Genomic DNA, 54,306 nt, shown 5'->3' with positions numbered 1-54,306 from the left:
CGACCGTTCCCAGCGACCACATCATGGGCGTCTATAACCGCGCCCCGCTGGCGTTCGAACGAGGCGAGGGCGCGCGCCTGTTCACCACGGACGGGGAGGCCTATCTCGACTGCATGGCCGGCATCGCGGTGAACGCGCTCGGCCACTCGCACCCCAAGCTGGTGCAGGCCGTGAAGGACCAGGCCGAGAAGCTCTGGCACGTGTCCAACGTCTTCAAGATCCCGGGGCAGGAAAAGCTGGCCAAGGTGCTGACCGACGCCACCGGCCTGGACGAGGTGTTCTTCACCAACTCCGGCGCAGAGGCGATCGAGTGCGCGATCAAGACCGCGCGCAAGTATCACTGGGCCAAGGGCCAGCCCGAGCGGATCGACATCATCGGCTTCGACGGCTCGTTCCACGGTCGCACCTTGGCGGCGGTCAACGCCTCGGGCAACGCGGCCTATCTTGAAGGCTTCGGCCCGCGCATGCCCGGCTTCGTCCAGCTGCCGTTCGGCGACATGGAGGCCCTGAAGGCCGCCGTCGGCCCGACCACCGCGGCGATCATCGTCGAGCCGGTGCAAGGCGAGGGCGGCGCCCGCGCCCTGACCGACCAGCAGCTCCAGGCGATGCGCCAGCTCTGCGACGAGACCGGCACGCTGCTGATCCTCGACGAGATTCAGTGCGGCCTCGGCCGCACCGGCAAGCTGTTCGCCTGGGAATGGGCGGCCGGCGTGAAGCCGGACATCGTGGCCCTGGCCAAGGCCCTCGGCGGCGGCTTCCCGGTCGGCGCCTGCGTCACCAGCGCGGCGGCGGGCGCCGGCATGACCGTCGGTTCGCACGGCTCGACCTACGGCGGCAACCCGCTGGCCATGGCCGTGGCGCTCGCCTCGATGGAGGAGCTCGCCAAGCCCGAACTGATGGACCACGTCCGCGAACTGGCCGGCTACTTCACCCAGCAGTTCAACGGCCTCAAGGACCGCTACCCGGACGTCGTGCTCGATATCCGCGGCAAGGGCCTGCTGATCGGCCTGAAGCTCGCCACCAACAACCGTGAGTTCATGCAGCACGCCCGCGACGCGCACCTGCTGATCGCCGGCGGCGGCGACAACTGCGTGCGCCTGCTGCCGCCGCTGACCCTCACGCTCGAGGAGGCCCGCGAGGCGGTCGAAAAGCTGGAACGCGCCTGCGAAGCCGCCCGCGCCAAGGCCAAAGCCGCCGCCTGATCCCAATTCCGCCGCTCATTCCCGCGAAGGCGGGAACCCAAGCCGACTCCCAAGCGCATCGCATCGGCATTGCAGCTTGGGTTCCCGCTTTCGCGGGGATGAGCGGGTTTAGGACCTCACCATGACCCAACCCGTCAGACACTTTGTCGACCTCTGGAAGATCGAAGCTTCCGACCTGCGCGCCATCCTTGACGACGCCAAGGCGCGCAAGGCCGCCCGCCGCGGCTGGCCGCAGGGCCGCGTGGACGGCGACGCGCCGGCCCGCGAGCGGACCCTCGCGATGATCTTCCAGAAGAACTCCACCCGCACGCGCTTCTCGTTCGATGCGGCCATGCGCCAGCTGGGCGGCGACGTCATCATCTCGACCGCCAACGACATGCAGCTCGGCCGCGGCGAGACCATCGAGGACACCGCCAAGGTGCTCTCGCGCATGGTCGACGCCGTCATGCTGCGCGCCAACAGCCACGAGGACGTCGAGCGGCTGGCCTACGCGTCCACCGTGCCGGTCATCAACGGCCTGTCGGACAAGGGCCACCCCTGCCAGATCATCGCCGACCTGATGACCTTCGAGGAACATCGCGGCCCTGTGGCCGGCAAGACCCTGGCCTGGGTCGGCGACGGCAACAACGTCTGCTCCAGCTTCATCCACGCCGCGCCCAAGCTCGGCTTCAAGCTGAACATCGCCAGTCCGGCGCTCTACCACCCGGACCTGATGGACCTGGCCCGCGCCGCCGATCTGCAGGGCCAAGTGTTCACCACCGACGACCCGCGCGAGGCCGTGCGCGGCGCCGACTGCGTGATCACCGACACCTGGGTCTCGATGGGCGACACCGACCATGACGAGCGCATGGAGGCCCTGGAGCCCTATCAGGTCGACCGTGATCTGATGTCGCTGGCCGCCAAGGACGGCGTCTTCCTGCACTGCCTGCCGGCGCACCGCGGCGAGGAAGTCACCGACGACGTCATCGACGGCCCGCAGTCGCTGATCTGGGACGAGGCCGAGAACCGCATCCACGCCCAGAAGTCGATCCTCGCCTGGTGCTTCGGGGCGATCTGAACGCGACAAGGGGAGGCGACCGCTAAAGCTCGCAACTTCGGCCTCGCCCCCCTATATGCCGCCACCATGTCCGACACCGTCATGAACGCCATCCCCGACGACATCGTCGCCCCCTTCCAGATCGAGGGCGAGGCCGTGCGCGGCCGCCTGGTCCGCCTGGGCCCGGCGGTGCACGAGATCCTGTCCGGCCACGCCTATCCCGAACCGGTCGCCAACCTGTTGGGCGAGGCCTGCGCGCTCGCCGCCCTGGTCGGTTCCAGCCTGAAGTTCGACGGCCGGCTGATCGTCCAGGCCCAGGGCGACGGCCCGGTGCGCTATGTCGTGGTCGACTACGACACCAGCGGCGCCCTGCGCGGCTATTGCCGGTTCGACGCGGACGAGGTCGCCAAGCTCAGCACCGGCTTCGCGCGACCGGGCGCCAAGAGCCTGCTGGGCGGCGGCGTGTTCATCATGACCGTCGACCAAGGCCCGGACATGGACCGCTACCAGGGCGTCACCGCCATCGAGGGCGAGACCCTGGCCCTCTGCGCTGAGCAGTATTTCGCCCAGTCGGAGCAAACCCCGACCCGCGTGCGCCTGGCCGTCGGCCAGGCCGATGTCGGCCAGGGGCCGCACTGGCGCGCCGGCGGCATGCTGATCCAGAACATCGCCGAGGACGATGCCCGGGGTTCGACCACCGAGGCCTGGGTGCGCACCCAGGCGTTCTTCGAGACCATCGGCGAAGACGAACTGCTCGACCCGACGATCTCGGCCGAGACGCTGCTGTTCCGCCTGTTCCACGAGGACGGCGTGCGGGTCTTCGAGCCCAAGCCGCTGCAGGCCTTCTGCCGCTGCTCGCAGGATCGCATCGAGACCGTCCTGAAATCCTTCGGCGAGGACGAGCGCGCCGACATGGTCGAGGACGACGGCCAGATCCGGGTGACCTGCGAATACTGCTCGACGGTCTACGCCATCGACCCGGCGGCGCTTAGCTCATAGCTGTCGTCCCGAGTTCATGGCTGTCATCCCGGCTTGCGAAGCAAGGCCGGGCCCCATGAACACCGGAGCTAACAGTCTCCAGCTCGAGTCTCCCCGCTTGGCGCGAATGGGGCCCGGGCTTCGGCTGCGCCGAAACCGGGATGACAGCCTTTGCGGGCTGGTCTCCCCCGCCCGCTGACGCGACTATGGCGGCATGGACGACGCTGACCGCGAATTTGACGAACTCGCCGCCCTGACCGGCGCGCTTCTGGGCGCCATGGAGGCGCTCGCCTTGATCGGCCGGCGGCTGAACCCGCCGGACCTGCCGGAGTTGCTGGCCGCCGTCGGCGCGCCCGAGGCCGCCTTGAGCGAACACCTCCAACAGGCGAGCGGCTGGCAAGGACCGGTCGCGGCGCTGCGGGGCCCGTTGGAAGCGGCCGGCCAGGCGGTCATATCGGCCTTCGAAGGCCTGCGCGCGGGCGTGGCGGCCGGCGACATGATGCAGTCGTTCAAGGCGCTGCGTCATGGGCCGCGGGCGCTGGAAGCGCTCTATCCCCTGGCCGGCCTGCTGCCGCCGGTGAGCCGCTTCTTCCTGGAACCCGCCGTTCGCGGCGATGCAGAACTGCAGGCGCGCTTCAACGCTCCGGCTCCGCACACCGGCGTCATGCACGGCGGCGGCGAACCGGGCGCGCACGGCGCGTTCTCGGTCTATGTGCCGGAGTACTATTCCCCGGACCGCGCCTGGCCGCTGGTCGTCGCCCTGCACGGGGGTTCGGGGAACGGCCGGGCGTTCCTGTGGAGCTGGCTGCGCGCCGCCCGCAGCCACGGCGCGATCGTGGTCGCCCCGACCGCGATCGGCCAGACCTGGGCGCTGACCGGGCCGGATCTCGACACACCGAATTTGGCGCACGTCCTCTCCGAGGTCGGCGCGCGCTGGACCCTGGACCGCCAGCGCCTGCTGCTCACTGGCATGAGCGACGGCGGAACCTTCAGCTATGTGAGCGGCCTGGAGCCGGCCTCGCCGTTCACGCATCTGGCGCCGGTGGCGGCCGCCTTCCACCCGATGTTGGCGCAGACGGCCGAGCCGGAGCGCCTACGCGGCCTGCCGATCCATGTGGCCCATGGGGCGCTCGACTGGATGTTCCCGGTCGACATGGCGTTCCAGGCGGTGGGCGCGCTTGAGGCGGCGGGCGCGGAGGTCGTCTATCGGGAGATCGACGACCTTGCCCACACCTATCCTGGCGAGCTGAACCCCGAGATCCTGGCCTGGTTGGACGCTACGCCGCGTCCAGCGCGCGGCTGACGTCGCGGGTCAGGTCGCCGGCGCCTTCAAGCCCAACGCTCATCCGCACCCAGCCCTCGGTCAGGCCGATTTCCAGTCGCTCGGCCTCAGGCATCGAGCGGTGCGTGGTGGTGCAGGGGTGGGTCGCCATCGACTTGGCGTCGCCCAGATTGTTGGAGATGTCGACGATCTCCAGCGTGTCCAGGAACCGCCAGGCCGCTTCGCGGCTGCCCAGGTCGAAGGCCACGACATTGCCGCCGCCGGTCATCTGGTTGGCGACGAGCGCCGCCTGCGGGTGATCGGGTCGGGTGGGATAGAGCACCGTCTTGGTCTTCGAATGGGCGGCGATGACGTCGGCGATCTTGGCCGCGTTCTGGGCCTGGCGGGTGACGCGCAGCTCCAGAGTCTCCAGGCCCTTTAGCAGCACCCAGGCGTTGAACGGCGACAGGGCCGGCCCGGTGTGGCGCAGGATGTCCTTGTAGGCCTCGGTCATCACCTGCTCGGCGCCGAGGATCGCGCCGCCCAGCACTCGGCCCTGGCCGTCGATGTGCTTGGTCGCCGAATAGACGACGATGTCGGCGCCCAGCGTCAGCGGCTTCTGGAAGACCGGCGTGGCGAACACGTTGTCGACCACCAGCTTGGCGCCGGCGGCATGGGCGATCTCGGCCACCGCGCCGATGGCGGTCACTTCCAGCAGCGGGTTGGCCGGGCTTTCGACCAGGAAGGCCTTGGTGTTGGGCCGCACCGCGTTCTTCCAGGCGGTGAGGTCGGTCGCGTCGACATAGGTCACCTCGACCCCGAAGCGCGGCATCCATTCCGACAGGATCCAGCGGCAGGAGCCGAACAGCGCCCGGCCCGCGACGATGTGGTCGCCGGCCCGCACCAGGCCCTGCAGCGCCACATGCACCGCCGCCATGCCCGAGGCGGTGGCCCGGCAGACCTCGGCGCCTTCCAGCAGCGCCAGGCGGTCTTCGAACATCTGCGTCGTCGGGTTCCCGAAGCGCTGGTAGACGAAGCCCGGCTCCTCGCCGGAGAAGCGCTTGTCGGCGGCGCCGGCGCTCTCGTACGAAAAGCTCTGGGTCAGGAACAGCGCCTCGGAAATCTCTCCGTAGGGGGTGCGCGCCATGCCGCCGCGCACCAGCTTGGTCTCGAGCTCCCAGTCGCGCGTGTCTTCGGCCATGGTGGTTCCTTTCAGCTTAGGTTGGGCGTTCTAAACCTCGGTCCCGGCCTCCGCCACCAGTGAAAATCTGCCGCAGCTTGCAGGTGAAGCGGGCCTCCAGCCTTGCCAGACTCGGGGCGGGCGGCGAGTGTCGCGGCGATGAGCCACGCCCCCGGTATCCTGCCTTCCCAATCCATCGACGAGCTGATCGCTGCGGGCGCCATCACGTCCTCCCGCCCGTTCGACCTTGACCAGGTGCAGCCCGCCAGCCTCGACCTGCGCCTGGGCGCGCGGGCCTGGCGCGTGCGCGCCTCGTTCCTGCCCGGGCTGGGGCGCACCGTGCCGCAGCGCCTCGAGGACGTGGCGATGCACGAACTCGACTTGACCCGCGGCGCGGTGCTCGAAAGGGGCTGCGTCTATATCGCCGAGCTGCAGGAAGGCCTGGCGCTGCCCAAGGGCATCTCGGCCCGCGCCAATCCCAAGAGCTCGACCGGCCGGGTCGACGTGTTCGTGCGGCTGCTGACCAACAATTCCGTCGCCTTCGACGACGTCGCCGAGGGATACGCCGGGCCCACCTTCATCGAGATCGCGCCGCAGACCTTCTCGATCCTGGTGCGCACCTCCACCCGCCTGAACCAGCTGCGGCTCAAGCGCGGCGAGCCGCCGAAGCTTCAGGTGCGCAGCGTCGGGGTCGACCTCTCCGACGGCGTCGCCGGCTTCCGCGCACGCCGCCATGCCGGGGTGGTCGATATGGACCACGTCGATGGCCACGACCCCAAGGACTTCTGGGAGCCGCTGATCCCGCGCCGCGGCGAGCTGCTGCTCGACCCGGGCGAGTTCTACATCCTGGCCTCCAAGGAGGCCGTCGAGATCCCGGTCATGGAGGCGGCGGAAATGACCCCGATCGATCCCTCGGTCGGCGAGTTCCGCGTCCACTACGCCGGCTTCTTCGATCCCGGCTTCGGCACCGAGGAGGCGGGCGGCGTCGGCTCGCGGGGCGTGCTTGAGGTGCGCAGCCACGAGACGCCGTTCCTGCTTGAGGACGGCCAGACCGTCGCTCGGCTGGTTTATGAGCCGCTGACCGCGAAACCTGCCCGTCTCTACGGCGAGGGCGGCTCCCACTACCAGCGCCAGGGCCTCAAGCTCTCCAAGCACTTCCGGATCTGGGGCTAGGCGCGAAGGCGCCGCGCTGAGACCGCGCGTGTGCTATGTTGGCGGCCTCCCCGCGGAGGACGGCCGGCATGCTGAAGCTGGACCATGTGGTGTTTCCCGTGCGCGACGCCGGCGCCAGCCTCGCCTTCTATCGCGACGTCGTCGGGCTTGAGCTCGTCGAGGCCCATGAGGGCGACGACTGGGGCGACTACGCCTGGCTGATGATGATCTTCGCCTTGCCGGGCGGCGGCGAGATCGTGCTGGTGGAGCTGAAGGGGGCGCCGACCCCGCTCTATCGCGACCTTCCGAAGGACGCCCGCCACTACGCGATGTCAGCCGACACCGTGGCCGAGCTCGGCGATTGGCGAATGCGCCTGCGGGAGGCCGGCGTCCGCTACTGGGAAGAGGATCACGGCGCCCAGCAGTCGATCTACTTCCAGGACCCTGACGGGGTGGTGCTCGAGGTGACGGCGCCGCCCAGCCGTCCGGCCTCCGGCGCTTCGGAGCGCGCACGGGCGACCGTGCGGCGCTGGATCGGGGACGGCCGCGGCGCGGCCCATCCTTGACCGCTGCGCCCGCGCGCGCCAAACGCTCGCTCATGAACATCCTCCTCGTCGGCTCGGGCGGGCGCGAACACGCGCTGGCCTGGAAGATCGCGGCCTCGCCGCTGGTGAAGCGCCTGGTCATGGCGCCGGGCAATCCGGGCATGGCGGCCCTGGGCGAATTGGCCCCGTTGAAGACGACAGACGTCCCTGGCCTGCTCGCCCTGGCCAAGGAAATCGTCGCCGACCTGGTGGTGATCGGCCCCGAAGTCTCCGTCGAGGCCGGCCTGGCCGATGCGCTGAACGAGGCTGGAATTCCCTGCTTCGGACCGGTCGCCGCGGCCGGTCGTCTTGAATCGTCCAAGGCCTTCACCAAGGCCTTCACCGACCGTCACGGCCTGCCGACCGCCGGCTACCAGGTCTGCGACACGGCTGAGGCCGGCAAGGCCGCGCTTGACGCCTTCAAGCCGCCCTATGTGATCAAGGCCGACGGCCTGGCCGCCGGCAAAGGCGTCGTCATCGCCCAGGACCGCGCCGAGGCCGAGGCCGCCATCGACGACGCCCTGGGCGGCCGTTTCGGCGCCGCCGGCGCCCGCGTCGTGATCGAGGAGTTCCTCGAAGGCGAGATCGGTTCGCTGTTCGCGCTCTGCGACGGCAAGCACTCGATCGTCTTCGGCGCGGCCCAGGACCACAAGCGCGCCTATGACGGCGAGGTCGGCCCCAACACCGGCGGCATGGGCACCTACTCGCCGGCGCCGGTCTTCACGCCGGAGCTGATCGAGCAGACCCGCCTGCGGCTGGCCGAACCGGCCTTCGCCGGCATCGCCGCGGAGGGCGCGCCCTACAAGGGCGTGCTGTTCGTCGAGCTGATGGCCACCAAGGACGGTCCCAAGCTGGTCGAGTTCAATGTCCGCTTCGGCGATCCGGAGTGCCAGGTGCTGATGCTGCGCCTGGAGAGCGACCTGGTCCCGTACCTGCTGGCTTGCGCCAACGGCACGCTGGACCAGACGCCGGCGCCGGTCTGGCGCGACGAGGCGGCGATCTGCGTCGTTCTGGCCGCCGACGGCTATCCGGAAAGCCCGGTGACCGGATCGATCATCCGCGGGGCCGAGCAGGATTTCGGGTCGGATGTGGTGGTCTTCCACGCCGGCACCGCGCGCGACGCCGACGGGACCCTGCGCGCCTCGGGTGGGCGGGTGCTGAATGTCTGCGCCCGCGGCGCGAGCCTGCAGGAGGCCCGCGACAAGGCCTATGCGGCGATCGCGCGGATCGACTGGCCGGGCGGCTTCCATCGCACCGACATCGGCTGGCGGGCGCTGCGGCCCCGCTGACGTTCCCGCCGCGGAACGGCTTGCTCGCCATGCCGTGGCCTCGGTATGGTGGTTCAAACAACTGTACGAACCGCCGAGGGAACCGCCATGTCCGACACCGCCGAGCAGCAGCGCGAACAGCTCAACAGCGGGACCAAGGAGGTCGCCGAGTCCCATCGTTTCGATGAGGCAGCGTTGGCAGCCTGGATGCAGGCCAATGTCGAGGGCTATGCCGGTCCGCTGGAAGTGCGCCAGTTCAAGGGCGGCCAGTCGAATCCGACCTACCAGCTGATCACCCCGGCCAAAAAGTACGTCATGCGGCGCAAGCCGCCGGGCAAGCTGCTGCCCTCGGCCCACGCGGTCGACCGTGAGTACAAGGTGATCACCGCGCTCTATCCGACCGGCTTCCCGGTCGCGCGCTCCTACGGCCTCTGCACCGACGAGACGGTCATCGGCACCATGTTCTACGTGATGGACATGGTCGAAGGCCGCATCCTCTGGGACCAGCAGCTGCCGCAGTACGAGCCGGCCGAGCGCCATGCGATCTTCATGGCCAAGATCAACACCCTGGCCGACCTGCACAACACCGACTACCAGGCCATCGGCCTCGGCGACTACGGCAAGCCCGGCAACTATATGGGCCGGCAAGTCGACCGTTGGACCAAGCAGTACAAGGCCTCGGAAACCGTCCACATCGAGGAGATGGAGCGGCTGATCGACTGGCTGCCCAAGACCCTGCCCGAGCAGGAGCGCACCTCGATCGTCCATGGCGACTACCGCCTCGACAACATGGTCATCCACCCGACCGAGCCGCGCGTCATCGCCGTGCTCGACTGGGAGCTCGGCACCCTCGGCGAACCGCTGGCCGACTTCACCTATCTCTTGATGAACTGGGTCAACGGCACGATCTCGCAGCTGCCCGACCTCAAGGCGCACGGCATCCCGACCATCGAGGAGGCGGTCGAGGCCTATTGCGCCCGCACCGGCCGCTCGGGCCTGCACCATCTCGACTGGTTCTTGTCCTACAACATGTTCCGGCTGGCCGGGATCTGTCAGGGCATCGTCGGCCGTGTGCGCGACGGCACGGCCAACAGCCCGCAGGCCGCGGCGATGGCCGAGCGGGTGCCGTTGCTGGCCAAGTCGGCGTGGGAGTACGCCCAGCGGGCGGGGGCCTAGCAAGGTCTCTCGCAGCGTGCGAAGAGGGCGATCGGCCGATCGCCCAACGTCCGAGTACGGAGCCCCATGACCGAGCTTACCGGCGCACCCGAAGTCGTGCGCGAACGGCCGCCGATCTGGCGCCGCCGCCCCTGGCAGATCGCCGCCGGCGCGGTGCTCGCCATGGTCGCCGTGATCGTCTTCATGGTCTGGTCGCTGCCGCTCGGGCGGGCGTTGGAGCCGTTGCCCGATCCGACGCTGGTGCTGGTCACCGCCGACGGCAAGCCGTTCGCTCGCCGCGGCTCCTACAAGGAGCAGCCGGTCGATGCGACCAAGCTGCCCAAGTATGTTCCAGGCGCGTTCATCGCCATCGAGGATCGGCGCTTCTACAGCCATTTCGGCATAGATTTGAAGGCCTTGACCCGCGCTCTGCAGCGCAACGTCTCGGCCGGAGAGGTCCAGCAGGGCGGCTCGACCATCACCCAGCAGCTGGCGAAGAACGCCTTCCTCAGCAACAAGCGCAGCCTGCGCCGCAAGGCCCAGGAAGCGATGATTGCGCTCTATCTCGAGGCGCGGCTGTCGAAGGACGAGATCCTCTCGCGCTACCTTTCCACCGTCTATTTCGGCGACGGGGTGTTCGGCCTGCGGGCCGCAGCTCGACACTACTTCGATAAGACCCCCGAGACGCTCTCGATCGGCGAGGCGGCTATGCTGGCCGGTATGGTCAAGGCGCCCTCGCGCCTGGCGCCGACAGAGGATCTCGCCGCCGCGCGCGCCCGAGCCCGGATCGTGGTCGCGGCCATGGAGGAGCAGGGCGTCATAACGCCGCAGCAGGCCCGCGGCGTCCGCCCGGCCAGCGTCCGTTCCGGCCGCGAGAAACTGCCGGTCGGCTCCTACTTCGCCGACTGGGTCTCGTCCCAGGCGCGCGAGGCGTTCGAGGCCGCCTATGGCGAGGTGATGGTCCCGACCACGCTGGATTCGATCCTGCAGGACCGCGCCGAGGAGATCGTGCGCACGGCCCTCAAGCGCCACGGCGGCTATCTCCACGCCAGCCAGGCGGCGCTGGTCGCCATGCGCCCGGATGGCCGGGTGATCGTGATGGTCGGCGGCGACGACTACAAGACCAGCCAGTTCAACCGCGTCACCGACGCCCAGCGCCAGCCGGGCTCGGCCTTCAAGCTGTTCGTCTACCAGGCCGCCCTGCGCCAGGGCATGACCCCGGACAGCCTGATACTCGACGCCCCGGTGACCATCGCCGACTGGTCGCCGAAGAACCACGAGGGTCACTACGCCAATCGCGAAATCCACTTGCGCAACGCCTTCGCTGGCTCGTCGAACGTGGCTGCCGCGCGCCTGGCCCAGCAGGTCGGGCGGGGGGCGATCATCAAGGCCGCCGAAGACATGGGCCTGCATTCGCAATTTCCGCCGGATCTGACCCTGGCGCTCGGTACTGCGCCGACGACGCTGCTGGACCTCACCGCAGCGTATGCCGGCGTGGCAGGCGGGCGCTACCCGGTGATCCCCTACGGCGTCATCCAGGCCCGTAAGCCCGCGCCGCATGAGCTGCCGGCCAAGGAGCGCGACGGCCTGCGCGACATGTTGCGCGCGGCGGTCGTTTTCGGCACCGCCAACGGCGGCAACGTCTCGCCCTACGCTTATGGCAAGACCGGCACGACCCAGGACTATCGTGACGCGCTCTATCTCGGTTACGTCGGCGATCTGGTCATCGGCGTGTGGGTCGGCAACGACGACAATAGCCCGATGAACGGCGTGGCGGGCGCGGGCCTCCCGGCCGAAATCTGGCGCGACTTCGCGCGGTTCGCGATGAGCAAGGGCGTGGTGCGCGCCAATGGCCGCCCGATAGGCCTGGCCCCCGTCGCACCGCCGCCGGTCGAGGCCCCCGAACTGTCGATCGACGATCTCATGCCGGTGGAGCCGGCCGACCCGGCCGCGCCGCCGCCTGAGGCCGCGCCTGCGCCGTCGCTGGCCGCGCCCGCGCAACCGGAGCCCGCGCAGCCGATCTTCTAGCGATAGGGGGCCAGCAGGCGTTCGAGGGCGGCCTCGTCCTCGAACACCGCGCGCACTGGCCAGGCCCGAGCGCGGTCGCGCCAGGCAGGCGGCAGCCGGACCCAGTCCTTTTCGGTAGTCACCAGGCCGGCGTCGAAGATCTCGGCGCGGCCCTCGATCAGCTTCAGGGCGGCGGCGTCATAAGCGAAGTGGTCGGGGAACGGCACGAAGTCGACCAGCTCGCAGCCCGCGGCCTTCAGCGCCCGCTCGACCTTCCAGGGCATGCCGATGCCGGCGAAGCCCACCTGCGGGCCCGGCGGGGGCGGTTCGGCCGGTTCAAGGCGCGCGAACAGCACCGGCTTGGCGGCGAGCGCCGCCAGCAGCTCGGGGTCAGGCCGCTCCAGGTCGGCCGGCAACATCAGGATCACCGCGTCGGCCCGCGCCAGCCCGACCGCCAGCGGCTCGCGCAGCGGCCCGGCCGGGAACACCGAGCCGTCGCCCAGTGGCCAGACCCCGTTGCGGGTCTCGCCGTCGACGACGACCAGCGACAGGGCCTTCTTCAGGCTGGGGTTCTGATGGCCGTCGTCCATGACGATGGCGGACGCGCCTGTGTCGATGGCGGCCAGGGCGCCGGCCGCGCGGTCGCGCGCGATCCAGATCGGCGCGTCGGCCGCGAGCATCAGCGGCTCGTCACCCACCTCTGCGGCGGTGTGGCGGGCCGGATCGACCCGCAGCGGGCCGTGCTCGGAGCCGCCGTAGCCGCGCGACAGGCCGTGCGCGCCGGGCAGACGGCGCAACAGCTCGCGCACCACCGGCGTCTTGCCAGAGCCGCCGACCGTCAGGTTGCCGACGCAGATCACCGGCGCCCCGGGATCGACCGGCCGGGCGCGCGCCATGCGCCGCGCCGTGGCCGCGGTCCAGATCCAGGACACCGGCTTCAGCAGGGCCCGGGTGATCGGGGCGGGCGCGCCCTCGCGGACGTACCACCAGCGCGGAGTGGAGAGCTTCATGCCGGCAGCAGGGGGCTGAGCAGCGCCAGCGCCTGGTCCAGCGCCGCGCCCTGGCGTTCGGCGTAGGCCAGCGCCGCGCGCCCGATCCGAGGCGCGATGAGCGGCTCGTTCAGCAGCCCGCGCAGGTCGCGGGCCAGGGCCGCTTCCCCGGCGCAGCGGATGGCGGCGACGCGGTCGAACATCTCCTCATAGGTGGCCGCGGCGTTGAACACGTCCGGACCGGTGAGGATCGGAACCCCGAGCCGGGCAGGCTCCAGCGGATTGTGGCCGCCGACGCCCGGCACGAAGCTGCCGCCCATCACCACGACGTCGCAGGCGCGGAAGAACAGGCCCATCTCGCCCAGGGTGTCGGCCACATAGGCGGTGGTCGTGGCGCTCAGCGGCTCGCCCGCCGCCCGCCGCGCCGTGGAGTAGCCCAGTTGGCTCAGCACCGCGGCGACCGCTTGGCCGCGGTCAGGATGGCGCGGGGCGACGATCAGCAAGGCGCCGGCCCCGGCGGCGGCGCGGGCGATGATCTCGTCCTCGCCCGGATGTGTGCTGGCGGCCAGGATGACCCGGCGATCGCCGATCGCGGCCCGGAGCCGTTCGAGCTCCGCCGGATCTGCGGGCAGCGGTGCGCCGATGTTCTTGAGGTTCAGATGCGGCCCAGTCGTCGCCCCCAGGGCGCGCAGCCGCGCCTCGGTGTCGGCGTCCTGGGGCAGGATCAGGTCGAAGGCGCCCAGCACCGCCCGCGCCGCCGCGGGCGCGCGGCGCCATCCGTCGGCGCTGGCCTGGGTCATGCGCGCCGAGATCAGCGCCAGCTTCACGCCACGCGCCTTCGCCCCGAGGATCAGGTTGGGCCAGAGTTCGCTCTCGACCTGGATGGCGGCGTCCGGGCGCCAGTGGTCGAGAAAGCGTCGAACGGCGCCGGGCGCGTCGACTGGCGCATACTGGTGGATGGCGCCGGGCGGCAGGCGCTTGCCCAGCAGTTCGGCCGAGGTGCGGGTCCCGGACGTGACCAGGAGCGTCAGGCCATGCCGCGCCAGCGCCTGGGCCAGCGGCAGCAGTGAGAGACTTTCACCGACGCTGACCCCATGCAGCCAGATCAGCGGCCCTGGCGGGCGGGCGACGCCGGCGCGGCCGAGGCGTTCGCCGATGCGGGCAGGGTCCTCCTTGCCGCGGGCGGCCCGCCGGCGCAGGAGCCCGGGCGCCAGGGGTTCGGCCAGCCCGGTGGCGGCGGCGTAGAGCGCGAGGGGGAGCGGACGCAAGGGGCGGGCTCAGATCGTGTGGGCGTTGGCGAGCCGGCAGGCCGCCGAGTGCCCCGTCTCGACCTGGAGGGTCGCATGCCCGATGCCGAACTTGCTGGCCAGCCCTTCGCAGGCCGCGTGCAGAAAGTCGTCGCCGTCGCCGTTCTCGGGGCGCGTGACGTGAGCGGTCATGGCGGTCTCGGTGGTGCTCATCGCCCAGACATGCAGGTCGTGGACCTCGGTGACGCCCGGGCGCGTCAGCAGCCAGGCGCGCACGGCCTCGACATCCATCCCGCGCGGGGCGGCATCCAGGACGAGGTCGACCGAGTCACGTAGCAGCGCCCAGGTGCCGATGACGATCACCGCGGCGATCAGCAGGCTGAGCGCCGGGTCGATCCACAACAGGCCGGTCAGCGCGATGGCGCCGGCGCCGATCACGACGGCCAGCGACACCGCCGCGTCGGCGGCCATGTGCAGGAAGGCGCCGCGGATGTTGAGGTCCTCGTGCCCCTTCATGAACATCAGCGCTGTGGCCGTGTTGATCACCACCCCGATGGCCGCGACGACCATCACTGGCCACGTGGCGATCGGCGCGGGCTCGGCGAAGCGGTGGACGGCCTCGGAGACGATGACCCCGACCGCGACCAGCAGCAGCACAGCATTGGCCAGCGAGGCGAGAATGGTGGCCTTGCGCAATCCATAGGTGCGGCGCGAGGTCGGGGCGGACTTGGCCAGGATCGTCGCACCCCAGGCCAGCAACAGGCTCAGAACGTCCGAGAGGTTGTGCCCGGCGTCGGCCAGCAGCGCCAGCGACCCGGACCAGACGCCGACGCCGGCCTCGGCCAGCACGAACGCAAAGTTCAGCCCGACCCCGACGGCGAAGGCACGGCCGAAGTCCTTGGGGGCATGGCTATGACCGCCGGGGCCATGGGAATGGCCGTGGGCGTGACCGTGCGCATGACCGTGCGCATGACCATGGGCGCCATGATCATGGTCATGGTCATGGTCGTGATCGTCGTGCCGATGGCCTGAGTGGTCGTGCGCCATGGCTCTATGTGTCACCCTGGCGCGGAAGGATCAACGTCGGCGGACCAGGGCTTCGGCGCGCTGCGTGGTGGCGGTGAGCTTGGCCGACAGATCTTCGATCAGCGCTGCGATCTCGGCCTCGCCGGCGTCGGCGGGTACATAGTAGGGCCCGTCCCAGGCGGTAGCCCCGCGGCCGAACGGCCAGGCGAAGGTGACCTTGTCCCAGGTGTCGAGCACGATGGCCGGCGAGACCGCCAGGCCCATCAGATAGATCGGCGCGCCGGTCTTGCGGGCGATCTGCAGCGAGCCGGGGGCGATCACCTCGGCCGGGCCGCGCGGCCCGTCCGGGGTGACGATCAGCACGCCGCCGTCGTTGACCCAGTTGATGGCCTCGCGGATCGCCGCGACCGCCTGGCGGGCCTTGTTCGTGTCGCCCTTCTTGGCCGACGACGTGCGGATGGCCGGGAAGCCGGCCCGAGACAGGGCCTGGGCGATGAACTCGCCGTCGGCCGAGGGCGAGACCATGCAGCGGACCTTGTCGCGCCGCCACCAGACGGGCGCCAGGCCGAGGCACAGCGGGATGCTGCCGTGCCAGAACAGCGCCACGGCCGGTTTGCCGTCCTGCAGGATCGGCTCCACGCAGGCTAGGTTGTCGTGCGTCCAGCGGCGGCTCTTGAGCGTGATGATCAGGTGCAGCCACAGCAGCCAGCTCAGGAAGGTCTGGACGCCGGGGTTACGCAGCAGGTTCTTCAAAGCACGGGTTCCATGTCGAGATCCTGGCTCTTGGCCAGCCGCGCGTAGAGGCCGCGCTTCTTGATCAGGCCCGCGTGGTCGCCGGACTCGACCACCTTGCCCTTCTCGATGACATAGATGCGGTCGGCGCCGCGTACCGTCGACAGGCGGTGAGCGATCAGGATGGTGGCGCGCCCGTGCATCAGTCGCGACAGCGCCGCCTGGACCTGGGCCTCGCTCTCGGTGTCGAGGGCGCTGGTGGCCTCGTCGAGCAGCAGGATCGGCGCGTCCTTGAGGAAGGCGCGGGCGATGGCGATGCGCTGGCGCTGGCCGCCGGACAGCCGCGCGCCGGCTTCGCCGACCAGGGTGTCGTAGCCCTCGGGCAGGGCGCCGATGAACTCGTGGGCGGCCGCGGCCTTGGCCGCCTCGACCACCTGCTCCTGGGTGGCGCCCGGCCGCCCGTAGGCGATGTTGGCGCGGATGGTCTCGTCGAACAGGAACGGTTCCTGGGTGACCAGGGCGACATGATCGCGCAGCGAGGCCAGGGTGACGTCGCGTACGTCGATCCCGTCGATCGTCACCTTGCCGCTGCTGGCGTCGTAGAAGCGCGGGATCAGGTTGAGAATCGTGGTCTTGCCGCCGCCCGAGGGGCCAACCAGGGCGACCGTCTCGCCGCGCTTGACCTCAAAGCTGACCCCCTCCAGCGCGGGGCGGTCCTCGGCGCTATAGGCGAAGCCGACGTCGTCGAAGGCGACGGTGCCGTCGGTGATGACCAGCGGCTTGGCGCCGGGCCGTTCGCGGACCTCAGGCTCGACGTCGAGCGCGGCGAACAGGCGGCGGGCGGCCGACAGGCCCTCGGCCATGACCGTCTGCAGGTTGGCGAGTTGGCGCAGCGACTGCGAGGCCAGGCCCAGGGCGCCGATGAAGGCGACGAAGGCCCCGACGTTCATGCCGCCCGACTGCGAGCGCCATCCGGCGTAGGCGATCACCCCGGCGGTGATCAGGGTCATCAGGGTTTCGGTGGCCGGGGCGGCGCGGGCGCGCGCGTTGGCGCCCTTGACCAAGAATTTCTGGCGGCGCTTCACGACCTCGGCGACGCGGTTTTCCTCATAGGCCTCGCGGTTCTCGATCTTCACCACCCGCACGCCGTCGAGGCTTTCCATGATCGCGGTGGAGAGCGCCGAGGTCTCGGCCATGGCCCCCTTGGTGGCCTTGACCGTGCGTTTGGAGAACCGGCGCATGACCCAGGTCGACAGCGGCGCGGCCACGACGAGGGTCAGCGACAGCATCGGGTCGTTGCTGACCATGACGATAATCGCCCCGATCACGGTCAGCAGGTGCTGGGTGTAGTTGATCACCCCGGCGGTGGCGGCCTCGCGGATCAGGCCGGCGTCGTAGAGGACCGACGACACGAACGAGCCGGTGTGGCCGGCGCGCAGGCGGGCGAGGTCGGCGCGCACCAGCTTGCCGAACAGCTGTACCTGGACCTGGCCCACCACCTCGTTGCCGATGCGGTTGACCTGGGTGGCCTGGATGACCTGTGAGAGGCCGCGGGCGAGGGCCAGCCCGGCGATGGTCAGCGGCACCGCCAGCAGCGTCCCGGGCTTGTGATTGACCAACAGGTCGTTGATCGCCGGCTCGAGAATCTGGATCAGGCTGGCGCTCAGATAGGCCACGGCGATCGCGGCGATCATGGCCACGGTCCAGCCCTTCCAGCGCGGCGCCATGTAGACGCGTGCGATCCGGGCGACGACAGCGCGGGTGGACAGTTCGGCGGCAGGCTCGCTCATCGGTCCTGGGGTCGGCTCTCGGCGCAGGGAAGTCAAGAAGGCGTCTTGGCCCGGCGCAAAGGCGGCATATGGTGTTGGTCGGGGCGAAACCGAGGCGCGCCGCTGGTCTTCACCCGATCGGGCGGGCGCGCGGCGGTGGTCCTCGCCCCTATGGAGACTGTCATGCGCGCCGTCGCATTCATCCTGGCCCTGGCGTTGGCGCCCGCCGTCGCGGTCGGGCAGCCGACCCCGGCCACGCCCGCCGCCAAGACCGCCGCCGCGCCGCCTGCAAAGGCCGTCCCGCCGCCCGCCGTCAAGGCCGCACCGGCGATCCCCACCGTTCCGGCCCCGCCGGCCGCGCCGCCGGCCGCGCTTGGTCGAGAGCCCCAACTGTCGCGGGCCCAGAACACCGCGATCGCCAAGTCCATCGCCGCCCTCAAGACGCCGGAAGAACGGCGCCTGGCAAGCGGCTGGAGCAACGCCAAGAAGGTGGCCGAGGTGATCTGTCGTCCGGCCGCCTTGCCCGCGTTGAAGAAGCAGGTGCCCAACGCCGATCGCGTGTTCCTGGGCACCGACGATCCCAAGACCCTGACCCTGGTCAGCACCCGCAGCCTCACCGGGGCGGGGCAGGTGCGCTCAGGCTCGGCCTGGCGCGACTTCACCTTCACCTGCGCCCTGATGCCCAGCAGCGGCAAGGTCGCGGGGTTCACGGCCGTGCTGAAGCCGGTGACCTAGGACCAGACGTCGCGCTCGGCTTCCGCTGGCGTCCCGAACCGCCTATCTAGGCGCGCGCAATGCAGGAAGCTCGCTTGGCCGATTTCGACCTCACCACGCCCAAGGGGCGCGTCGCGACCTATCTGGACTATCTCTGGAAGGATCACGCCTATCTGCGCCTGGGCTTTTCCAACGCCCATTGGATCAGCGACGAGCTGGTGCGCACCAACCAGCCCTGGCCCCATCAACTGGCTGAGTGGAAGAAGCGCGGGGTCAAGACGATCATCAACCTGCGTGGCGGGTTCGACGCCAGCTTCCATGCGCTGGAGAAGGACGCCTGCGAGCGCCTGGGCCTGAAGCTGGTGGACTTCACCATCACCTCGCGCGAGGTGCCGAGCCGCGCCCGAGTCCACGGCGCCAAGGAACTGTTCGAGACGATCGAATATCCGGCCCTGATGCACTGCAAGTCCGGGGCGGACCGGGCCGGCATCATGAGCGTGTTCTACATGCACTTCCGCAAGGGACTGCCGATCCGCGAGGCGCTGGATCAGCTGCATATCCGCTACCTGCATGTGAAGCAGGGCAAGACCGGCGTGCTTGACTACACGTTCGAGCGCTATCTGGCCGAGGGCGAGCCCAAGGGGCAGACGTTCCTGGAGTGGGTCGACAGCGATGCCTATGACGAAGCCGGCATCAAGGCCGACTTCCGCGCCAACATGTGGGGCCGGCTGCTCACCGAGGGCATCCTGAAGCGGGAATAGCCTCCCCCTGAGGGGAGGCTTGGCGCCCTAGTCTTCCTGAGGGTCCTTGTCGGGATCCAGCAGCTTGTGGGCGTGGATCACGAAATAGCGCATGTGCGCATTGTCGACGGTTTCCTGCGCCTTGCGGCGCCAGGCGGCGACCGCCTCGCCGTGGCTGGCGTAGGCGCCGACGAGGTCGATCTTCGTCAGATCGCGGAACGTGTTGTGCTCCAGATCCTCAAGTTCGCCGCCGATGACGAGGTGCAGAAGCTGCTTCTCGGGCATGATGTTCCCCAAAATGGTCAGTTGGGTAGGTCGATATGCCGTACGCGCTCCAGGATCAATGGGGCCAATCGCGGAGCGGCGCAAACGAGGCTCGGTTGCGCGGGTTTTGGGCCATTATACACGAACGGGCGGCCAAGATGGTCGCCGACGAAGGCTCCGGCCTCGCGGGCGATGAGGTCGGCGGCGGCCAGATCCCAGTCGTACTTGGCGACCAGGGCCAGGGTGGCGTCGAAGGCGCCGGCGGCGATTACGCACATCCGGTAGGCGGTGGAGTTACGGGCCTCGATACGCATCTGCGGCCACGGCGTCGGCCAGGCAGGATGGGCGAACATGCGGGCGTCGCCGACCATGCCGCAGCCTTCGACGGTGTCGCGCTGCGAGGCGCAGATGGGCTGGCCGTTCAGAGTCGCGCCGCCGCCGGCGATCGCGCGATAGGTCTCGTCGAGGTCCGGCGCGAAGACCACCCCGGCGATCGGCTTGTCGTCCTCGACCACGGCGACCGAGACCGCCCACCAGGGTCGATCCTTGATGAAGGCCCGGGTGCCGTCGATCGGATCGACGACGAACAGCCGCCGCCGCGAGCGACGGACCGGATCGTCGGCGGTCTCTTCGGACAGCCAGCCGTAGTCGGGGCGCGCGCTGGTCAGGATCTGCTTGATCAGCGCGTCGGTGGCCAAGTCGGCGTTGGTGACCGGCGAGTCGCCTTCCTTGTAGGCGGTCTCCAGGCCCTCGCGGCGCAGCTTCAGGGCTAGGGCCCCGGCGTCGAACGCCGCTTGGCTGATCAGTTCGAGGTCCTGGGCGGGATCCGTCATCAGCGCCCGGCGATCGCCAGGCCGTCGACCAGCAACGACGGCGCGTTGGCCGAGCCGCGGATCTCGAGGTCGGCGCCTGGAACCAGCCGGCCGTAGATGTCGATCAGGTTCCCGGCGACGGTGATCTCGGCGACCGGGTAGGCCAGTTCGCCGTTCTCGAACCAGAAGCCTGAGCAGCCGACCGACCAGTCGCCGGTGTTGCCGTTCAGCGAGGGACCGAACATCGAGGTGATCAGCAGGCCCTTGCCGGCCTGGGCGATCAGTTCAGCCTGGCTGGCGGCGCCCGGCTCCACGGTGAGGTTGGTGGTCGAGACCCCCGGCGCGCCGGCCAGTCCGCGTGAGGCGTGGCCGGTCGTCTCCAGGCCCAGCTGCCGGGCCGACGAGGCGTTCATGATCCAGGTGGTCAGCACCCCGTCCTCGATCAGCGCCCAGCGGCGGTTGGCGACGCCTTCGTCGTCGAACGGCGAGGAGCCAAGGCCGCGCACCCTGTGCGGATCGTCGACGATGTTCACGCCCTTGGCGAACAGCTGGGTGTTCAGCTTGTCCTTCATGAACGAAGTGCCGCGCGCGATCGAGGGCCCGGCGATGGCGCCGATCAGCGGGCTGATCAAAGACATGGCCACGCGGTTCTCGAAGATCACCGGGGCGGTGGTGGAGTCGATCTTGCGCGCGCCCAGGCGCTGCGCGGCGCGCCGGCCAGCCTCTTCGCCGATCGAGCGGGCGCTCGGCAGATCGTCGCGCCAGCGGGTCGAGCGGCCGTCATAGCCGCTTTCCATGGTCTCGCCGTCGCCGGCGATCGCCGAGGCGGTGATCGAGAAGGCCGAGGCCTGGTAAACGCCGGAGAAGCCGCTCGAGGTGACCAGCCGCCAATGGGATGATGAGGCCGAGGCCGAGCCGCCATCGGAATTGGTGACCTTGGGGTTGGCGCGGGCGGCGTCCTCGGCGGCGCGGGCGACCTCCTCCAGGGCCTCGGGCGAGGGTTCCTGCGGGTCGTAAAGGTCGAGCTCGACGAAGGGGCCCGTCGCCAATCGATCCTGCGGCGCCAGACCGCCATAGGGATCCTCCGGCGCCAGCTTGGCCATCGCCACAGCGCGCTCGATCAGCTTGGCGCGCGCCTCGGCCGAGATGTCGGAACCGGAAACCGTCGCCTGCCGCTGGCCGACGAAGACCCGCAGGCCGAGGTCGCGGCTCTCCTCGCGCTCGACCTCCTCAAGCGCGCCCATGCGAACATTGATGCCGAGGGCGGCGCGCTGCGCCCCCACGGCTTCGGCGGAGTCTGCGCCGGCCTTGAGCGCGGCGGAGACGACATCGGCGAGCAGGTTTTCGTCCATCAAGGCCATATGGCGGGATGCGCGCCTCGCGGCAAGCTGCGGCTCACGTGATGGCGTAGAACAGCAGCGCGACGCTGGCGAAGACATAAGCCAGCCAGGTCAGGGTGACGCCGATCGAGCGGGCGAACGAGGAGCCGCCGCTGCGCGACAGGCCGAAGGCATGCAGGCCGCGGCCGACGAACAGCAAAAGGCCGGTCAGGTGCACGGCCAGCGGCGGAGCTTCGACCATGGCCAGGACCGCGATGCCGACCATGGCGGCGGGGACGTACTCGGTCGCGTTGCCGAAGGCGCGGATCGCCTGCGCCAGTTCCGGGACCCCGCCGTCCCCCAGCGCCACCTTGTGCCGGCGTCGCTGGCGCACGACCAGCAGCGACAGCACCAGCAACAGGATCAGGTGCAGCCCGACCCATAGGGCCGCGGCGTGGCCGGATGTCACGGCGTCCATATTCGATTGTCCTTCATTCGCCCCCGCGAAGGCGCACAGTTGGGCTTGGTTTTACGAAAAGGGCAAGGGCGGGCCTGGCCCGGCTCAAAGCACGACGGCGAAGTCCCTGGAGATGACGGCCTTGCCGCCCCGCCGCACGACATAGGTCGCGACGTAGCGGCCTGGCGGCCAGCCGGCGGGCTGGGCGCGCTTGCCGGCGATGAGCATGTATTGCGCCTTGGCCCGGTCGAGGGCCGGCTGGGCGCTGGACACAAGGACCCGGCCATCGGGGGCGGTGAGGGTCAGTTCCTGCACGTCGCCGCCCTGCAGGTTGACGGCGCGGACATAGGCGACCAGCGCCGTTTGCCGGCGCGGCGGGGCGATCCCACCGGCCTCGATGGCCGCCATGTCTACGGCGTCGGCCGCGAAACCGGCGTTCAGCACCGCACCGGACTTATAGGCCATGGCCCGCGCGGCGCTCGGCGTCCAAAGACCGACGCCGCGTCGCGCCGGATCGCAGCCAGGCTCGGGCGAGGATGGGTCGACCATGACGCCGTCCTTGCGGACGGTGAGGTGCAGGTGCGGATACTCTGTATTGCCCGACAGGCCGATGCGCGCGATCGGGGTTCCGGCGGTGACCGCGTCGCCGACCTTCACCTTCAGGCTGCCCTGCGCCAGGTGGCAGTACTGGGTCTCCCAGCCCTGGCCGTGGTCGATGACGACGCCGTTGCCGCAGTCCTGGCCCTGAAGGGCTGCTGCGCCACGGGTCCGGACCGAGACGTCGGCCACCCCGTCGCGCAGGCGCGCCACCTTGCCAGCCGCGGCGGCCAGCACGTCGACGCCGGCGGCCTGGGCGGCCATGTCGGGAATGCGGATGTCGACGCCGCCATGCGCCTCATAGGTGCTGGAGCCGCAGCGAAAGTCCTTCGCTTCGGGGCCAGGGTCGCGGTCGACGTAGTTCTGGACCTCGCAGCTCGATCCGACAGTGCAGGCGACGGGAAAGTCCAAGCGCAGACCCACGGCCGGCGCGGCTTCTGTGGTCTGAGCGATCTGGGCGGCGGGCGGCTGGGCGTCCTGCGCCTCGGACTTTGTGGGCGGGGCGCAGGCGGCGGTCAGGCCGGCCAGCAGGATCGGTGCGAACTTCAAGCGCATCTCCTTGTCGCCCCCCGGCGGATCTGCAGGCGGACTATACCGGATCGCCGCTCCCCGGCAGGCCCAGGCGCGCCCACTTCTCCGTGACGGCGGCGACCGTCGCCTCGTCCATGCCGAGCTTCTCGCCCCACTCGCGATGCGTTTCCGGCGGCCACTTGTTGGTGGCGTCGAGGCCGATCTTCGAGCCGAGCCCGCTCTCCGGCGAGGCGAAATCGAGGTAGTCGATGGGCGTGCCCTCGACGAGGGTGATGTCGCGCGCCGGATCCATGCGGGTCGACAGCGCCCACATGACGTCCTTCCAGTCGCGGGCGTTGATGTCATCGTCCACGACGATCACCCACTTGGTGTACATGAACTGCCGCAAGAAGCTCCAGACGCCCATCATCACGCGCTTGGCGTGGCCGGGATAAGCTTTCTTCATCGAGACCACGGCGATGCGGTACGAGCAGCCCTCTGGGGGCAGCCAGAAGTCGATGATCTCCGGGAACTGCTGGCGCAGCAGCGGAATGAACACCTCGTTCAGCGCCTCGCCCAGCACGCTCGGTTCATCCGGCGGCCGGCCGGTGAAGGTGGTCAGGTAGATCGGGTCCTTGCGCATCGTGATGGCGCTGACCTTGAACACCGGGAACTGCTCGACCGAGTTGTAGTAGCCGGTGTGGTCGCCGTACGGCCCTTCGTCTGCGTACTCGTCCAGCATGACGTGGCCTTCGATCACGATTTCGGCCTGGGCGGGCACCAGCAGCGGCACCGTCTTGGCCTGGACCAGGTCGACCTTGGCCCCGCGCATCAGTCCGGCGAACTGGTATTCCGACAGCGTCTCGGGCACCGGCGTCACCGCCGCCAGGATGGTGCCTGGATCGGCGCCGATCACCACGGCGGCGGGCAGGGCGTCGGGCTTGCCGGCCGCTTTCCAGCGCCGGTGGTGCTGCGCGCCGCCGCGGTGCGCCAGCCAGCGCATAATGGTCTTGTCCTTGCCCAGCACCTGCATGCGGTAGATGCCGAGGTTGTAGTCGTCCTCGCGCTCGTCGGACGGCCCTTTGGTCACCACCAGCGGCCAGGTGATCAGCGGCGCCGGCTCACCCGGCCAGCAGGTCTGGATCGGCAGCTTGGTGAGGTCGATCTGGTCGCCGGTCCAGACCACCTCCTGCACCGGCGCCTTCTTCACAGTCGCCGGGCGCATCGACATCACCGTCTTGGCCAGCGGCAGCATCTCGAAGGCGTCCTTCAGTCCGCGCGGCGGCTCGGGGCTGCGCAGGAAGGCCAGCAGTTCGCCAACCTCGCGCAGCTCACCAGCGGTGGTGCGCTCCTGACCCTCCAGGGTGACGCCCATGGCCACGCGCTTCACCGTTCCGAACAGGTTGACCAGGCAGGGCATGGTCGAGCGCTCGCCGTCGGCGCGCACGACGTTCTCGAACAGCACCGCCGGGCCGCCGGTCACCAGCAGCCGGCGCTGGATCTCGGTCATTTCCAGCACACTGGAGACCGGCTCGGTCACCCGCACCAGTTCGCCCGCCGCTTCGAGCTTGGCGATGAAATCCCTCAGCGACCGATAGGCCATGCGCTCTCCATTCGTGCTGGCGATTGGTCTAGGGCGGGGCGGCTCTGGTGTCACCTGCACGGCGCCGGTAAAATCGGCGGGTCATGAAGCGCATCGATCTCGACGATCTCCCGCCCAAGCTCGCCCAGGTGCTGACCGCCGTCGAGGCGGGCGAGGAACTCCTGCTGGTCCAGAACGGCGCGGTGGCGGGCCGGCTCGTCGGCATGGCGGCGCCCCCGCCCGAGCCGGAGCCCGAACAGTCCAGCGACGAGCGCGCCGCGGAGATCTTCGAGCAGTTCCGCTCGGCCATGGAAGACGAATTCTAGCTGCCCATTTTCGGTGGCGCGGCGGTCGCAAACCCAATATCTGTCAAGTGTTGTGGCGCAATGAGGCCGCAGAGCCCCGCCGCTGCGACTTATTTCGGCAGTAGGGAAACGCCATGCTCAAAATCATCGCAATATCGACTGCGCTCGCGCTCGCCGCGGGTGCTGCAGTCGCCGCTCCCGCCGGATACGGCTCCGCCGTCGTGCGGGTCGGCGACCTCGATCTTGGCCGTCCGGCCGACGTTGAGCGCCTTCAAAGGCGCCTGGAGACCGCCGCGCTTGAAGTTTGCGGCGCGCACGCCGGCAGCGTCCGGATGGTCAAGCAGGCCGTCGCACGCTCGGAGTGCTATCGTGAGACCCTCGCCCAGGCTTCGGCCCAGGTGCGGACCGGCCGCTAGTCAGTCGTCGTCATCGTCGAAGTCGTCGTCGCCGCCCAGGACGTCGTTCAGGGCGTCGATGATGGCGTCCATCTGGTCGGGTGAGACTTCAAGCGCGACCGGCTCGCCGCCGGCGCCAGCCACGGTCAGAAGATAGCCCTCGTCAGTTTCCTCGAACTCGAAGCGTTCGAGCGGTTTCGGCTGGGCCATGGGGACCTCCTGTCCGTTGGCGTCGCGGCGGTGTGTGGAGCATCGCCCCTCAGAGCGAATCCGCGCCATCTCCGTTCCAAGAAATCATGCGCCGGAGCGTCAGGCGCCTGCGTCTCGCGCATTGACCAGCTTCTTGGGGGCGATCTTGCGCCAGCGGCGGTCGAGGAAGTTCTGCAGCGATCCGGGATGCAGGCGCTCAATACGGGCCAGCACGCTTGGATAGTCCTTGTAGTGCGGGGTGATGTGGAAGGTCGCCGGTTCGGCTTCCATCAACATCTCGCGTTCGTCGTGACTGACGTCCAGCAGCACTAGGCTCTGGTCCTCGCTGCGCAGGCGGGTGAAGAACTTGCCGTTCACCTTGTAGGACGGCTGGCCGTAGGACGTGCCTTCCTCGGCGCCTGGAAACGCCAGGATGAGTTCGCGGACTTCGTCGGGGGTCATGGCGTCTCCCTCTTGGTCGCGGACACCAGCTTCACCCCGTCCGCGCAGGCGTCAATCAGGATCGCCATCCGCTTGGCGCGGGTCTCTGCGCCCTTGGCGCTGACCACGCGGTGGACGGCGACCTTGCGGTAGGATGGCGGAAAGGCCTGGAAGGCGGCCCATGCCGGCGCGTTCGCCTGGAAGAGGGCGGTCTCACTATCGGAAAAGTCCTGTACGCCGCGTTCGTGCGAATACTCGTTGGTGCGGCCCTTGCCGGCCTCGAACGCGGCCACTCCGGCAGGATGGACCAGGCCGAGCGCGCGAAGCTCCTCGATCCGGCGGATGTTCACCTGGCTCCAGATGCCTTTCGGCCGCCGGGGCGTGAACCGGATGCGATAGTTTTCGCCATCGATGGAATGGCGAACCCCGTCGATCCAGCCGAAGCAGAGAGCCTGATCGACCGCCTGCGGCCAGGTGATCGAGGCCATCCCCGTGCTCCGTTTGCGAAAGCCCACCGAGAGTTCGGTCGCGGTCTCGTGGTTGGCCTCAAGCCAGGCGCGGAACGCCTGCGGCGTCGTAAAGAAGGTCGGCTCCATCAGTAGGCCAGGGCCACGCCGTCCTTGCGCATCTCGGTCGCGGCCGCATAGCGGCCGGGCCAGCGCTCAATGGCCTGATAGCCGCCGTAGCCGCCGGGATCGGGCGCGAGCGTCCAGCCGATGGCCGCCAACGCGGCCTTGGTCGATTGCGGTACGCCTGTTTCGAGGTTGAGCACCCCGGTTCCCTTCTGCGCTTCGCCGGTCGGTTCGCTCGATCCGCCGTGATGCCAGCGCGGACTGTCGCCGGCCTCCTGCACCCCCAGGCCGAAGTCGACCATGTTGGAGATGATCTGCGCCTGGCCCTGGGGCTGCATGTCGCCGCCCATCACTCCGAACGATAGCCACGGATCGCCGCCCTTGGTCGCGAACCCCGGGATAATGGTCTGGAAGGGCCGCTTGCCGGGCGCGTAGATGTTCGCGTGGCCGTCCTCCAGTGCGAACAGCTCGCCGCGGTTCTGAAACATGAAGCCCAGGCCGTCGGGCGACAGGCCCGAGCCCATGCCGCGATAGTTCGACTGGATGATCGACACCATCATCCCGCTGGCGTCGGCGGTGGTGAAGTAGGTGGTGTCGCCGCGGCTCGGCGCCTGGCCGGGGAACACCGGCGTCAGGATCTTGCCGGGCGAGATCAGCTTGGCCCGCTCCCGGGCGTACTCCTTCGACAGCAGCCATTCGGTCGGCGTCTTGTAGAAATCGGGGTCGGCGTAGAATCTGGCGCGATCCTCGAAGGCCAGGCGCTTGGCCTCGACGGCATGATGGATCGCCGCCGCCGACTGGAAGCCCATCGCCCCCAAATCGAAGGTCTCCATGATGTTCAGCATCTGCAGCGTGGCCAGGCCCTGGCTGTTGGGCGACAGGCCCCAGACGTCGACGCCGCGGTAGTTGACCTTGTGCGGCGGATCCCAGCGCGCGTGGTGGGCGGCCAGGTCGGCCTTGGTCATCCAGCCGCCGATCCGCTTGAAATAGGCCTCGATGGTCTGAGCGACCTCGCCGCCGTAGAAGCCGTCGCGCCCGTTGGCGGCGATCTGCCGATAGGTGCGGCCCAGCGCCGGGTTCTTGAAGATCTCGCCTTCCTTCGGCGTGCGGCCGTCTGGGGCCCAGACCTTCCTGAAGTTCTCGGTTTCCTCGATCCCGGCGTTCGGGCGGGTGAAGTTCTTCCGCGATCGATCCAGGTAGTAGGCGACATTCTGGGACACCGCGTGTCCCTCCTCGGCGTAGATGATCGCCGGCGCGAACAGGTCTTTCCACGGCAGCTTCCCGTAGCGCAGATGCAGCGTCCACCAGGCGTCCACCGCGCCCGGCACGCTGACCGACACCGCGCCGTAGGAGGGGATCAGGCCATTGCTGGCTCTGCCGCGCACGGTCTCCAGCGACAGGCCTTTGGGGCTGCGTCCCGAGCCGTTCAGCCCCTCGACGCGACGGGTCTTCGGGTCCCAGACCATGACGAAGCAATCGCCGCCGATGCCGCAGGCGATCGGCTCGACCAGACCCAGCACGGCGTTGGCGGCGATCGCCGCATCCACCGCCGAACCGCCCAGCCGCAGGACGTCGAGCGCCGCCAGGCTGGCCAGCGGATGGGCGGTCGCCGCCGCGCCGTGGGCGCCCCAGGCGGCGCTGCGCGAGGCGAAGGTGGCCCCGTCGATGCGGTCGCCGCCGTGCACGTCGGGGCGGTCGCGGTTGGGGTTGTCGGCGCGGCTCTGCGCCAAGGCCCCGCTGGCCAGGGCCGAGGCGGGCAGGGCGGCGAGGAAGGTGCGGCGGCGCATGGCTACTCCGGAAGACGAATGCTCGACCTGGCGGCACTATAAGGTGAAGTTTGCCCCGGGTCCGTGTGTTGTGCGGCGGCTTACGCCTTGTCACGGGACTTTCCGCCCACGTCCGATTGCCCTTTGGGGCGCGGCTCGGCTATATGCCGCGCTTGGGGATAGACATGCGAACAATCGACGCCTTGGCGGCGTCGGCGGCCTTGCTCGCCGTTCTGGCCTTCAGCCAGATGGCGGGCCAGCAGGCGTCGCCCGACGAGATCGCCGCCGAAACCTGGATGCTTGAGCAGGACATGGTCCGGCTGCTGGGCGCGATGAGCGGCCCGGCCGAGGCCTGTTATGCGATGACCTTGCCGTCGGCGAAGGCGGACGAGGGGCTGTTGCCCCTGGCCAGGGATCGTGCGGGCGTGGCGCTGGCCTCGTCCTGCGATCCGACGATGATCTCCCAACTGACCTAGTCGCTGGCCACGTCGCTCAGGATCATCGCGTACGGGACCATCACGCCGTCTCGCTCGGCGTAGCCGCTGACCAGCTTGTGCTCCGGATCGACCAGGCCCAGGTCGACGTCCTCGTGCGGGAAGACGACGATCCGACGGTCGCCGATGCACACCACCAGCTCGCGCCCCTCCAGCGCCAGTTCCGACATCGCCTTCAGGCGGCCGTAGTAGGGCTCGCGCTTCCAGGCCCCCGGCTGGTTCGGATCGACGATGACGTTCAGCCGTCGGCCGTCCTTCTCGGTGTACATCAGGAACTTGGCCCGGTCGGGCCGCCAGGCCTCGTCCAGCTTCTCGCTGTCCAGCCACAGGCAGATGAAGCCGCGGCAGGCGGCTGGCCGGTCTTCATAGACACTGCATCCGGCCGCACGCTTGAAGTGCCCGCACCAGGCGCCGGCCGGCTTGTCCAGCGACTGGATCGCCAGCAGCTTGCAGCACATGCCGCAGTCGCCGCAGCTCTTGCCCATCGCGCCTGTCCTTCACCATCGTCCGGAGCCGGACGATAGCGTGGGCGCGTGACGGTTCGGCGACGCCCTAGCTCTCCGACCAGACCGCCAGTTCGTTGCCGGACGGGTCGCGGAAGTGGAAGCGTCGGCCTCCTGGGAAGCTGAAGATCGGCTTGACGATGGCGCCGCCGGCGGCCTGCACCTTGGCAGCCATGGCCTCCAGGTCGTGAGCGTAGAGCACCACCAGGGGCTTGTCCGTCTGGGCCGCGGCGTCGGCGTCGAAGCCGCCGTCCAGCCCTTCCTCGAACGCGGCGTAGCTGGGGCCATAGTCGGTGAAGGTCCAGCCGAAGGCCGACTGATAGAAGCGCTTGGTGGAGACCAGATCGCCGCCCGGCAGCTCCACATAGTCGATCTTGCCGTCTTCGCGCATGGCGCTCTCCGCTGTCGAGTTCTCAATTCGTTCCAGATTGCGCGGTCAGGCCGGCAGAGTCCAGACGGCGGTCTTCTTGACTTCGCGGTCCTCGAGTTCGCGGGTGGTCGGCACCTCGTACTCGGCCAGCTTCTCCAGCCCGACGCGCGGGAAATAGCTACGGCCGGGATCGCCGATCAGCACGCGGGTTCCACGCACATGGGCGGCGGCCAGCCAGTCCATCACCTGCGTCGCCAGCGGCTTCTCGTAGCAGATGTCGCCGGCCAGGATGACGTCGACGTCCGGCGGCGGGGCGTCCAGCAGGTTCTGGTCGGTGAAGTCGATCCGCACGCCGTTGAGCTCGCCGTTGACCGCTAGGGCCGCGCCGCAGAACGGGTCGATGTCGGTGGCCAGCACGTGGCCGGCGCCAGCCCGCATCGCCGCGATGCCGACGATGCCGGAACCCGACGCGAAGTCGACGACGCGCTTGCCGGCGACCTCGTCGGGATGGTCGAGGACATAGCGCGCCAGCGCCTGGCCGCCGGCCCAGGCGAAGGCCCAGAACGGCGGCGGCAGGCCGATCTCGGCCAGAGCCTCTTCGGTCAGGCGCCAGATCGGCGTCACCTCGTCGGCCAGATGCAGGTTCAGCTCCGGCGTGTGCGGCGGCGGCTGGATGCGGGTGTTTTCGAGGATGAAGGCGCGGCGGCCTTCCGGGGTCTGGATAATCACCAGCGCCCCCTAGCATGGGCGTGCGCGAGGCGCTTGCGCGATCGGTATGGAACCGAATGCCCCGTTTTCGCCTTTTTCCCTCCAAGCGGGAGACGGCCATGTCGACTGACCAAGGATTGCGCTCACCCAACCCGGTGCTGACCTCGATATTCGAGGGCGTGTCGTGGCAGGCCATCGCCCTGCGTGGGGTGGTCGGGGTGCTGTTCGGGCTGCTGGCGCTGTTCGCCCCGGCGACGACGGCGTTGTCGCTGGTGCTGGTGTTCTCGATCTACCTGATGGCGGACGGGTTCTTGGCTATCGCCAGCGCCTTTCGGGCGATGCGGGAGCGCCACGCCTGGGGCCTTCTGGCGCTGGAAGGCGTCGCCAACATCGTCGCCAGCCTGATCCTGTTCTTCATGCCGGGCCTGGGCATGGTCGCGTTCGTCGCCATCGTCGCGGTCTGGGCGCTGTTCGCCGGCGGGGTGAAGCTGGTCACCGCCATGCGGCGCGGCCCGGTTCCTGCGCGCGGTTGGCTGGCCTTCTCGGCGGTGGTCTCGCTGCTGTTCGGGGTCGTGCTGATACTCGCCCCGATGGCCGGCGCCGTGGTGCTGACCTGGTGGCTGGGGATTTACGGCCTGGTGTTCGGCGCGGTGCTGCTGTTCCTGGCCTTCCAGCTCCGCTCGGCGCGCAAGAAGGCCGGCCGCTAGGCGCGCTCCCTCCTGATGGCGTTGTCCGTCTTCTTGAAACTCCACCATTCCGGCGCGTGCGGCGTCAGGCGGCCCTCGCCGACGGCGGCCTCGATCTCGTCGACGGCTTTGGCGGGGTTCGTCAGGTCGAAAGCCCGACCGATCAGGTTGTAGCGCCACCATTCGAGGGCGCGGAGACGATCGATCATGGCTTCATCGAAGCGGTAGCGGATCGTCCTGGCCGGAACGCCGCCGACAATGGCGTAGGGCGGCACGTCCTTGGTCACCACGGCGCCCGCAGCGATCACGGCTCCATCACCGATGGTGAGGCCGGTCTTCAGTTTCACGCCGGCGCCGATCCACACGTCGTTGCCGATGGTCGTTCGCTTCAGTTTCTCGAAGCTGGCGACGGGCGGGCCGTCGAAGGGGCTGGGGAACAGCTGCTCGTAGGCGAAAGGACTCGTGGTCAGCCCGTCGAGGGGGTGGTCCGTAAGGACCGAAACGTGGTCCCCGATGGAGCAGTATCGGCCAATGTCCGTGTAGTGCAGCGTGGTCTGAGGCGAGATGTAGGAAAAGGCCCCGCCGCGGACGTTGTTCAGGACGACGTTCGCCATGACCCTGAAGGGCGTCTCCAATACGACGAGGCCGTTCAGGAAGGTCTGGGGGCTGATGACAAAGGTCGCTTGGGTCATGGGACTCCCGGAGGCGCTGCGGCGACGCCATGGCGTTGGAGGCCTTGCCGACGACGATTCGGATCAGCGCGACAAGCTTCAAGAGCCTGATGCTATGCGGCTTTGCCGGCCGCCAGCGCCAGCACCTTCAGGTAGCCGCCCGGCTCGATCAGCATCTGCTCGCCGACGCCCTTGGCCCGCAGCAGGCGATGCACGCGCGGCAGGTTGTAGCAGGGCACATGCATGAACATGTGATGCTCGCAGTGATAGTTCACGTAGTAGGGCGCGATCAGCAGCCGCTCTACGAAGCCGGCCCTGGTGGTCCGCGCCTGGCGCATCGGGTTCGGCTCGCCCACGTCGATGCAGGCGTGCTCGGCGATGTTGCGCAGCCGGGTGACCAGCGGCAGCCAGGTCGCCTGCGGCAGCACCCACAGCACCGGCCAGGCCCACCACAGCCCGAACGGCGCGCCCACGGCCGTGACGATCAGGCCGAAGCCCAGCCACCGGCGCTTGTCCTTGATCTCCTGGGCGATGATCGGAAGCACGGGTTGCCCGGCCTTGCGCATTTTCAGCTTGGCGATGAACGCGCCGAACCGCTGCTTGAAGAAGGTCTGACCGGTCAGGTCGCGGACGATCTTGCGCCGCAGCGACAGCGCGGTGATTGGAAACGGCGCTGACAGCACCAGGTCCGGGTCCTCGCCCTGCTGGGCGAAGCGATGGTGCGTCAGGTGATAGGGCCGGTAGCGGTGCAGGCCGCCGGGCGTCAGCCACTCGCCGATGAAGTCGTTGACCTTGAGGTTCTTGTGCAGGGCGCCGTGGGCGGCGTCGTGCATCAGGATCGCCAGCCCGAGCTGGCGCGTGCCGATGATCATCACCGCCAGCGGCAGGGTCAGCGGCCAGACCACGACCATCGCGCCGGCCGCCAGGATCAGCGCCCAGGCGTGGGCGATCATGGCCGGGCCGCGCCAGGACGAGCGGGCCGAGATCGGCGCCCATTCCTGGTCGGTGAAGAAGTCCTTGGGCGAAAGGCGGGCGGCCGCGGCCATCAGTCGTGTCCTCCGTTGGCGCTGTGCCGCATCAGGGCGAGCATCTCGTCGACGGCTTCCTGCGTGGTGGCGCCGGTCGCCCCGTCGCGCAGGGCCACGCCCAGCGCCAGGGTCCAGAACCGCCGTGCGGTGACGGCTGGGTCATCGCCGCCGCTCCAGCCGCGCCTTGCCTTGGTCTCGGCATAGGCGCGGTCGCCCTGGGCGTGCAGCCGTTCGAACGTGCGCTCGACCTGCGGGACCAGGTCCTGGCGCCGGCGGGTCAGGGACAGCGCCTCGACGAACAGCGCCAGGCCCGGCGATCCGACCACGGTCTCGACCAGCACGCGGTTGTAGTGCGGCCCGCTGGCCGCCCCGGCGGCGGCCTCTTCAGCCTGGCGGGCGACATAGAGCACCTCGCGGCAGGCGGCCTCGACGAACAGCGCTTCCTTGGTGCGGAAATAGTAGGTGATCTGGCTGGGGAAGGCGCCGGCCGCCGCGGCGATGTCCGCCACCGCCACGCCGGCCAGCCCCTGATCCTTGAACAGCATCACGGCCGCGTCGAGCAGGCGCGAACGCATCCGCTTGCCTGGCTCCCGCACCGCCCGCATCGCCTTCAGGGGTTGCACCTTCGACATGCATTATTTGTACGTCATACAAAAAATGCGGTCAATCGGGTCGAGAGGCCCTCCTGCGCGGGGGCGATCCGGTCATGCGTTGCGCGCCATCAGTCCCCCATCCACGGGGATGGTCACGCCGGTGATGTAGGAAGCGGCCGGCAGGCAGAGGCTCAGGGTGATGTGCGCCACCTCGTCGGGCAGGCCGTAGCGGCCCAGCGCCGTGCGCCGCTTGGCGAACACCGCCTTCTGGTCGTCGGGGATGGCCGCCGTCATGCCGGTGGCGATGGGCCCGGGGCAGATGCAGTTGACCGTGATCCCCTCCCGGCCCAGTTCCACCGCCAGCGCCCGCGTCAGGCCGGTGACGCCGGCCTTGGCCGCGGCGTAGGGGCTGTCCATCGCAGTCGCCCCGAGCGCCTCGGTGGAGGCGATGTTGACGATCCGCGGGGCGGACGAGGTGCGCAGGAAAGGCAGGGCTGCGCGGATCACCCGCTGATGGGCGCTGAGCAGGATGGCCAGCGATCGGTCCCACACCGCCTCGTAGCCGTCGCTGTCGATCGGCGAGAAGGCCGAGACGCCGGCGTTGTTGATCACCGCGTCCAGCCCGCCCAGCCCCTCGGCGATCTGCGGCACGACGGTCGCGATCTCGGCGGCGTCGGAGACGTCCAGCTTCCAGGCCCGCGCGCTCAGGCCGCGCGCCGTCAGCTCGTCGGCGACCGCGGCCGCCGGCGCCAGGGCGTGGTCGGTGACCGCCACGTGCGCGCCTTCTTCGGCGAACACCTCGGCCGTCGCCCGGCCCATGCCGGACCCTGCGCCGGTGACCAGCACCCGCGCCCCCTTCATTGATCGGCTGAGGCGGCTCACAGGCTCAGCCCTCCGTCCACGACCAGGGTCTGGCCGACGACGTAGGAGGCCAGCGGAGAGGCCAAGAACAGTGCGGCTCCGGCCATGTCGGCGGGCTCGCCCATACGGCCGGCCGGGATGCGGCTCAGCGCCCCGCGCAGCCGGTCGGGATGCTCGGTGGTGACCTTCGTCAGCTTGGTGTCGACCAGACCTGGGGCCAGGCCGTTCACCCGGATGCCGTCGCCGGCCCAGGCCTGGCCCAGGGTCTTGGTCAGGCTGACCGCCCCGGCCTTCGAGGCGGCATAGGCCGGATTGCCGCGATTGGCCTGGAAGCCGGACACTGAGCTGACGATGATGATCGAGCCCTTCGCCTTGGCCAGCATGTCGTGGAACTTGGCCGCGCAGGCCATCAGGCTGTCGAGGTTGACCGCCATGACCTGGTCCCAGCCGGCGCGCTCGAACTCGCCGCGCCGGTAGACCACCGTGCCCTGGCACAGCACCAGCACGTCCAGTTGCTCGAAGTCGGGAACATTGGCGGTGATCGCGTCCCGGTCGGCGACGTCGACCTGAGCGTAGGCCAGGCCCATGAGGTCGGAGCCGTCCACGCCCGCATAGTCGGCGGCGCTCGGGCGGGTGCCCCAGACGTGGACCTCCGCACCGCGCGCCCGGAAGCCCTGCGCGATCCCGTTGCCGATCCCGCTCGATCCGCCCACGACCAGCACGGTCCGGCCGGTGAAATCCAGTTCACCCATCGTCTCGTCCTCCCTGTTTTCGGCATCCTCACGCCGCGGGGAGGGGTGCGGCAATGCTCACCCAACGTCAGCATTGACGTGAACGTAAGGTCGGGGAACTGTTCGTGGTGACGGGCGCGGAACAAGCCCCGCGCTTCAGAGACAAACGGGAGGTACAGATGCTTCAGAAGCTTCGCCGTCCGGCGACCACCTTCACGATCACCCAGCTCTGCCGCGAGTTCGGCACGACCCCGCGGGCGCTCCGCTACTACGAGGAGCAGGGCCTGCTGTCGCCCAGCCGCGAAGGCCAGGCGCGCATCTACACCTATCGCGACCGCGCGCGGCTGACCTTGATCCTGCGGGGCAAGCACGTCGGGCTGTCGCTGGCCGAGATCCGCGACATCCTCGATCTCTACGAACGCGACGACGACCTGACCGCCCAGAACACCCAGGCCTTGGGAAAGTTCAAGGAGCGGATCAAGGCGTTCGAGGCCCAGCGCCGCGAGATCGACCAGGCGATCGAGGTGCTGCACGACGCCAGCGCCCGGCTGGAGGCCGCGCTCGCCGAGCGCGCCGGCCGCGCCGCCTTCGGCTGAGGACCGATCCCGTGGCGGTCTAGAACCCCGCCACGGGGCCTTTCCAGGCGCCGGCCGCCAGGGCCAGGAACAACAGCAGGCCGGCCAGGTGGTTGGACTTGAACAGCGCCAGCGCCAGCGGGCCGTCGTTGACGTCGATGCGGGCCGCCTGCCGCGACAAGTGCATGCCGAACAGCGCCGCCAGCGGCAGGAACAGCGGGCCCAGGCCCCCGGCCCAGGCCGCCGCCAGCGCCAGGGCGAAGCTCAGCACGTAGAAGACCAGCACGCCCTTCTGGACGTTCGCGCCCAGGCGGCGGGTCGACGACTTGATCCCGGCCAGCGCGTCGTCCTCAAGATCCTGGATCGCGTAGATGGTGTCGTAGCCGAGCGTCCAGAAGATCCCGGAGGCGTAGAGCAGGGCGGCCGCCAGGGACAGCCGCCCGATCTCCAGCTGTTCGGCCGGGACCAGCGCCGCGCCGCCAGCCTGCGCCGCCAGCCAGCCATAGGCGCTGACCGACCCCGTGGCCGCGGCGAAACCGAGCAGTGCGCCCCAGTTGAAGGTCAGGCCCAGCCACGCCTGCGGCCACCAGGTGATGCGCTTCATGAACGGATAGCCCGCGACCAGCGCCAGGGAGAGCACGCCCAACCCGACCGCCAGCGGCGTCATGCTGAGCAGCAGACCCAGCGAGATCAGACTGCAGATGACGATGAAGCCCCAGGCTTGCCGCACGCTGATCTGGCCCGACGCCACCGGTCGCATGGCTGTGCGGGCCACCTTGGCGTCGAAGTCACGGTCGACGATGTCGTTGAACGCGCAGCCGGCCGCCCGCATCAGCGCCGCGCCGACGAAGATCTTGGCCAGCAGCAACAGGTCGGGCAGCTTGCCGTCCATCGCCGCGGCCAGCGCCGCGCCTTGCCAGCCCGGCAGCATCAGCAGCCAGATCCCCGCCGGCCGGTCGAAACGGCCGAGCTTCAGCCAGGGCTGCACAGCGTCGGGCGCGTGGCGGTCGACCCAGTTGCTGGGCGCGGCGTCGGGCAGTTGGGTGCTCATGGGTTGGCTTTACTCCGCCTGTGGCGTTGCGGCCACTCCTGCGCTGCAACTCTACGGTGCGGGTGAAATAACGCCGGTCATTGCGATTGACAGGGCGAATCCATGCGCGCAGTTTGCGTCCCGTCGTCGTCCGGCCCCGCAACCATCTGACAGGGAGGTGATCATCGTGGCAGCACTAAATCATCGTCCGCAGATGCCGCTTGTCGCCGTGATCGCCTTCGCAGGACGGTTCCGCGACTAGGTCGCGCCCGGCCCCGCCAGCGGGCTGATCTGCACCTCCATCGCCAGTCTGAACGCGCGTTCGTTCGCGCAGCTCTGGCGCTCCCCGATTCCACGGATTTCCCCGTCGCAACGCGCGAAATCCGTCCGTCTCGAAAGACGACGACATGCCTATCGCCGAACCCATTTCGGTTCCGACCAACGCCCCCCATCCCAATCGCTACGGGGCGATGTGCACAGAGGTCTACGACCTCGACAAACCGCCGGGCTCGCTGCCCGACGTGCCATTCTATCTGGAGCGGCTCGCGGGAACCGACGGTCCGATCCTCGAAGCCGGGGTCGGAACCGGCCGCCTGTTGATCCCGCTGCTCGAGGCCGGACTGGAGGTGGAGGGCTTCGACCGCTCCGCCGACATGCTGGCCTCCTGCGCCCGCCACTGCGCCGCACGTGGCCTTGCGCCCGCGCTCCGCCAGGCGCGGTTTCAGGACTTCGGCTACGAGCACGACTTCGCGGCGATCCTCGTACCTGCCGGGACCTTCACCCTGCTGGACGACTTCGCCGAGGCGTTGGCGGTGCTGAAGCGGTTCTTCGATCACCTTCGTCCGGGCGGGCGGCTGATGATCGACCTGATGCCGCTCGGCTACCTGGTCAGCGAGCGACCGGATATCCGCACCTGGATGACGCCCTCGGGCGATGTTCTGCGGATCGAAGGCCAGGCCGTGGAGATCGATCTCGTCCGCCAGCGCCGGGTCACTCACGACCGTTACGAGCGTTGGCGCGACGGCCGGCTGGTCGAGACCGAGCTGGAGGTGATGGCTTTCCGGTTCTGGGGCCTGAAGGAGTTCGAACTGGCGCTCGCCGCGGCGGGTTTCACGGACATCTCCGTCGGCGCCGATCACCAGCCCGGGCGGCCGCCCGGCCGGTCGAGCCGCATACTCAATTTCGAGGCCCGGCGACCCGTCTAGGGGCGCGGCAGCGGCGCTGGGGTCCGTGCTCCCCCACGGGCCCCGGCGCCCACCCTCGATGTCTCAATTTACCCCCGGCGGCTGCCGGGCCGATTTGTGAAACCCGTTATGACCGACATTCTCGACGACGACCTCGACCGTCCCCGAACCCTGACCAACCGCCAGGTGCTCGGCTTCATGGCCGGGCACTGGATGCGCGAGCCGAAGAAGTTCGCCCTGATCATCGGCTTTGGCCTGATCGCCACGATCTGCGACCTCTCAATCCCCTGGGCGACGCGCGGCCTGATCAACGCCGTATCCAGCCCGGACAAGGTGACCGACGCGGCCTGGATCGCCTGGGCCTCACTCTCTGGGCTCTACCTGGTGTTCTACATGTCCCGGACCAGCATGTTCCGGGTGATGAACGGCTTCTACGCCCGGATCATGTCGCGCATGGTCAAGGAAGGCTTCGCCCGCGTGCAGGCCTTCTCCTCGGACTGGCACGCCTCGAACTTCGCGGGCGCCACGGTGCGGCGGGTCAGCCGCGCCATGTGGGGCTATGACAGCGCCGCCGACGCCCTGATCGCCATGCTGCTGCCGACCGTCCTGGTGCTCGGCGGCCTGGCGATCTCGCTCGGACTGCGCTGGCCGCTCGCCGGCCTGTTCGTGGCCGTCGTGATCGCGGTGTTCGCCGCCTACAACATCCTGATGTCGGTGCACTTCGTGCGGCCGGCCAACCTGCGCTCGACCGCCCTCGACTCCGAGATCGGCGCAGCGCTGGCCGACGCCATCGGGGCCAACCCGACGGTGAAAAGCTTCGGGGCCGAAGACCGCGAAGCCGAACGCTTCGCGCAAACCGCCGACGCCTGGCGCTGGGCGGTGAACAAGACCTGGGACCGCTTCAATGTCGTGGGCCTGGGGCAAAACCTGCTGCTGATCATCCTGCAGGCCGGCCTGACCGGGTTCCTTGTCCACGCCTGGGCGCAAGGCCAGGCGACCCCGGGCGACGTCGCCTTCGCGATCACCTCGTTCATCGTCATGGCCGGCTACATGCGCAACTTCAGCGAGATCACCCAGATGCTCCAGAAGGGCCTGGACGACATGCTGGACGTGGCGACCTACATGCGTACCGAGCCGCAGCTGAACGACCATGCGCAGGCGCGGCCGTTCCGCGGCGACCTGGGCGAGGTGATCTTCGATCGGGTCACCTTCGGCTACGCCAACCAGCCGCGGCCGCTCTACGAGGGCTTCACCCTGATCGTCGCGCCGGGAGAGCGCATCGCCCTGGTCGGCCCGACCGGGGCGGGCAAGTCCACCTTCGTGAAGCTGATCCAGCGCCTGTACGACGTCCAGAGCGGCCGGATCCTGATCGACGGCCAGGACATCTCCAAGGTCGCCCAGACCAGCCTGCGGCGCGCCATCGCCGTGGTGCCGCAGGACCCAGCGCTGTTCCACCGCAGCATCGCCGAGAACATCGCCTACGCCCGACCCGACGCGACGGCGGACGAGGTGATGCTGGCCGCCAAGCGGGCCCGCGCCCACGACTTCATCGCCCGCCTGCCGAACGGCTACGACACGCTGGTCGGCGAGCGCGGCGTGAAGCTGTCGGGCGGCGAGCGCCAGCGGGTGGCCATCGCCCGCGCCTTCCTGGCCGACGCCCCGATCCTGGTCCTCGACGAGGCGACCTCGTCGCTGGACGTGGAGACCGAACGCCTGGTCCAGGCGGCGATGGAGGAGCTGATGGTCGGGCGTACGACCATCGTCATCGCCCATCGGCTGTCGACCATCCGCGGCGCCGACCGGATCCTGGTCTTCGACCGCGGCCGGATCGTCGAGGAGGGCCGCCACGCCGAACTGATCGAAAAGGGCGGCGCCTATGCGCGGCTGCACGCGGTGACCGAAGGAACCGAGCTGTGACCGACCACTACGAAGACGCCGAGGACCAGAAGCAGCGCACCCTGCCCAACCGCAAGGTCATCGGCTTCGTCATGCGCTACTGGCTGCGGCGGCCTGGCCTGCTGAGCGGCATGGTCCTCTTCTCGCTGCTCTCCATCGCCGCGGACATGGCCATCCCGCTGGCGGCGGGGCGGCTGGTCGACGCCGTCGCCGAGGGACCGCAGGCGGCGAACGTCGCCTGGGGCGCCTGGGCGGTGTTCGTCGCCCTGTACCTGGTGCTGTCGGTGGTGCGGAACATCGCCAACAAGTTCTGGAACCCGTTGGCCGCGCTGAACATGCGTGACCTGACCGACGAGGGCTTCTCGCGGGTGCAGTCGTTCTCGGCCGACTGGCACGCCGACGCCTTCGCCGGCGCCACGGTGCGCCGGCTGTCACGGGCGATGTGGGGCTATGACCTGGTCTCCGACGCCATCGTCATGTGGATCGGCCCGGCCCTGCTAGTGCTCATCGGCCTCTCGGTGATGATGATCGTCCGCTGGCCGATGGTGGGGCTTTTCTCTCTCGACATCGTCACGCTCTACATCGCCTCCAACGTGATCCTGACGGCCAAGTACGGGCGACCGCTGAACCAGCGTTCGGTGGCCCTGGACTCGCGGATCGGCGGCGCGCTGGCCGACTCCGTCACCGGCAACGCCACCGTCCGCAGCTTCGGCGCCGAGGCCCGCGAAAGCGCCCGCATCGGCGAGATCACCGAGACCTGGCGCGGGGCGGTGGTGCGTACCTGGAACCGCTTCACCGATCTCTGGCTGATCCAGAACATGCTTCTGGCGGTGCTGCAGGGCGGGCTGACCGGCCTGCTGCTGCTGCTCTGGTCCCAGGGCAAGGCGACCCCCGGCGACGTCGCCTTCGGCATCACCGCGTTCCTGGTCATGAGCGGCTACCTGCGCAACATCGGCGAGAACGTCCGCATGCTGCAGAAGGGGCTCGACGACGTCGAGGACGTGGCCCGCTTCGCCGAGATGGCGCCGCAGGTGGCCGACGCGCCTGACGCCGCGCCCCTCGCCGGACAGTTGGGCGAGGTGGTCTTCGAGAACGCCACCTTCCGGTACAAGTCGGTGAACGAGCCGCTGTTCCGGAATTTCTCCCTCACCATCCGTCCGGGGGAACGCGTCGCCCTGGTCGGCCCGACCGGGTCGGGCAAGTCGAGCTTCGTCAAGCTGATCCAACGGCTCTACGATCTCGATGAGGGCAGGATCCTGATCGACGGGCAGGACATCGCCCAGGTGCAGCAGGGCTCGCTGCGCCGCGCCATCGCCGTGGTGCCGCAGGACCCGGCGCTGTTCCACCGGACCATCGCCGACAACATCGCCTATGCCCGCCCCGAGGCCACGGCCGACGAGGTCGCGCTCGCCGCCCGCCGCGCCCGGGCGCATGAGTTCATCATGCGGCTGCCCCTCGGCTACCAGACCCTGGTGGGCGAGCGCGGGGTGAAGCTGTCGGGCGGCGAGCGCCAGCGCGTGGCGATCGCGCGCGCCTTCCTGGCCGACGCGCCGATCCTGGTCTTCGACGAGGCGACCTCGTCGCTCGACGTGGAGACCGAGCGCGACGTGCAGGCGGCGATGGAGGAGTTGATGGCCGGCCGGACCACCATCGTCATCGCCCACCGCCTCTCGACCGTGCGCAACGCCGACCGGATCCTGGTCTTCGACCAGGGCCATATCGTCGAGGAGGGGCGCCACGCCGACCTGGTGAAGCAGGGCGGCGCCTATGCCCGCCTGCATGCGGTGAGCGAAGGCGCCGTCTGACGGCTGACACGGGCATGGCCGCCCGTGCTAAATGACCCCCAGGGCCCGAGCGGTCCTGGGGGAGTCGCATGACCTATGTCGAACAGGTGGTTCAGTGGCTGCGCGACCGTCTGGCGCGTGAGCCGTCGCTGGCCAACCCGCGTGAACTGAATGTCGCGCTGCGGGTGCTGGCGATCTGGCGCTCGCGCGCGATCGCCGACGCCTATGTCCGCCACTATGGCGCAAGGATCATGCAGGGGCCTTTCGCCGGCATGGAGTACGTCACCTCGGCGACCGAGGGGGCCCTGACCCCGCGGCTGATCGGGACCTACGAATCGGAACTGCACCCCTATCTCGCGACCTTCGCGGCCAAGCCGCTGGATTGTGTGATCGATGTCGGCTGCGCCGAGGGCTACTACGCGGTCGGCCTGGCGCGGTTGATGCCCGGCGTCACGGTCCACGCCTTCGACATCCAGGAGAAGGCGCGTCTGGCCTGCGCCGAACTCGCCGCAAAGAACGGCGTGACGGACCGGGTCGTCATCGGCGAACGCTTTGAGCCCGACGGCTTCGAGGCGTTCAGGGGGCGCCGCTGCCTGGTGCTGGTCGACATCGAGGGGGCCGAGGACGACCTGCTGCGTCCTGACCTGTCGCCGGCCCTGGCCGGCATGGATCTGATCGTCGAGACTCACGACGTCTATCGGCGGGGCGTGCTGGATCGCCTGGTCGAGCGGTTCGGCCCGACGCACGACATCGTCCGCCTCGATCCCCAGCCCAAGACCCTGCCGCTGCCCGACTTCCTCAAGGGCGCGAGCCACCTCGACCAACTGCTGGCGGTTTGGGAGTTCCGCCTTCAGGCGACCCCCTGGCTGGTGATGACGCCGAAGGCTAGCTGAGCGCGCTCGCCAGCCGCGCCGCAAGGTCGCCCTTCGGCGCGACCTCGACCCGGTCGAGGCCCAGCCAACCGGCCATGAGCTTCAGCTCGGCGGCCAGCAAGGCCGGAGTCTCGTCGTTCGCGCCGGGCTCCGCATGGGCGGCCTGGACCATCAGCAGGCCCTTTTTGCGCTCGGCCTTCAGGTCGACCCGGGCGGTGATCGCCTCGCCCTGCAGGAACGGCAACACGTAGTAGCCGTGCACGCGCTTGTGGGCCGGGGTGTAGATCTCCAGCCGCACCCGGGTCCCGAACAGCCGCTCAGTCCGCTCGCGGAACCAGATCAGGTTGTCGAACGGCGAGAGCAGGGCGTTGGCGGTGATCTTGCGCGGGCGTCTCGCGTCGCGGTGGAGATAGGCCCGGTTCTCCCAGCCCTTGACCTTCACCGGTGTCAGGTCGCCGGCCTCGACCAGTTCGGCCAGACGCGCCCTGGTCTCCGCCACGCCCATGCGGAAGTAGTCGCGCAGGTCCCGTTCCGTGGCCACGCCTTGGGCCCGCGCAGCGATCCGGAGCAGTTCGCGCTGCGCCTCCTCGCGGGGCGGCGGCTCTTCGAGGGCGGCCTTGGGCAGCACCCTCTCGGGCAGGCCGTAGACCCGTTCGAAGGTCCCGCGCCGGGTGGCGGTAGTCAGGTCGCCGACCCAGAACAGGGATTCCAGCGCCCGCTTGCCCTCGCTCCAGCCCCACCAGCTGCCGGCGCCCTTGGCACCCAGGCTGAGCTCCGAGGCCGGCATCGGTCCGCGGGCGGCGATCTCGTCCAGGCACTTGTCGATGAAGTCGCCGTGGCTGCGCAGGAACCGGGCGATGCCCTTCCAGGTGCCGACCCCGGCGCGGGCGTCGTCCATCCGCCAACGGAGCAGCCGGTGCGTCGCGGCCGGCAGCAGCGAGGCCTCGTGCGCCCAGTACTCGACCAGGGCCGGGCGCTTGCCCCAGGCGATCTCCTCCAGCAGCGGCCGCGGATAGGCGCCGAGCCGCGAGAACATCGGCAGGTAGTGGGTGCGCGACACCACGTTGACCGAGTCGATCTGCACGACCCCCAGCCGCTCGATAGTCTTCAGCAGGTGGCGCTTGCCGGGGGCGGCCGGCCGCCGCTCGGCGAAGCCCTGTGCGGCCAGCGCGATGCGCCGGGCCTCGCCCGCCGAGATATCCTCCACCCCCGTCACCCGCGGCTACTTGTTCAGGCGGCCTTCGGCGATGGCGCCGATCTCGAACGGGAACAGCACCTGGCTGTCGGGAGCGTCAACGCTGTCGGCGATCTCCTGCGGTGCGATGGTTTTGATCAGGTGGCGCATGACGTTGATGCGCGCGACTTTTTTCTCGTCGGTGACCACGCAGGTCCAGGGCGACAAGGTCTGATGGGTGCGGGTCAGCATCTCGTCGCGCGCGGCGCTGTAGTCGGCCCATTTTTCCTGGGCCACATCGTCCAGAGGGCTGGTCTTCAACGCCTTGAGCGGATTTTCACGCCGCTCCTTCAGCCGCTCTCCCTGCTCTTTCCGGCTGATGTCGAGCCAGATCTTTACCAGCTTCAAACCGCTCTCGATCTGCATTTCCTCGAAGTGCGGGACGTCGCGCAGAAAGATCTCCTGGTCCTTTTGACTCGAGAACCCCATCACCCGCTCGACCCCGGCGCGGTTGTACCAGGAGCGGTTGAAGATCACGACCTGGCCGGCCGACGGCAGGTGCGGGACATAGCGCTGGAAGTACCACTGGCTGGATTCCAGTTCGGTGGGCTTGGGCAGGGCCACCACCCGCGTGGCGCGGATCGACATGTGCTCGGTGATCCGGCTGATCGCGCCGTCCTTACCGGCCGCGTCGCGGCCTTCGAAGATCACCAGCACCTTGTCGCCCGCCTTCATCGCGTGCTGCTGGTAGCGCACCAGGGCCAGCTGCAGCTCCGCGAGCTCGGCCTCGTACGCGTCGTCGCCGTTGTCTGACTTCGCCATGGATCGAAGCCTAGTCCTGAACCGCCGCCCAGGGCTAGAACCTCGTGCATGATCCGTCTCCACGTCGCCGCCGACCTTTCCCAGGATGTCGCCCTTGGGCTCGACCACGGTCAGAGCCACTACCTGACGTCGGTGATGCGTCGGGCGGTCGGCGACGAGGTGCTCGTCTTCAACGGCCGGGACGGGGAGTGGCGCGCGGTGATCGAGGTGTCCGGCAAGCGCGGCGTCATCCTGCGGCCCAAGGCGTTGGAGCGGCGCCAGGCGTTCGGCCCGGACCTCGACCTGGTGATCGCCCTGGTCAAACGCTCACGGGTCGAGACCATCGTCGAGAAGGCGGCCGAACTCGGCGCACGCCGCGTGCGGCTGGTGATCACCGAGCGGACCAACGCCGAGCGCACCCGCGTCGACCGCCTGGCGGCCATCGCCGCCGAGGCTGCGGAACAGACCGGCCGCCTCGACGTGCCGGAGATTTTCGAGCCGGTGAAGCTCGCCAAGCTGATTGAGGGCTGGGCCGCGCCGCGCCGGCTGCTGTTCTGCGACGAAGCGGGAGACGCGAGGCCGGTCCTGCAGGCCCTGGAGGGCGCGGCGCCAGCCCCCTGGTCCATCCTGATCGGTCCCGAGGGGGGATTTTCGCCGAGCGAACGTGAAGCCTTGCGGAACCTTCCCTACGCCACGCCCGCTACCCTGGGGCCGCGGATTCTGCGGGCTGACACCGCCGCCATCAGCGCGCTTACCCTCTGGCAGGCCGCACAGGGCGACTGGCGGAGCCATGAGGTTTCCTGAGGCGTCTTGAGGTTTCCTGAATTGCGCCCACCTGTCTGAGCGGCGTAAAGATCGCGCCGCTTTTGGCTGGATTGGGCTGGGGAGAACGAGATGGCCGACGTCGTGACCGACGAGCGCCCCCTCACGCTGGAGGACCTGGTCCGCTGGTTCGAGGCCGGGGAAAAGCCTGCCAGCGCTTGGCGCGTGGGCGCAGAGCACGAGAAGTTCGTGTTCCGCCTTGGGATCGCCGAGCCGATTCCGTATGACGGCCCGGCCGGCATCCAGGCCCTGCTCAACGGCCTGACGCGATTCGGCTGGAAAGGCGTCTACGAGGGCGACAACATCATCGCCCTCGAACGCGGCATGGCCAATGTCAGCCTCGAGCCCGGCGGCCAGTTCGAACTCTCCGGCGCGCCGCTGGAGACCATGCACGAGATCTGCGAGGAGACCGGCCAGCATCTCACCGAGGTGAAGACCGTCGCCGACGAACTCGGCCTCGGCTTCCTCGGCCTCGGTTTCACGCCGATCTGGCGGCGGGACGAGATCCCCGTGATGCCCAAGGGCCGCTACAAGATCATGCGCGAGTACATGCCCAAGGTCGGCAAGCTCGGCCTCGACATGATGTTCCGCACCTGTACGGTCCAGGCCAATCTCGACTTCGGCTCGGAAGCCGACATGGTGGCCAAGTTCCGCGCCAGCCTGGCCCTGCAGCCCATCGCCACGGCGCTGTTCGCCAATTCGCCGTTCATCGAGGGCAAGCCGTCCGGCTTCCTGTCGGCGCGCGCCAACGTCTGGACCGACACTGATCCCGACCGCACCGGTATGCTGGACTTCGTCTTCGCCGACGGCTTCGGCTACGAGACCTACGCCAACTACGCCCTCGACGTGCCGATGTACTTCGCCAAGCGCGACGGCAAGTACGTCGACCTCGCCGGCCGCTCGTTCCGCAAGTTCATGGCCGGCGAACTGGCCGAACTGCCCGGCGACCGTCCCAGCCTCAAGGACTGGGCGGACCACACCACCACCGCCTTCCCGGAAGTACGCCTCAAGCAATACCTGGAGATGCGCGGCGCCGATTCCGGCCCCTGGAGCCGTCTCTGCGCCCTGCCCGCGTTGTGGGCGGGGATCTTCTACGATCAGGCCGCGCTCGCCGCCGCCTGGGACCTCTGCAAGGACTGGCAGGTTGAGGACCACGAGCGCCTGCGCGCCGACGTCGCCCGCCTGGGCCTCAAGGCCCAGGTCAATGGCCGTAGCGTCCAGGACGTGGCCAAGGACATGGTCGCCATCGCCAAGCAGGGCCTGAAGAACCGCAACCGACTCAGCGCCGGCATGGTCGACGAGAGCGGCTACCTGGCCGAGCTCGAAGACATCGCCGACAGCGGGATCACCCCGGCCGAACGCCTTCTCGAACTCTACCACGGCCCCTGGAAGGGCGACGTTCGCCGGGTGTTCGAGGACTTCGCCTACTGACCATGCTGGCCGGCTCGTGCCACTGCGGAGCCGTGCGCTTCCAGGTCGAGGCGGAGATTACCGAACTCACCACATGCGATTGCTCGCTGTGTGTGAAGAAGAACGCTGTGATGGCCAAGGTGCACGAGAGCGCCCTCACCGTCACCGCGGGCGAGGACGCGCTCTCGCTCTATCGCTGGAATACCGGGATCGCGCGGCACTACTTCTGCAGCCGATGCGGGATCTACACCTTCCATCGCAAGCGGGCCGCGCCCGACCACTTCGGGGTCAACGTCTTCTGCCTGGACGGCTTCGATCGCGCCGCCGTACCAGTGCGCGCCACAGAGGGCCTCGGCATGACGCTGGAGGATCCGGACGCGCGCCCGGAATGGCCCGGGCCGCGGGTCTGACGGCGCCTAGCCTTCGGGGGACGGCGAGGTGACGTTCGGCGGCCAATGGTCGCGCTGGCTGGCGCCGGCGCCGCTGTCGGTATGTTGCACGATCTGGTCGACCGCCGCATGCGGGTGCTTTGGGTCGACGAGCATGTCCTCCACCGCGTAGACCTCGACCTTGTCCGGATAGAAGGCCAGCCGGCCGCGGATCGCGTCCATCGCCGGGTAGGGCTCCTCGTAGGTCCAGACCGCGTTCTCGGCGAACCGGCCGTCCATCAGGATCGTGTAGTAGGCCGCGTCGCCCTTGTACGGACAATGGGTTTGGCGCTCGCTGCGCGAGAAGTACTCCATCGATACGTCGGCCCGCGGGAAGTACGCGACCGGCGCATAGCTCGCCTCGGTGAGGATGAGGACATCGCCGCTGTCGGCGATCACGTGCTCGCCGTACATGGCGCGCCAGCGGGTCTTGGCGGGGGTGATCTCGATGGGATGGTCGGGGCCGGGGGTCAGCATGGGGACGCTCCTCCTTCGTGCAGATGCAACGCTCAAGGTGGGGGGCGGGCTCCCTCATTGCCAAGCTTCAGGCGCCCGATTGCTTGTGCTCGGCCCGGCTGCGTGATCTTCTCCCGCCAAATTAGCCCGGCGGGGGCGAAAACGACCCTCTGAAGAGCCGGCAGTCCAAGGAATCGGAATACCGCCCTCATGAACATCGTAATCCTTTTGGGGATCGTCATTACGTTGGCGACCGGGATCCCCGTCCTCATGCAGTTGCTCAAGCAGCATCCGCGAGGACTGATCATCCTGTTCTTCGCCGAGATGTGGGAGCGGTTCTCCTACTACGGGATGCGCGGCATCCTGATCTTCTTCCTGACCCAGCACCTGCTGTTCGACGACGCCACCGCCGGCGCGCAATACGGCTCCTACACCAGCCTGGTCTACCTGCTGCCGCTGATCGGCGGCCTGCTCGCCGACCGCTATCTCGGCACCCGCAAGGCGGTGGCCTTCGGCGCCCTGCTGCTGGTCGCCGGCCACCTGACCATGGCGGTCGAAGGCAAGCCCGCGACCCAGCAGCTCGTCTATGGCGGCCAGAAGTACGAGGTCGTCGCCGAGGGCCGGATGGAATCGCGCACCGTCAAGCTGATGGTCGGCGACAAGGCCTATGATTTCGGTCCCGCCGAGGGCGGCGGCCTGGAGATCAAGGGCCTGCAGGCCGGCGGCCCGCTGCCGGCCGTCCTGGCCAAGGACAGCTACACCATGGAGAAGCAGGTCGATCCGCTCGGCAAGAACGCGTTCTACCTGGCGGTTTCGCTGATCATCATGGGCGTCGGTTTCCTGAAGCCGAACATCTCCACCATCGTCGGCCAGCTCTATCCGCAGGGCGACCCGCGCCGGGATTCCGGCTTCACCCTCTACTACTACGGAATCAACCTTGGGGCCTTCTGGGCCTCGGTGCTCTGCGGCCTGCTCGGCCAGACGGTCGGCTGGTGGGCGGGCTTCGGCCTCGCCGGCGTCGGCATGGCCCTGGGCTGGGTCGTCTTCGTGTTCGGCAAGCCGCTGTTGCAGGGCAAGGGCGAGCCGCCGAACCTCGAACTGCTGAAGGCGCCGGTCGCCGGCCCGATCAACCGCGAATGGCTGATCTACATCCTCGCCATCCTCGGCGTGGCCCCGATCTGGCTGCTGGTTCAGAGCAACCAGCTGGTCGGCTGGGCGCTTGGAATCTCCACCGTCCTGGCCCTGCTGTTCATCGGCTACTTCCTGACGGTGAAGTGCGACAAGATCGAGCGCGAGCGGATGCTGCTGGCGCTGGTCCTGATCTTCGGCTCGGTCGTGTTCTTCACCCTGTTCGAACAGGCCGGCACCTCGCTCAACCTGTTCGCCGCCCGCAACGTCGACCTGATGGGCATCTCCGCGGCCCAGACTCAGTCGTTCAACGCCGGCTTCATCCTGATCTTCGCGCCGGTCTTCGCGGCGATGTGGGCCTGGCTGGGCGCGCGCGGCCGCGATCCGAACCCGACGCTGAAGTTCGGCTTCGGCCTGCTGCAGGTCGGCCTCGGCTTCCTGGTGGTCGTCTGGGCCCAGGGCCTGGCCGACGACAACTATCGCCTGCCGCTGATCATGCTGGCGCTGCTCTACATGCTGCACACCACGGGCGAGCTCTTCCTCTCGCCGGTGGGCCTGTCGGAGATCACCAAACTTTCGGTGGCCTCGGTGGTCTCGTTCATGATGGCCGTGTGGTTCCTGTCCTCCTCGATCGCCCAGTACGTCGGCGGTATCATCGCCGGGGCCATGGGAACCGAAACGGTGGGCGGCCAAGTGCTGGATCCGGCCGCGGCGCTGGCCACCTCGATGGACGGCTTCAACAAGCTCGGCTGGGCCGGCGTCGCCGTTGGTCTGGTGTTCGTGGCGCTGAGCTTCTTCATCAAGCATTGGGCCCACGGCGCCAACGGTCCGGGCCACGCCCAGCCCGAGCCGATCGCTCCGGTGCTGGACGGTGAACGCCAGGCCGTGAACCCGGCCGCCGTCCGGGCCGACCGCGAGAGCTGACGCGGCCTGCGTGAGGCACGACATAAGGGCCGGACGCAGCGATGCGTCCGGCCCTTCTTCGTTGGAGCTGCGTCAGGCGCCGAACGTCTTGCGGATGCGGACGTAGTACATCCGCCCGAACTCCAGCTTGCGGTCGTCGGTGAACAGCACCTGGCTCGAGCCGCGCGGGCCGTCATAGACCGTGCGCGTGCGGCGCAGGCCCCGTTCGGTGATGTTGGGCAGTTCGAAGCGGACGATGATATCCGGCCGCACTCGCCACTCGGCGAACGGCCGCACGAAGGTTCCCAGCTTGAAGGTCGAGACCTCGTTGAACCGATAACTGGTCTCGCGCCAGCCGCCATAGACGTCGACGCCCCAGGTCGTGCGCCACTGCGGCAGATCCTGAGAGAAGGTCGCCTCCCACTCCACCGGGCGCAGCTTGGAGATCTCGCGGCTCTCGCCGGTGGTCGGGTCGGTGACGTCCGACCGCCGCCAGGTCGCCTCGCCCTTCAACTGGGCGCCGGTCAGGCCGAATCGGTCCAGCGGCGCGGTCAGGTTCAGCACCAGCTCGTCCTTGGTCCCGTCGCCGATGTTGGCCGGCGAGTCGAAGATCGCGACCTCGGTGATGATCGGGGCCCGGTCGATCACGTCGGTCAGGGCCGAGCGGCGCAACGTCACGCCAACCACGCCCTCCTTCCAGAACCGCTGTTCGACCGCGATCTCGCTGACCCAGGCTTGTTCGGGGTTGAGGTCGGGATTGCCGGCGGTCACCACGCCCGTGTTCAGCGACGAATCGGCCACGAAGTCGTCGAACGACAGTTGCCCGACCACGCGCTCGAAGCGCAGGCGCACCTGCGTCGCCTCGGTCGGCGCCCAGGCCGCCGCCAACCGCGGCTTCAGGAAGTTCAGGCTCTTTTCCAGCGCCACGTCGCCGGATGAGGAGATCGACGAGGCCTCGTAGCGGAGGCCGCCCTCGAGCGTCCATTTGCTGGTCGGCCGCCAGACGCTCTTGGCGAACACTTCGCCGCGGGTCTCCTCGACGACCACGTTGGCGGCGGGCAGCGGGATCGGCGTCCCGCTCACCGTCAGGCGGGTGTCGCTTTGGAGCTTGTTGAACGCGCCTTCGCCGCCGGCCTCGAAAGAGAGGGTCTCGCTGGACCGATAGGACAGCACGCCCCGACCGATGGTCTCGCTGCCTTCACGCTTGAGGTTGAAGCGATCTTCTTCGAGCGCCTCGACATAGACCGAGGAGATGTCGCGGTCGCGCGTCTGGCGCAGGCCGATCAGGTCCAGGGTCGCGCGCGAGCCTACGTCGCGCGTGAAGCGCAGGCCGAGCTCGGTCTCATGGGTGTGGTTGATATCGTCGGTCGTCGCCAGACCCGCCTCGGGCAGGACGATGACGTTGTCCTCCTTGAACTTGTACTTCTCCCAGAACAGTCGTCCGTTGATGCGGAACTTGCCCCCCAGGACCGGCTGCTCGTAGGCCCCGGTCAGGGTCTGGTTGCCGATGCCGCCGGTCGAATCGATCTGGCTGACGCGGAGCGGCCGCCCGTCCGCGCCGAGGACCACGCCGGGACCGAAGTCGCCGCCGTCGTCTGCGCCGAAGCCGTAGCGGGCCGAGCCTTCCCAGTTGCGGCCCTCGCGGCCGCCCGACAGCTCCAGCCGGAAGCCGTGCAGGTTGCGGCCGTCATAGATGTGGTTGTTGGCTACCGCGACCAGGCCCTGCAGGCCGCCGCCGGGCTTGCGGATCACGTTGGCGATGACCGGCCGGCCCTGCATGTCGATGCCCGGCGCGCCGCCGCGGATCAGGTCGATGCGCTCGATCTGCGCGACCGGCACCCGGCGCAGCAGTTCGTCCAGCGGATCGGTCTTGCTGGTCGGGCGCTGGCCGTCGATCAGGGCGTTGCCGCCGCCGCCCTCGAAGCCGCGGATCTTGTCGCCGGTGTCGAGCGTGAAGCCAGGCAGCCGCAGCAGCATCTCCCAGGCGTTGGCCGCCTGACTGTCGGCGAAGAAGGCCGCGGGGTAACTGATCACCCCTTCGGTGGCGGCGGGCTCGGCAGTGGCGGACGGAGTGGAAATCCCTGTCGCCGCCTCGGGAGCGGCGAGGGCGAGTGCGGAGGCCAGGGCCGGCGCGATCATGTAACATTGCTCCCCAAAGACGCAGGCAAGTGACCTGCGCCCCCGGGTGCGCGCCAATTAAATCCAGGAAATGTGGATTAATTTCCTGAAAGAAATCCGATGATTACGGGTTCGTAACCATCGGATTCAGGTCTAGATGCTGGTGCCGCCGACGGTCAGGCCGGTCAGCTTCAGCGAGGGTTGGCCTACGCCGACCGGCACGCTCTGGCCCGACTTGCCGCACACCCCGACGCCGGCGTCGAAGTCGAAGTCGTCGCCGATCATCGTCACCCTGGTCAGGGCCGAGGGGCCGTCGCCGATCAGGGTCGCGCCCTTGACCGGAGTGGTGATCTTGCCGTCCTCGATCAGGTAGGCCTCGGTGCACTGGAAGACGAACTTGCCGTTGGTGATGTCGACCTGGCCGCCGCCGAAGTTGGCGCAGTAGAGCCCGCGCTTGGTCGAGGCGATCATCTCCTCGCGCTTGTGCTGCCCGCCCAACATGGCGGTGTTGGTCATCCGCGGCATCGGCATGTGCGCATAGGATTGGCGCCGTCCGTTGCCGGTGGCGGTCATGCCCATCAGCCGCGCGCTCATCCGGTCGTGCATGTAGCCGACCAGGATGCCGTCCTCGATCAGGATCGTGCGCTCGGTCGGGGTGCCTTCGTCGTCGACGGTCAGCGATCCGCGGCGGCCGGGCAGGGTGCCGTCGTCGAAGACCGTGACCCCCGGGGCGGCGACGCGCTGGCCGATCTTGCCGGAGAACGCCGAGGTGCCCTTGCGGTTGAAGTCGCCCTCCAACCCGTGGCCGACCGCCTCGTGCAGCAGCACCCCGTTCCAGCCTGGGCCCAGCACCACGTCCATCTCGCCGGCGGGGCAGGGGACGGCGTCCAGATTGACCAGCGCCTGACGAATGGCCTCGTCGGCCTGGGCCTGCCACTTGTCGGGCGCGATCCAGGCGTCGAAGCCGGCGCGGCCGCCGGCGCCGGAATAGCCGCTCTCGCGCTTGCCGTCCTTCTCCAGGGTGACCTGGACGTTCACCCGGCACAGCGGGCGCACGTCGCGGATCAGGCGGCCGTCGGCGCGCAGGATCTCCACGATCCGCCGCTCGCCGGCGATGCTGGCCATCACCTGCACCACGCGCGGGTCGCGCGCCCGCACCCAGGCGTCGATCTCCTGCAGCAGGGTGACCTTGTCGGAGAAAGCGGGCGAGGCGGTCGGATCGTCCTCGCCGTAGAGCTTGGTGTTGGTGGCGCGCGGGCCCTCGGCCGACACGCCGGAATAGCCGCGCTTGGCCAGGGCCGACGATTGTCCCGCGCGCTTGATCGCCGCTTCGGACACCTCGCTCGAATGCGAGTAGCCGGCGGTCTCGCCGGCGACCACCCGCAGGCCGAAGCCTTCGGACGAATCGTACGAGGCTGACTTCAGCCGCCCGTCGTCGAACAGGAAGGCCTCGCTCTCGGAGCGTTCGACGAACAGTTCGCCGTCGTCGGCGCCGGCCAGCGCCTCGCCGAGGAGCTCGCGGGCGCGTTCGGGGGCGACTCCGACGGAATCGAGAATCGAGGCGGCGGGGGCGAGGGCGTTCATCGTCAGATCTGCTTTCGGAAGGCGAGCCCACAGAAATAGGTGCTTGCGCCCCGGACGTCACCCCAATCCGCCGCCGACCGTTCGTGTCCGCCGGCGCCTTGATGGAAGCCCGACGGCTTAACCTTCCGCAGTTATGCGAAAACGGCCATTTTCAGGCGTGGGCGAACCGTCCGAAGGGGCTGCATGTCGAGACATTGCGCCATAGGGGGTCTTAGCGCCTTGGCAAGCTACGGGAGAGCGCGTATGCACCCCGGCTTAAGGGCGGGGCCTCGCGGTTTGCGCGGCGCTACGTCTTGATTCAGTCGGCGGGGGCGATCGTCTTTCGCGAGGCGCGGCCGGCCAAGCAGACCGAGGGGACATGAAGTCTAGGGTTCAGGGCATGCGGACGTGGGCGGCGGCAGCCGCGGCGGGCGCAACGTCGGCGTTCTGGGGCGTCCAGGCGTTCGCAGAGGAATTGATGGGGCAACCGACCCCGGGCGGCATCGGGCTGCAGCCGGCTGCTTCGCCGCTGAAGCACGCTGCGCACGATTTCCACAATCTTATCCTGCTGCCGATCATCACGCTGATCTGCGTGTTCGTGCTGGCGCTGCTGATCTGGGTCGTGGTGCGCTACAACAAGCGCTCGAACCCGGTTCCGGCGAAGTGGAGCCACAACACGCTGATCGAAGTGATCTGGACGGTCGTGCCGGTCCTGATCCTGATGTTCGTCGCGATCTTCTCGTTCCGGCTGCTGTTCGCCTATCACGACATGCCCAAGCCGGATTACACGGTGAAGGCCACCGGCTATCAGTGGTACTGGGGCTATGAGCTTCCCGATCAGAAGGTCAGCGAGTTCGTTTCGAACATGCTGCCCGAGGAAGAAGCCAAGAAGCGTGACGTTCCCTTCCGCCTGGCTTCGACCGAGCCGCTGGTCGTTCCGGTCAACAAGACCGTCCGCGTGCTGGTCACCGGCGCCGACGTCATCCACGCCTTCGCCCTGCCGGCCTTCGGTCTGAAGATCGACGCGATCCCGGGCCGCATCAACGAAACCTGGTTCAAGGCCGAGCGTACCGGCACCTTCTACGGCCAGTGTTCGGAACTCTGCGGCGTTGACCACGCGTTCATGCCGATCGAGATCAAGGTCGTGACCCAGCCGGAATTCGAGGCGTGGGTGGCTTCCAAGGGCGGTTCGATGACCCCCGACGCCCCGGCCCCGGCCGCTGCTCCGGCGGCGCCCGCCGCCGCGGCCGCCGAAGGCGCCGCGACCC

At 69.0% G+C, this 54,306-nt stretch carries 55 protein-coding genes; 25 read left to right on the top strand and 30 right to left on the bottom strand.

Annotated features, from left to right (window positions below):
* The first annotated feature begins 23 nt into the window (after window positions 1-23).
* The 4 genes from OUA97_RS14765 to OUA97_RS14750 all read left to right on the top strand — a co-directional run bounded on the left by OUA97_RS14765 (window position 24) and on the right by OUA97_RS14750 (window position 4,519).
* Window positions 24-1,202 (top strand): aspartate aminotransferase family protein, encoded by a 1,179-nt coding sequence (locus OUA97_RS14765; protein WP_267232739.1) that lies wholly within the window; start codon window positions 24-26, stop codon window positions 1,200-1,202.
* A gap of 121 nt (window positions 1,203-1,323) precedes the next feature.
* Window positions 1,324-2,259, top strand: a complete 936-nt coding sequence (argF, locus tag OUA97_RS14760) for an ornithine carbamoyltransferase (RefSeq protein WP_267232734.1) — start codon at window positions 1,324-1,326, stop codon at window positions 2,257-2,259.
* A 66-nt stretch (window positions 2,260-2,325) separates the two neighbouring features.
* Complete coding sequence (locus OUA97_RS14755; protein ID WP_267232733.1) at window positions 2,326-3,237, top strand: Hsp33 family molecular chaperone; 912 nt, start codon at window positions 2,326-2,328, stop codon at window positions 3,235-3,237.
* 193 nt (window positions 3,238-3,430) lie between these two features.
* Window positions 3,431-4,519, top strand: coding sequence for a hypothetical protein (locus tag OUA97_RS14750; RefSeq protein ID WP_267232732.1), 1,089 nt, complete (start codon window positions 3,431-3,433; stop codon window positions 4,517-4,519).
* Here OUA97_RS14750 and metZ read toward each other — a convergent pair.
* Window positions 4,494-5,678 (bottom strand): O-succinylhomoserine sulfhydrylase, encoded by a 1,185-nt coding sequence (metZ, locus tag OUA97_RS14745; protein WP_267232731.1) that lies wholly within the window; start codon window positions 5,676-5,678, stop codon window positions 4,494-4,496. The genes OUA97_RS14750 and metZ overlap by 26 nt on opposite strands.
* Window positions 5,679-5,816: 138 nt before the next feature.
* Here metZ and OUA97_RS14740 point away from each other — a divergent pair, with 138 nt between their 5' ends.
* The 5 genes from OUA97_RS14740 (at window position 5,817) to OUA97_RS14720 (ending at window position 11,844) form a co-directional block, all read left to right on the top strand.
* On the top strand, window positions 5,817-6,830 hold the full coding sequence (locus tag OUA97_RS14740) for a 2'-deoxycytidine 5'-triphosphate deaminase (RefSeq protein WP_267232730.1): 1,014 nt from the start codon (window positions 5,817-5,819) through the stop codon (window positions 6,828-6,830).
* A gap of 68 nt (window positions 6,831-6,898) precedes the next feature.
* Window positions 6,899-7,375 carry a VOC family protein gene (locus OUA97_RS14735; protein WP_267232729.1) on the top strand — a complete coding sequence of 159 codons (477 nt, stop codon included), beginning with the start codon at window positions 6,899-6,901 and terminating at the stop codon, window positions 7,373-7,375.
* Between the two features lie 32 nt (window positions 7,376-7,407).
* Window positions 7,408-8,682 carry a phosphoribosylamine--glycine ligase gene (gene purD, locus OUA97_RS14730; protein WP_267232728.1) on the top strand — a complete coding sequence of 425 codons (1,275 nt, stop codon included), beginning with the start codon at window positions 7,408-7,410 and terminating at the stop codon, window positions 8,680-8,682.
* Between the two features lie 87 nt (window positions 8,683-8,769).
* Window positions 8,770-9,837, top strand: a complete 1,068-nt coding sequence (locus tag OUA97_RS14725) for a phosphotransferase family protein (RefSeq protein ID WP_267232726.1) — start codon at window positions 8,770-8,772, stop codon at window positions 9,835-9,837.
* Window positions 9,838-9,903: 66 nt separating this feature from the next.
* Window positions 9,904-11,844, top strand: a complete 1,941-nt coding sequence (locus OUA97_RS14720) for a transglycosylase domain-containing protein (protein WP_267232724.1) — start codon at window positions 9,904-9,906, stop codon at window positions 11,842-11,844.
* Here the strand turns inward: OUA97_RS14720 and lpxK are convergent.
* The 5 genes from lpxK to OUA97_RS14695 are packed head-to-tail and all read right to left on the bottom strand — an operon-like array spanning window position 11,841 to window position 17,607.
* Window positions 11,841-12,833 (bottom strand): tetraacyldisaccharide 4'-kinase, encoded by a 993-nt coding sequence (lpxK, locus tag OUA97_RS14715; protein ID WP_267232722.1) that lies wholly within the window; start codon window positions 12,831-12,833, stop codon window positions 11,841-11,843. The genes OUA97_RS14720 and lpxK overlap by 4 nt on opposite strands.
* Window positions 12,830-14,080, bottom strand: coding sequence for a 3-deoxy-D-manno-octulosonic acid transferase (locus OUA97_RS14710; protein WP_267232720.1), 1,251 nt, complete (start codon window positions 14,078-14,080; stop codon window positions 12,830-12,832). Before OUA97_RS14710 ends, lpxK begins: the two co-directional genes overlap by 4 nt.
* Window positions 14,081-14,089: 9 nt before the next feature.
* Window positions 14,090-15,106, bottom strand: a complete 1,017-nt coding sequence (locus OUA97_RS14705; RefSeq protein ID WP_267232718.1) for a cation diffusion facilitator family transporter — start codon at window positions 15,104-15,106, stop codon at window positions 14,090-14,092.
* A gap of 30 nt (window positions 15,107-15,136) precedes the next feature.
* Window positions 15,137-15,838: a lysophospholipid acyltransferase family protein gene (locus tag OUA97_RS14700; protein WP_267232717.1), complete on the bottom strand. Its 702-nt coding sequence runs from the start codon at window positions 15,836-15,838 to the stop codon at window positions 15,137-15,139.
* Window positions 15,835-17,607: an ABC transporter ATP-binding protein gene (locus OUA97_RS14695; RefSeq protein WP_267232715.1), complete on the bottom strand. Its 1,773-nt coding sequence runs from the start codon at window positions 17,605-17,607 to the stop codon at window positions 15,835-15,837. The genes OUA97_RS14700 and OUA97_RS14695 overlap by 4 nt, the downstream gene beginning before the upstream one ends.
* 162 nt (window positions 17,608-17,769) lie before the next feature.
* On the opposite strand from OUA97_RS14695, the gene OUA97_RS14690 reads away from it, so the two are divergent.
* Window positions 17,770-18,321 (top strand): hypothetical protein, encoded by a 552-nt coding sequence (locus tag OUA97_RS14690; RefSeq protein ID WP_267232714.1) that lies wholly within the window; start codon window positions 17,770-17,772, stop codon window positions 18,319-18,321.
* 74 nt (window positions 18,322-18,395) lie between these two features.
* Complete coding sequence (locus OUA97_RS14685; protein ID WP_267232713.1) at window positions 18,396-19,061, top strand: fused DSP-PTPase phosphatase/NAD kinase-like protein; 666 nt, start codon at window positions 18,396-18,398, stop codon at window positions 19,059-19,061.
* A 27-nt stretch (window positions 19,062-19,088) separates the two neighbouring features.
* Here the strand turns inward: OUA97_RS14685 and OUA97_RS14680 are convergent, their stop codons facing one another.
* From OUA97_RS14680 to OUA97_RS14655, 6 genes are all read right to left on the bottom strand, one after another.
* Window positions 19,089-19,325 (bottom strand): DUF4170 domain-containing protein, encoded by a 237-nt coding sequence (locus OUA97_RS14680; RefSeq protein WP_267232712.1) that lies wholly within the window; start codon window positions 19,323-19,325, stop codon window positions 19,089-19,091.
* Between the two features lie 17 nt (window positions 19,326-19,342).
* Window positions 19,343-20,137 carry a 3'(2'),5'-bisphosphate nucleotidase CysQ gene (locus OUA97_RS14675; RefSeq protein WP_267232711.1) on the bottom strand — a complete coding sequence of 265 codons (795 nt, stop codon included), beginning with the start codon at window positions 20,135-20,137 and terminating at the stop codon, window positions 19,343-19,345.
* A complete protein-coding gene (locus tag OUA97_RS14670; protein WP_267232710.1) occupies window positions 20,137-21,468 on the bottom strand; it encodes a TldD/PmbA family protein in 1,332 nt (443 codons plus the stop codon). Before OUA97_RS14670 ends, OUA97_RS14675 begins: the two co-directional genes overlap by 1 nt.
* A gap of 43 nt (window positions 21,469-21,511) precedes the next feature.
* A complete protein-coding gene (locus OUA97_RS14665) occupies window positions 21,512-21,913 on the bottom strand; it encodes an MAPEG family protein (protein WP_267232709.1) in 402 nt (133 codons plus the stop codon).
* An 84-nt stretch (window positions 21,914-21,997) separates the two neighbouring features.
* Window positions 21,998-23,044 carry a M23 family metallopeptidase gene (locus OUA97_RS14660; protein ID WP_416362432.1) on the bottom strand — a complete coding sequence of 349 codons (1,047 nt, stop codon included), beginning with the start codon at window positions 23,042-23,044 and terminating at the stop codon, window positions 21,998-22,000.
* Between the two features lie 34 nt (window positions 23,045-23,078).
* Window positions 23,079-24,602, bottom strand: coding sequence for a UbiD family decarboxylase (locus OUA97_RS14655; protein ID WP_267232707.1), 1,524 nt, complete (start codon window positions 24,600-24,602; stop codon window positions 23,079-23,081).
* Window positions 24,603-24,685: 83 nt separating this feature from the next.
* Between OUA97_RS14655 and OUA97_RS14650 the strand changes: the two genes are divergently transcribed.
* On the top strand, window positions 24,686-24,907 hold the full coding sequence (locus tag OUA97_RS14650; protein WP_267232706.1) for a hypothetical protein: 222 nt from the start codon (window positions 24,686-24,688) through the stop codon (window positions 24,905-24,907).
* A gap of 113 nt (window positions 24,908-25,020) precedes the next feature.
* Complete coding sequence (locus OUA97_RS14645) at window positions 25,021-25,302, top strand: UrcA family protein (RefSeq protein WP_267232705.1); 282 nt, start codon at window positions 25,021-25,023, stop codon at window positions 25,300-25,302.
* On the opposite strand, the gene OUA97_RS14640 is transcribed toward OUA97_RS14645, so the two are convergent.
* From OUA97_RS14640 to ggt, 4 genes are all read right to left on the bottom strand, one after another.
* On the bottom strand, window positions 25,303-25,491 hold the full coding sequence (locus OUA97_RS14640; protein ID WP_267232703.1) for a hypothetical protein: 189 nt from the start codon (window positions 25,489-25,491) through the stop codon (window positions 25,303-25,305).
* 99 nt (window positions 25,492-25,590) lie between these two features.
* Window positions 25,591-25,932 (bottom strand): MmcQ/YjbR family DNA-binding protein, encoded by a 342-nt coding sequence (locus tag OUA97_RS14635; RefSeq protein WP_267232702.1) that lies wholly within the window; start codon window positions 25,930-25,932, stop codon window positions 25,591-25,593.
* Window positions 25,929-26,507 (bottom strand): YdeI/OmpD-associated family protein, encoded by a 579-nt coding sequence (locus tag OUA97_RS14630; RefSeq protein WP_267232701.1) that lies wholly within the window; start codon window positions 26,505-26,507, stop codon window positions 25,929-25,931. The genes OUA97_RS14635 and OUA97_RS14630 overlap by 4 nt, the downstream gene beginning before the upstream one ends.
* Complete coding sequence (ggt, locus tag OUA97_RS14625; protein ID WP_267232699.1) at window positions 26,507-28,270, bottom strand: gamma-glutamyltransferase; 1,764 nt, start codon at window positions 28,268-28,270, stop codon at window positions 26,507-26,509. The genes OUA97_RS14630 and ggt overlap by 1 nt, the downstream gene beginning before the upstream one ends.
* Before the next feature lie 164 nt (window positions 28,271-28,434).
* On the opposite strand from ggt, the gene OUA97_RS14620 reads away from it, so the two are divergent.
* Window positions 28,435-28,725: a hypothetical protein gene (locus tag OUA97_RS14620; protein WP_267232697.1), complete on the top strand. Its 291-nt coding sequence runs from the start codon at window positions 28,435-28,437 to the stop codon at window positions 28,723-28,725.
* Here OUA97_RS14620 and OUA97_RS14615 read toward each other — a convergent pair.
* From OUA97_RS14615 to OUA97_RS14605, 3 genes are all read right to left on the bottom strand, one after another.
* The gene (locus tag OUA97_RS14615; RefSeq protein ID WP_267232696.1) at window positions 28,722-29,228 is read right to left on the bottom strand and encodes a YkgJ family cysteine cluster protein; all 507 of its coding nucleotides are present in this window, start codon (window positions 29,226-29,228) and stop codon (window positions 28,722-28,724) included. The two genes, OUA97_RS14620 and OUA97_RS14615, sit on opposite strands and share 4 nt — an antisense overlap.
* 67 nt (window positions 29,229-29,295) lie before the next feature.
* Window positions 29,296-29,637, bottom strand: a complete 342-nt coding sequence (locus OUA97_RS14610) for a VOC family protein (protein WP_267232694.1) — start codon at window positions 29,635-29,637, stop codon at window positions 29,296-29,298.
* A gap of 45 nt (window positions 29,638-29,682) precedes the next feature.
* A complete protein-coding gene (locus tag OUA97_RS14605; RefSeq protein ID WP_267232693.1) occupies window positions 29,683-30,345 on the bottom strand; it encodes a class I SAM-dependent methyltransferase in 663 nt (220 codons plus the stop codon).
* A 98-nt stretch (window positions 30,346-30,443) separates the two neighbouring features.
* Between OUA97_RS14605 and OUA97_RS14600 the strand changes: the two genes are divergently transcribed.
* Complete coding sequence (locus tag OUA97_RS14600) at window positions 30,444-31,031, top strand: HdeD family acid-resistance protein (protein WP_267232691.1); 588 nt, start codon at window positions 30,444-30,446, stop codon at window positions 31,029-31,031.
* Here OUA97_RS14600 and OUA97_RS23465 read toward each other — a convergent pair.
* The 5 genes from OUA97_RS23465 to OUA97_RS14575 form a co-directional block, all read right to left on the bottom strand.
* A complete protein-coding gene (locus tag OUA97_RS23465; protein WP_416362431.1) occupies window positions 31,028-31,702 on the bottom strand; it encodes a CatB-related O-acetyltransferase in 675 nt (224 codons plus the stop codon). The two genes, OUA97_RS14600 and OUA97_RS23465, sit on opposite strands and share 4 nt — an antisense overlap.
* A 92-nt stretch (window positions 31,703-31,794) precedes the next feature.
* The gene (locus OUA97_RS14590) at window positions 31,795-32,727 is read right to left on the bottom strand and encodes a fatty acid desaturase family protein (RefSeq protein ID WP_267232689.1); all 933 of its coding nucleotides are present in this window, start codon (window positions 32,725-32,727) and stop codon (window positions 31,795-31,797) included.
* Window positions 32,727-33,341 (bottom strand): TetR/AcrR family transcriptional regulator C-terminal domain-containing protein, encoded by a 615-nt coding sequence (locus tag OUA97_RS14585; RefSeq protein WP_267232687.1) that lies wholly within the window; start codon window positions 33,339-33,341, stop codon window positions 32,727-32,729. The genes OUA97_RS14590 and OUA97_RS14585 overlap by 1 nt, the downstream gene beginning before the upstream one ends.
* A 72-nt stretch (window positions 33,342-33,413) precedes the next feature.
* Complete coding sequence (locus tag OUA97_RS14580) at window positions 33,414-34,184, bottom strand: SDR family NAD(P)-dependent oxidoreductase (protein WP_267232686.1); 771 nt, start codon at window positions 34,182-34,184, stop codon at window positions 33,414-33,416.
* Window positions 34,181-34,915, bottom strand: a complete 735-nt coding sequence (locus OUA97_RS14575; protein WP_267232685.1) for an SDR family NAD(P)-dependent oxidoreductase — start codon at window positions 34,913-34,915, stop codon at window positions 34,181-34,183. The genes OUA97_RS14580 and OUA97_RS14575 overlap by 4 nt, the downstream gene beginning before the upstream one ends.
* Window positions 34,916-35,073: 158 nt before the next feature.
* On the opposite strand from OUA97_RS14575, the gene OUA97_RS14570 reads away from it, so the two are divergent.
* Window positions 35,074-35,490, top strand: coding sequence for a MerR family transcriptional regulator (locus tag OUA97_RS14570; protein WP_267232683.1), 417 nt, complete (start codon window positions 35,074-35,076; stop codon window positions 35,488-35,490).
* Between the two features lie 19 nt (window positions 35,491-35,509).
* Here the strand turns inward: OUA97_RS14570 and OUA97_RS14565 are convergent, their stop codons facing one another.
* Entirely contained in the window at window positions 35,510-36,520 is a 1,011-nt protein-coding gene (locus OUA97_RS14565; RefSeq protein WP_267232682.1) for a UbiA family prenyltransferase, read from the bottom strand.
* 386 nt (window positions 36,521-36,906) lie between these two features.
* Here OUA97_RS14565 and OUA97_RS14560 point away from each other — a divergent pair, with 386 nt between their 5' ends.
* The 4 genes from OUA97_RS14560 (at window position 36,907) to OUA97_RS14545 (ending at window position 42,256) form a co-directional block, all read left to right on the top strand.
* Entirely contained in the window at window positions 36,907-37,704 is a 798-nt protein-coding gene (locus OUA97_RS14560) for a class I SAM-dependent methyltransferase (RefSeq protein WP_267232681.1), read from the top strand.
* A 108-nt stretch (window positions 37,705-37,812) separates the two neighbouring features.
* On the top strand, window positions 37,813-39,600 hold the full coding sequence (locus OUA97_RS14555) for an ABC transporter ATP-binding protein (protein ID WP_267232680.1): 1,788 nt from the start codon (window positions 37,813-37,815) through the stop codon (window positions 39,598-39,600).
* Window positions 39,597-41,384 carry an ABC transporter ATP-binding protein gene (locus OUA97_RS14550; protein WP_267232679.1) on the top strand — a complete coding sequence of 596 codons (1,788 nt, stop codon included), beginning with the start codon at window positions 39,597-39,599 and terminating at the stop codon, window positions 41,382-41,384. Before OUA97_RS14555 ends, OUA97_RS14550 begins: the two co-directional genes overlap by 4 nt.
* 68 nt (window positions 41,385-41,452) lie before the next feature.
* A complete protein-coding gene (locus OUA97_RS14545; RefSeq protein WP_267232678.1) occupies window positions 41,453-42,256 on the top strand; it encodes a hypothetical protein in 804 nt (267 codons plus the stop codon).
* Here OUA97_RS14545 and OUA97_RS14540 read toward each other — a convergent pair.
* Together OUA97_RS14540 and ppk2 are read right to left on the bottom strand one after the other, a co-directional pair.
* Window positions 42,249-43,451 (bottom strand): winged helix-turn-helix domain-containing protein, encoded by a 1,203-nt coding sequence (locus OUA97_RS14540; RefSeq protein WP_267232677.1) that lies wholly within the window; start codon window positions 43,449-43,451, stop codon window positions 42,249-42,251. The two genes, OUA97_RS14545 and OUA97_RS14540, sit on opposite strands and share 8 nt — an antisense overlap.
* Window positions 43,452-43,457: 6 nt before the next feature.
* Complete coding sequence (gene ppk2, locus OUA97_RS14535; protein WP_267232675.1) at window positions 43,458-44,231, bottom strand: polyphosphate kinase 2; 774 nt, start codon at window positions 44,229-44,231, stop codon at window positions 43,458-43,460.
* A 48-nt stretch (window positions 44,232-44,279) separates the two neighbouring features.
* Between ppk2 and OUA97_RS14530 the strand changes: the two genes are divergently transcribed.
* From OUA97_RS14530 to OUA97_RS14520, 3 genes are all read left to right on the top strand, one after another.
* A complete protein-coding gene (locus OUA97_RS14530; RefSeq protein WP_267232673.1) occupies window positions 44,280-45,014 on the top strand; it encodes a 16S rRNA (uracil(1498)-N(3))-methyltransferase in 735 nt (244 codons plus the stop codon).
* 90 nt (window positions 45,015-45,104) lie between these two features.
* Complete coding sequence (locus OUA97_RS14525) at window positions 45,105-46,463, top strand: glutamate--cysteine ligase (RefSeq protein WP_267232671.1); 1,359 nt, start codon at window positions 45,105-45,107, stop codon at window positions 46,461-46,463.
* Between the two features lie 2 nt (window positions 46,464-46,465).
* On the top strand, window positions 46,466-46,852 hold the full coding sequence (locus tag OUA97_RS14520) for a GFA family protein (RefSeq protein ID WP_267232670.1): 387 nt from the start codon (window positions 46,466-46,468) through the stop codon (window positions 46,850-46,852).
* A 6-nt stretch (window positions 46,853-46,858) separates the two neighbouring features.
* Here the strand turns inward: OUA97_RS14520 and OUA97_RS14515 are convergent, their stop codons facing one another.
* Window positions 46,859-47,347 carry a DUF427 domain-containing protein gene (locus OUA97_RS14515; RefSeq protein ID WP_267232669.1) on the bottom strand — a complete coding sequence of 163 codons (489 nt, stop codon included), beginning with the start codon at window positions 47,345-47,347 and terminating at the stop codon, window positions 46,859-46,861.
* Window positions 47,348-47,536: 189 nt separating this feature from the next.
* Between OUA97_RS14515 and OUA97_RS14510 the strand changes: the two genes are divergently transcribed.
* Complete coding sequence (locus OUA97_RS14510) at window positions 47,537-49,378, top strand: peptide MFS transporter (protein WP_267232668.1); 1,842 nt, start codon at window positions 47,537-47,539, stop codon at window positions 49,376-49,378.
* A 72-nt stretch (window positions 49,379-49,450) separates the two neighbouring features.
* On the opposite strand, the gene OUA97_RS14505 is transcribed toward OUA97_RS14510, so the two are convergent.
* Window positions 49,451-51,496, bottom strand: coding sequence for a TonB-dependent receptor plug domain-containing protein (locus OUA97_RS14505; protein WP_267232667.1), 2,046 nt, complete (start codon window positions 51,494-51,496; stop codon window positions 49,451-49,453).
* A gap of 132 nt (window positions 51,497-51,628) precedes the next feature.
* A complete protein-coding gene (tldD, locus tag OUA97_RS14500; protein WP_267232666.1) occupies window positions 51,629-53,059 on the bottom strand; it encodes a metalloprotease TldD in 1,431 nt (476 codons plus the stop codon).
* Window positions 53,060-53,417: 358 nt separating this feature from the next.
* Here tldD and coxB point away from each other — a divergent pair.
* Window positions 53,418-54,306 (top strand): cytochrome c oxidase subunit II (coxB, locus tag OUA97_RS14495; protein WP_267232665.1); only part of this gene is annotated, 889 nt, incomplete at its 3' end.

The sequence above is a fragment of the Phenylobacterium sp. 58.2.17 genome (assembly GCF_026411515.1).
Classification (GTDB): Bacteria; Pseudomonadota; Alphaproteobacteria; order Caulobacterales; family Caulobacteraceae; genus Phenylobacterium.
The sequence above is the reverse complement of the archived record's forward strand: the minus strand, read 5'-3'. Positions and strand labels throughout refer to the sequence as shown.

What these genes read in the sequence shown, in the direction of transcription:
- OUA97_RS14765 (WP_267232739.1), top strand. Translation starts at nt 24, where the DNA reads ATGGGCGTCTATAACCGCGCCCCGCTGGCGTTCGAACGAGGCGAGGGC.
- argF (WP_267232734.1), top strand. Translation starts at nt 1,324, where the DNA reads ATGACCCAACCCGTCAGACACTTTGTCGACCTCTGGAAGATCGAAGCT.
- OUA97_RS14755 (WP_267232733.1), top strand. Translation starts at nt 2,326, where the DNA reads ATGTCCGACACCGTCATGAACGCCATCCCCGACGACATCGTCGCCCCC.
- OUA97_RS14750 (WP_267232732.1), top strand. Translation starts at nt 3,431, where the DNA reads ATGGACGACGCTGACCGCGAATTTGACGAACTCGCCGCCCTGACCGGC.
- metZ (WP_267232731.1), bottom strand. Translation starts at nt 5,678, where the DNA reads ATGGCCGAAGACACGCGCGACTGGGAGCTCGAGACCAAGCTGGTGCGC.
- OUA97_RS14740 (WP_267232730.1), top strand. Translation starts at nt 5,817, where the DNA reads ATGAGCCACGCCCCCGGTATCCTGCCTTCCCAATCCATCGACGAGCTG.
- OUA97_RS14735 (WP_267232729.1), top strand. Translation starts at nt 6,899, where the DNA reads ATGCTGAAGCTGGACCATGTGGTGTTTCCCGTGCGCGACGCCGGCGCC.
- purD (WP_267232728.1), top strand. Translation starts at nt 7,408, where the DNA reads ATGAACATCCTCCTCGTCGGCTCGGGCGGGCGCGAACACGCGCTGGCC.
- OUA97_RS14725 (WP_267232726.1), top strand. Translation starts at nt 8,770, where the DNA reads ATGTCCGACACCGCCGAGCAGCAGCGCGAACAGCTCAACAGCGGGACC.
- OUA97_RS14720 (WP_267232724.1), top strand. Translation starts at nt 9,904, where the DNA reads ATGACCGAGCTTACCGGCGCACCCGAAGTCGTGCGCGAACGGCCGCCG.
- lpxK (WP_267232722.1), bottom strand. Translation starts at nt 12,833, where the DNA reads ATGAAGCTCTCCACTCCGCGCTGGTGGTACGTCCGCGAGGGCGCGCCC.
- OUA97_RS14705 (WP_267232718.1), bottom strand. Translation starts at nt 15,106, where the DNA reads ATGGCGCACGACCACTCAGGCCATCGGCACGACGATCACGACCATGAC.
- OUA97_RS14695 (WP_267232715.1), bottom strand. Translation starts at nt 17,607, where the DNA reads ATGAGCGAGCCTGCCGCCGAACTGTCCACCCGCGCTGTCGTCGCCCGG.
- OUA97_RS14690 (WP_267232714.1), top strand. Translation starts at nt 17,770, where the DNA reads ATGCGCGCCGTCGCATTCATCCTGGCCCTGGCGTTGGCGCCCGCCGTC.
- OUA97_RS14680 (WP_267232712.1), bottom strand. Translation starts at nt 19,325, where the DNA reads ATGCCCGAGAAGCAGCTTCTGCACCTCGTCATCGGCGGCGAACTTGAG.
- OUA97_RS14675 (WP_267232711.1), bottom strand. Translation starts at nt 20,137, where the DNA reads ATGACGGATCCCGCCCAGGACCTCGAACTGATCAGCCAAGCGGCGTTC.
- OUA97_RS14670 (WP_267232710.1), bottom strand. Translation starts at nt 21,468, where the DNA reads ATGGACGAAAACCTGCTCGCCGATGTCGTCTCCGCCGCGCTCAAGGCC.
- OUA97_RS14665 (WP_267232709.1), bottom strand. Translation starts at nt 21,913, where the DNA reads ATGGACGCCGTGACATCCGGCCACGCCGCGGCCCTATGGGTCGGGCTG.
- OUA97_RS14660 (WP_416362432.1), bottom strand. Translation starts at nt 23,044, where the DNA reads ATGCGCTTGAAGTTCGCACCGATCCTGCTGGCCGGCCTGACCGCCGCC.
- OUA97_RS14655 (WP_267232707.1), bottom strand. Translation starts at nt 24,602, where the DNA reads ATGGCCTATCGGTCGCTGAGGGATTTCATCGCCAAGCTCGAAGCGGCG.
- OUA97_RS14650 (WP_267232706.1), top strand. Translation starts at nt 24,686, where the DNA reads ATGAAGCGCATCGATCTCGACGATCTCCCGCCCAAGCTCGCCCAGGTG.
- OUA97_RS14645 (WP_267232705.1), top strand. Translation starts at nt 25,021, where the DNA reads ATGCTCAAAATCATCGCAATATCGACTGCGCTCGCGCTCGCCGCGGGT.
- OUA97_RS14640 (WP_267232703.1), bottom strand. Translation starts at nt 25,491, where the DNA reads ATGGCCCAGCCGAAACCGCTCGAACGCTTCGAGTTCGAGGAAACTGAC.
- OUA97_RS14635 (WP_267232702.1), bottom strand. Translation starts at nt 25,932, where the DNA reads ATGACCCCCGACGAAGTCCGCGAACTCATCCTGGCGTTTCCAGGCGCC.
- OUA97_RS14630 (WP_267232701.1), bottom strand. Translation starts at nt 26,507, where the DNA reads ATGGAGCCGACCTTCTTTACGACGCCGCAGGCGTTCCGCGCCTGGCTT.
- ggt (WP_267232699.1), bottom strand. Translation starts at nt 28,270, where the DNA reads ATGCGCCGCCGCACCTTCCTCGCCGCCCTGCCCGCCTCGGCCCTGGCC.
- OUA97_RS14620 (WP_267232697.1), top strand. Translation starts at nt 28,435, where the DNA reads ATGCGAACAATCGACGCCTTGGCGGCGTCGGCGGCCTTGCTCGCCGTT.
- OUA97_RS14615 (WP_267232696.1), bottom strand. Translation starts at nt 29,228, where the DNA reads ATGGGCAAGAGCTGCGGCGACTGCGGCATGTGCTGCAAGCTGCTGGCG.
- OUA97_RS14610 (WP_267232694.1), bottom strand. Translation starts at nt 29,637, where the DNA reads ATGCGCGAAGACGGCAAGATCGACTATGTGGAGCTGCCGGGCGGCGAT.
- OUA97_RS14600 (WP_267232691.1), top strand. Translation starts at nt 30,444, where the DNA reads ATGTCGACTGACCAAGGATTGCGCTCACCCAACCCGGTGCTGACCTCG.
- OUA97_RS23465 (WP_416362431.1), bottom strand. Translation starts at nt 31,702, where the DNA reads ATGACCCAAGCGACCTTTGTCATCAGCCCCCAGACCTTCCTGAACGGC.
- OUA97_RS14590 (WP_267232689.1), bottom strand. Translation starts at nt 32,727, where the DNA reads ATGGCCGCGGCCGCCCGCCTTTCGCCCAAGGACTTCTTCACCGACCAG.
- OUA97_RS14585 (WP_267232687.1), bottom strand. Translation starts at nt 33,341, where the DNA reads ATGTCGAAGGTGCAACCCCTGAAGGCGATGCGGGCGGTGCGGGAGCCA.
- OUA97_RS14575 (WP_267232685.1), bottom strand. Translation starts at nt 34,915, where the DNA reads ATGGGTGAACTGGATTTCACCGGCCGGACCGTGCTGGTCGTGGGCGGA.
- OUA97_RS14570 (WP_267232683.1), top strand. Translation starts at nt 35,074, where the DNA reads ATGCTTCAGAAGCTTCGCCGTCCGGCGACCACCTTCACGATCACCCAG.
- OUA97_RS14565 (WP_267232682.1), bottom strand. Translation starts at nt 36,520, where the DNA reads ATGAGCACCCAACTGCCCGACGCCGCGCCCAGCAACTGGGTCGACCGC.
- OUA97_RS14560 (WP_267232681.1), top strand. Translation starts at nt 36,907, where the DNA reads ATGCCTATCGCCGAACCCATTTCGGTTCCGACCAACGCCCCCCATCCC.
- OUA97_RS14555 (WP_267232680.1), top strand. Translation starts at nt 37,813, where the DNA reads ATGACCGACATTCTCGACGACGACCTCGACCGTCCCCGAACCCTGACC.
- OUA97_RS14545 (WP_267232678.1), top strand. Translation starts at nt 41,453, where the DNA reads ATGACCTATGTCGAACAGGTGGTTCAGTGGCTGCGCGACCGTCTGGCG.
- ppk2 (WP_267232675.1), bottom strand. Translation starts at nt 44,231, where the DNA reads ATGGCGAAGTCAGACAACGGCGACGACGCGTACGAGGCCGAGCTCGCG.
- OUA97_RS14530 (WP_267232673.1), top strand. Translation starts at nt 44,280, where the DNA reads ATGATCCGTCTCCACGTCGCCGCCGACCTTTCCCAGGATGTCGCCCTT.
- OUA97_RS14525 (WP_267232671.1), top strand. Translation starts at nt 45,105, where the DNA reads ATGGCCGACGTCGTGACCGACGAGCGCCCCCTCACGCTGGAGGACCTG.
- OUA97_RS14520 (WP_267232670.1), top strand. Translation starts at nt 46,466, where the DNA reads ATGCTGGCCGGCTCGTGCCACTGCGGAGCCGTGCGCTTCCAGGTCGAG.
- OUA97_RS14515 (WP_267232669.1), bottom strand. Translation starts at nt 47,347, where the DNA reads ATGCTGACCCCCGGCCCCGACCATCCCATCGAGATCACCCCCGCCAAG.
- OUA97_RS14510 (WP_267232668.1), top strand. Translation starts at nt 47,537, where the DNA reads ATGAACATCGTAATCCTTTTGGGGATCGTCATTACGTTGGCGACCGGG.
- OUA97_RS14505 (WP_267232667.1), bottom strand. Translation starts at nt 51,496, where the DNA reads ATGATCGCGCCGGCCCTGGCCTCCGCACTCGCCCTCGCCGCTCCCGAG.
- tldD (WP_267232666.1), bottom strand. Translation starts at nt 53,059, where the DNA reads ATGAACGCCCTCGCCCCCGCCGCCTCGATTCTCGATTCCGTCGGAGTC.